This window comes from Gelidibacter sp., assembly GCF_053579655.1.
The window spans coordinates 1-57,671 of the sequence record NZ_JBMDWE010000010.1; the positions used below are offsets into that span (position 1 = coordinate 1).

The 57,671-nt window shown below is 38.1% G+C and carries 52 protein-coding genes (1 of these 52 running past the window's edge); 17 read left to right on the plus strand and 35 right to left on the minus strand.

Annotated features, from left to right (window positions below):
- Positions 1 to 438: 438 nt before the first annotated feature.
- From ACOH2D_RS06865 to ACOH2D_RS06920, 12 genes are all read right to left on the minus strand, one after another.
- Positions 439 to 1,545 (minus strand): ABC transporter permease, encoded by a 1,107-nt coding sequence (locus tag ACOH2D_RS06865; protein WP_348035736.1) that lies wholly within the window; start codon positions 1,543 to 1,545, stop codon positions 439 to 441.
- A gap of 201 nt (positions 1,546 to 1,746) precedes the next feature.
- Complete coding sequence (locus ACOH2D_RS06870) at positions 1,747 to 2,475, minus strand: ABC transporter ATP-binding protein (RefSeq protein WP_348035738.1); 729 nt, start codon at positions 2,473 to 2,475, stop codon at positions 1,747 to 1,749.
- Between the two features lie 328 nt (positions 2,476 to 2,803).
- Entirely contained in the window at positions 2,804 to 3,721 is a 918-nt protein-coding gene (locus ACOH2D_RS06875) for an ABC transporter ATP-binding protein (RefSeq protein ID WP_449534804.1), read from the minus strand.
- Positions 3,722 to 4,231, minus strand: a complete 510-nt coding sequence (locus tag ACOH2D_RS06880) for a hypothetical protein (protein WP_449534805.1) — start codon at positions 4,229 to 4,231, stop codon at positions 3,722 to 3,724.
- Positions 4,232 to 4,270: 39 nt separating this feature from the next.
- Entirely contained in the window at positions 4,271 to 5,176 is a 906-nt protein-coding gene (locus ACOH2D_RS06885; RefSeq protein WP_449534806.1) for an HlyD family secretion protein, read from the minus strand.
- Positions 5,177 to 5,258: 82 nt separating this feature from the next.
- On the minus strand, positions 5,259 to 6,509 hold the full coding sequence (locus tag ACOH2D_RS06890) for a TolC family protein (RefSeq protein WP_449534807.1): 1,251 nt from the start codon (positions 6,507 to 6,509) through the stop codon (positions 5,259 to 5,261).
- 1 nt (position 6,510) lies between these two features.
- The gene (locus tag ACOH2D_RS06895; protein ID WP_449534808.1) at positions 6,511 to 7,125 is read right to left on the minus strand and encodes a TetR/AcrR family transcriptional regulator; all 615 of its coding nucleotides are present in this window, start codon (positions 7,123 to 7,125) and stop codon (positions 6,511 to 6,513) included.
- Positions 7,126 to 7,208: 83 nt separating this feature from the next.
- Positions 7,209 to 7,520, minus strand: a complete 312-nt coding sequence (locus ACOH2D_RS06900; RefSeq protein WP_449534809.1) for a hypothetical protein — start codon at positions 7,518 to 7,520, stop codon at positions 7,209 to 7,211.
- Positions 7,521 to 7,532: 12 nt separating this feature from the next.
- Positions 7,533 to 8,609: a cytochrome d ubiquinol oxidase subunit II gene (gene cydB / locus ACOH2D_RS06905; protein WP_449534810.1), complete on the minus strand. Its 1,077-nt coding sequence runs from the start codon at positions 8,607 to 8,609 to the stop codon at positions 7,533 to 7,535.
- Positions 8,610 to 8,611: 2 nt separating this feature from the next.
- Positions 8,612 to 9,946, minus strand: coding sequence for a cytochrome ubiquinol oxidase subunit I (locus tag ACOH2D_RS06910; RefSeq protein WP_449534811.1), 1,335 nt, complete (start codon positions 9,944 to 9,946; stop codon positions 8,612 to 8,614).
- A gap of 212 nt (positions 9,947 to 10,158) precedes the next feature.
- Positions 10,159 to 10,821, minus strand: a complete 663-nt coding sequence (locus ACOH2D_RS06915) for a peroxiredoxin (RefSeq protein WP_449534812.1) — start codon at positions 10,819 to 10,821, stop codon at positions 10,159 to 10,161.
- An 82-nt stretch (positions 10,822 to 10,903) separates the two neighbouring features.
- Positions 10,904 to 11,716, minus strand: coding sequence for a sulfite exporter TauE/SafE family protein (locus ACOH2D_RS06920; protein WP_348038688.1), 813 nt, complete (start codon positions 11,714 to 11,716; stop codon positions 10,904 to 10,906).
- A 482-nt stretch (positions 11,717 to 12,198) separates the two neighbouring features.
- Between ACOH2D_RS06920 and ACOH2D_RS06925 the strand changes: the two genes are divergently transcribed.
- From ACOH2D_RS06925 to ACOH2D_RS06950, 6 genes are all read left to right on the plus strand, one after another.
- Complete coding sequence (locus ACOH2D_RS06925; RefSeq protein WP_348038690.1) at positions 12,199 to 14,223, plus strand: cation:proton antiporter; 2,025 nt, start codon at positions 12,199 to 12,201, stop codon at positions 14,221 to 14,223.
- A gap of 213 nt (positions 14,224 to 14,436) precedes the next feature.
- Positions 14,437 to 14,754, plus strand: a complete 318-nt coding sequence (locus ACOH2D_RS06930; protein ID WP_348038692.1) for a hypothetical protein — start codon at positions 14,437 to 14,439, stop codon at positions 14,752 to 14,754.
- Between the two features lie 128 nt (positions 14,755 to 14,882).
- A complete protein-coding gene (locus ACOH2D_RS06935; protein WP_348038694.1) occupies positions 14,883 to 15,290 on the plus strand; it encodes a DoxX family protein in 408 nt (135 codons plus the stop codon).
- A gap of 30 nt (positions 15,291 to 15,320) precedes the next feature.
- Positions 15,321 to 15,710, plus strand: a complete 390-nt coding sequence (locus ACOH2D_RS06940; RefSeq protein ID WP_348038696.1) for a sulfur reduction protein DsrE — start codon at positions 15,321 to 15,323, stop codon at positions 15,708 to 15,710.
- 2 nt (positions 15,711 to 15,712) lie between these two features.
- Positions 15,713 to 17,374: a bifunctional metallophosphatase/5'-nucleotidase gene (locus ACOH2D_RS06945; protein ID WP_449534813.1), complete on the plus strand. Its 1,662-nt coding sequence runs from the start codon at positions 15,713 to 15,715 to the stop codon at positions 17,372 to 17,374.
- Between the two features lie 14 nt (positions 17,375 to 17,388).
- On the plus strand, positions 17,389 to 18,015 hold the full coding sequence (locus ACOH2D_RS06950; RefSeq protein WP_348038698.1) for a TlpA family protein disulfide reductase: 627 nt from the start codon (positions 17,389 to 17,391) through the stop codon (positions 18,013 to 18,015).
- A 575-nt stretch (positions 18,016 to 18,590) separates the two neighbouring features.
- Here ACOH2D_RS06950 and ACOH2D_RS06955 read toward each other — a convergent pair.
- From ACOH2D_RS06955 to ACOH2D_RS06990, 8 genes are all read right to left on the minus strand, one after another.
- A complete protein-coding gene (locus ACOH2D_RS06955; RefSeq protein ID WP_348038700.1) occupies positions 18,591 to 19,040 on the minus strand; it encodes a methyltransferase family protein in 450 nt (149 codons plus the stop codon).
- Positions 19,037 to 20,368, minus strand: a complete 1,332-nt coding sequence (locus ACOH2D_RS06960; protein ID WP_348038702.1) for an MBL fold metallo-hydrolase — start codon at positions 20,366 to 20,368, stop codon at positions 19,037 to 19,039. Before ACOH2D_RS06960 ends, ACOH2D_RS06955 begins: the two co-directional genes overlap by 4 nt.
- Before the next feature lie 72 nt (positions 20,369 to 20,440).
- Complete coding sequence (locus ACOH2D_RS06965) at positions 20,441 to 21,049, minus strand: class I SAM-dependent methyltransferase (protein ID WP_348038704.1); 609 nt, start codon at positions 21,047 to 21,049, stop codon at positions 20,441 to 20,443.
- Positions 21,050 to 21,447: 398 nt separating this feature from the next.
- Positions 21,448 to 22,032, minus strand: coding sequence for a methyltransferase domain-containing protein (locus ACOH2D_RS06970; RefSeq protein WP_449534814.1), 585 nt, complete (start codon positions 22,030 to 22,032; stop codon positions 21,448 to 21,450).
- Positions 22,032 to 22,328, minus strand: coding sequence for a thioredoxin (gene trxA / locus ACOH2D_RS06975; RefSeq protein WP_348038708.1), 297 nt, complete (start codon positions 22,326 to 22,328; stop codon positions 22,032 to 22,034). Before trxA ends, ACOH2D_RS06970 begins: the two co-directional genes overlap by 1 nt.
- Positions 22,329 to 22,335: 7 nt before the next feature.
- Positions 22,336 to 22,968, minus strand: coding sequence for a Tll0287-like domain-containing protein (locus tag ACOH2D_RS06980; protein ID WP_449534815.1), 633 nt, complete (start codon positions 22,966 to 22,968; stop codon positions 22,336 to 22,338).
- A 39-nt stretch (positions 22,969 to 23,007) separates the two neighbouring features.
- Positions 23,008 to 23,247 carry a heavy-metal-associated domain-containing protein gene (locus tag ACOH2D_RS06985; RefSeq protein WP_449534816.1) on the minus strand — a complete coding sequence of 80 codons (240 nt, stop codon included), beginning with the start codon at positions 23,245 to 23,247 and terminating at the stop codon, positions 23,008 to 23,010.
- 4 nt (positions 23,248 to 23,251) lie between these two features.
- The gene (locus tag ACOH2D_RS06990) at positions 23,252 to 23,593 is read right to left on the minus strand and encodes a rhodanese-like domain-containing protein (RefSeq protein WP_348038716.1); all 342 of its coding nucleotides are present in this window, start codon (positions 23,591 to 23,593) and stop codon (positions 23,252 to 23,254) included.
- A gap of 1,083 nt (positions 23,594 to 24,676) precedes the next feature.
- Between ACOH2D_RS06990 and aspA the strand changes: the two genes are divergently transcribed.
- Positions 24,677 to 26,113, plus strand: a complete 1,437-nt coding sequence (gene aspA / locus ACOH2D_RS06995) for an aspartate ammonia-lyase (RefSeq protein WP_449534817.1) — start codon at positions 24,677 to 24,679, stop codon at positions 26,111 to 26,113.
- Positions 26,114 to 26,494: 381 nt separating this feature from the next.
- Positions 26,495 to 27,955 (plus strand): glycoside hydrolase family 130 protein, encoded by a 1,461-nt coding sequence (locus ACOH2D_RS07000; RefSeq protein WP_449534818.1) that lies wholly within the window; start codon positions 26,495 to 26,497, stop codon positions 27,953 to 27,955.
- Positions 27,956 to 28,028: 73 nt separating this feature from the next.
- Here the strand turns inward: ACOH2D_RS07000 and ACOH2D_RS07005 are convergent, their stop codons facing one another.
- The 6 genes from ACOH2D_RS07005 to ACOH2D_RS07030 form a co-directional block, all read right to left on the minus strand.
- Positions 28,029 to 30,251 carry a glycosyltransferase family 4 protein gene (locus ACOH2D_RS07005; RefSeq protein WP_348038720.1) on the minus strand — a complete coding sequence of 741 codons (2,223 nt, stop codon included), beginning with the start codon at positions 30,249 to 30,251 and terminating at the stop codon, positions 28,029 to 28,031.
- Positions 30,252 to 30,508: 257 nt separating this feature from the next.
- On the minus strand, positions 30,509 to 31,675 hold the full coding sequence (locus tag ACOH2D_RS07010) for a glycoside hydrolase 100 family protein (RefSeq protein ID WP_449534819.1): 1,167 nt from the start codon (positions 31,673 to 31,675) through the stop codon (positions 30,509 to 30,511).
- A 152-nt stretch (positions 31,676 to 31,827) separates the two neighbouring features.
- Positions 31,828 to 32,970, minus strand: a complete 1,143-nt coding sequence (locus tag ACOH2D_RS07015) for a glycosyltransferase family 4 protein (protein ID WP_348038724.1) — start codon at positions 32,968 to 32,970, stop codon at positions 31,828 to 31,830.
- The gene (locus tag ACOH2D_RS07020; RefSeq protein WP_449534820.1) at positions 32,967 to 33,626 is read right to left on the minus strand and encodes a PIG-L deacetylase family protein; all 660 of its coding nucleotides are present in this window, start codon (positions 33,624 to 33,626) and stop codon (positions 32,967 to 32,969) included. The genes ACOH2D_RS07015 and ACOH2D_RS07020 overlap by 4 nt, the downstream gene beginning before the upstream one ends.
- A 27-nt stretch (positions 33,627 to 33,653) precedes the next feature.
- The gene (locus ACOH2D_RS07025; protein ID WP_348038728.1) at positions 33,654 to 33,992 is read right to left on the minus strand and encodes a cupin domain-containing protein; all 339 of its coding nucleotides are present in this window, start codon (positions 33,990 to 33,992) and stop codon (positions 33,654 to 33,656) included.
- A 251-nt stretch (positions 33,993 to 34,243) separates the two neighbouring features.
- The gene (locus ACOH2D_RS07030) at positions 34,244 to 34,804 is read right to left on the minus strand and encodes a helix-turn-helix domain-containing protein (protein WP_348038730.1); all 561 of its coding nucleotides are present in this window, start codon (positions 34,802 to 34,804) and stop codon (positions 34,244 to 34,246) included.
- A 668-nt stretch (positions 34,805 to 35,472) separates the two neighbouring features.
- Between ACOH2D_RS07030 and ACOH2D_RS07035 the strand changes: the two genes are divergently transcribed.
- The 3 genes from ACOH2D_RS07035 to ACOH2D_RS07045 all read left to right on the plus strand — a co-directional run bounded on the left by ACOH2D_RS07035 (position 35,473) and on the right by ACOH2D_RS07045 (position 38,425).
- Entirely contained in the window at positions 35,473 to 36,468 is a 996-nt protein-coding gene (locus ACOH2D_RS07035) for a type I phosphomannose isomerase catalytic subunit (RefSeq protein WP_449534821.1), read from the plus strand.
- A 106-nt stretch (positions 36,469 to 36,574) separates the two neighbouring features.
- Entirely contained in the window at positions 36,575 to 37,333 is a 759-nt protein-coding gene (locus ACOH2D_RS07040) for an HAD-IIB family hydrolase (protein WP_449534822.1), read from the plus strand.
- 12 nt (positions 37,334 to 37,345) lie between these two features.
- The gene (locus tag ACOH2D_RS07045) at positions 37,346 to 38,425 is read left to right on the plus strand and encodes a glycoside hydrolase family 130 protein (RefSeq protein ID WP_449534823.1); all 1,080 of its coding nucleotides are present in this window, start codon (positions 37,346 to 37,348) and stop codon (positions 38,423 to 38,425) included.
- Positions 38,426 to 38,682: 257 nt separating this feature from the next.
- Here ACOH2D_RS07045 and pgi read toward each other — a convergent pair whose 3' ends face one another.
- The 9 genes from pgi to ACOH2D_RS07090 all read right to left on the minus strand — a co-directional run bounded on the left by pgi (position 38,683) and on the right by ACOH2D_RS07090 (position 49,933).
- A complete protein-coding gene (gene pgi / locus ACOH2D_RS07050; RefSeq protein WP_348036024.1) occupies positions 38,683 to 40,335 on the minus strand; it encodes a glucose-6-phosphate isomerase in 1,653 nt (550 codons plus the stop codon).
- A 2-nt stretch (positions 40,336 to 40,337) separates the two neighbouring features.
- Positions 40,338 to 41,099: a 6-phosphogluconolactonase gene (pgl, locus tag ACOH2D_RS07055; RefSeq protein WP_348036025.1), complete on the minus strand. Its 762-nt coding sequence runs from the start codon at positions 41,097 to 41,099 to the stop codon at positions 40,338 to 40,340.
- The gene (gene zwf / locus ACOH2D_RS07060; protein WP_348036026.1) at positions 41,099 to 42,622 is read right to left on the minus strand and encodes a glucose-6-phosphate dehydrogenase; all 1,524 of its coding nucleotides are present in this window, start codon (positions 42,620 to 42,622) and stop codon (positions 41,099 to 41,101) included. The genes pgl and zwf overlap by 1 nt, the downstream gene beginning before the upstream one ends.
- A 45-nt stretch (positions 42,623 to 42,667) precedes the next feature.
- Positions 42,668 to 44,098: an NADP-dependent phosphogluconate dehydrogenase gene (gene gnd / locus ACOH2D_RS07065; protein ID WP_348036027.1), complete on the minus strand. Its 1,431-nt coding sequence runs from the start codon at positions 44,096 to 44,098 to the stop codon at positions 42,668 to 42,670.
- A 120-nt stretch (positions 44,099 to 44,218) separates the two neighbouring features.
- Positions 44,219 to 44,842, minus strand: coding sequence for an HAD family hydrolase (locus tag ACOH2D_RS07070; protein ID WP_449534824.1), 624 nt, complete (start codon positions 44,840 to 44,842; stop codon positions 44,219 to 44,221).
- Positions 44,839 to 45,939, minus strand: a complete 1,101-nt coding sequence (tal, locus tag ACOH2D_RS07075) for a transaldolase (protein ID WP_449534825.1) — start codon at positions 45,937 to 45,939, stop codon at positions 44,839 to 44,841. Before tal ends, ACOH2D_RS07070 begins: the two co-directional genes overlap by 4 nt.
- A 156-nt stretch (positions 45,940 to 46,095) precedes the next feature.
- Complete coding sequence (locus tag ACOH2D_RS07080; RefSeq protein ID WP_449534826.1) at positions 46,096 to 46,560, minus strand: RpiB/LacA/LacB family sugar-phosphate isomerase; 465 nt, start codon at positions 46,558 to 46,560, stop codon at positions 46,096 to 46,098.
- A gap of 60 nt (positions 46,561 to 46,620) precedes the next feature.
- The gene (gene tkt, locus ACOH2D_RS07085) at positions 46,621 to 48,630 is read right to left on the minus strand and encodes a transketolase (protein WP_449534827.1); all 2,010 of its coding nucleotides are present in this window, start codon (positions 48,628 to 48,630) and stop codon (positions 46,621 to 46,623) included.
- A gap of 4 nt (positions 48,631 to 48,634) precedes the next feature.
- Positions 48,635 to 49,933 carry an NAD(P)/FAD-dependent oxidoreductase gene (locus ACOH2D_RS07090; protein WP_348038804.1) on the minus strand — a complete coding sequence of 433 codons (1,299 nt, stop codon included), beginning with the start codon at positions 49,931 to 49,933 and terminating at the stop codon, positions 48,635 to 48,637.
- Between the two features lie 637 nt (positions 49,934 to 50,570).
- Between ACOH2D_RS07090 and ACOH2D_RS07095 the strand changes: the two genes are divergently transcribed.
- The 6 genes from ACOH2D_RS07095 to nuoG form a co-directional block, all read left to right on the plus strand.
- Positions 50,571 to 50,993 (plus strand): NADH-quinone oxidoreductase subunit A, encoded by a 423-nt coding sequence (locus ACOH2D_RS07095; RefSeq protein ID WP_449534828.1) that lies wholly within the window; start codon positions 50,571 to 50,573, stop codon positions 50,991 to 50,993.
- A gap of 2 nt (positions 50,994 to 50,995) precedes the next feature.
- Positions 50,996 to 51,634 carry an NADH-quinone oxidoreductase subunit NuoB gene (gene nuoB, locus ACOH2D_RS07100; protein WP_348038808.1) on the plus strand — a complete coding sequence of 213 codons (639 nt, stop codon included), beginning with the start codon at positions 50,996 to 50,998 and terminating at the stop codon, positions 51,632 to 51,634.
- A gap of 276 nt (positions 51,635 to 51,910) precedes the next feature.
- Positions 51,911 to 53,650, plus strand: a complete 1,740-nt coding sequence (gene nuoC, locus ACOH2D_RS07105) for an NADH-quinone oxidoreductase subunit C/D (protein WP_348038810.1) — start codon at positions 51,911 to 51,913, stop codon at positions 53,648 to 53,650.
- Positions 53,651 to 53,694: 44 nt separating this feature from the next.
- Positions 53,695 to 54,174: an NADH-quinone oxidoreductase subunit NuoE gene (nuoE, locus tag ACOH2D_RS07110; RefSeq protein ID WP_348038812.1), complete on the plus strand. Its 480-nt coding sequence runs from the start codon at positions 53,695 to 53,697 to the stop codon at positions 54,172 to 54,174.
- A gap of 293 nt (positions 54,175 to 54,467) precedes the next feature.
- Complete coding sequence (nuoF, locus tag ACOH2D_RS07115; protein WP_348038814.1) at positions 54,468 to 55,745, plus strand: NADH-quinone oxidoreductase subunit NuoF; 1,278 nt, start codon at positions 54,468 to 54,470, stop codon at positions 55,743 to 55,745.
- A gap of 106 nt (positions 55,746 to 55,851) precedes the next feature.
- Positions 55,852 to 57,671, plus strand: the 5' portion of a protein-coding gene (gene nuoG / locus ACOH2D_RS07120; RefSeq protein WP_449534829.1) for an NADH-quinone oxidoreductase subunit NuoG. Its footprint extends 853 nt past the window's final position; 1,820 of the gene's 2,673 nt are visible here — the first part of the coding sequence; the start codon lies at positions 55,852 to 55,854; its stop codon lies beyond the right edge, outside the window.

A 57,671-nucleotide genomic window follows, 5' to 3' on the forward strand; every position in this document is an offset into this window, starting at 1 on the left:
CAAGAGAAGAATCTTTCTTAATTAATTCAGATCTGTAGTCTATCCTCTATTGTCTATTTTCTTTCATCTGTTTCACTCCAATCTCTAAATAAGAATAAAGAACAAAGACAAGAGAAGAATCTGTCTTAATTGATAAAAATCTTTAGTCTATAAGCTTTTGTCTATCCTCTATTATCTATTTTCTTTCATCTGTTTCACTCCAATCTCTAAATAAGAACAAAGAATAAAGAACACAGACAAGAGAAGAATCTGTCTTAATTAATTTAGATCAGTAGTCTATCCTCTATTATCTATTTTATTTCATCTGTTTCACTCCAATCTCTAAATAAGAACAAAGAATAAAGAACAAAGACAAGAGAAGAGTCTGTCTTAATTAATGCAAATCTTTAGTCTATAATCTTTTGTCTATCCTCTATTATCTATTTTATTTCATCTGTTTTATTCCAACCTAATCTTATATTTCTTCACACTCAATGCAATAAATAATACCGTCATTCCCAATAAAATCAAGGTTTCTTTCCATATGAATTGCAATCCCACACCTTTAAGCATGATCGCTTTAAGGATGATAATGAACCATTTGGCAGGAATTATGTTACTAATGACTTGAAGTGGAATAGGCATACTCGAAATAGGGAAAATAAATCCGGATAATAATATCACGGGAAGCATCAATCCCATTAATGAAATCATCATGGCAGCTTGTTGGGTCGTCGCAATTGTTGAGATTAATATGCCTAATGACAAAGAGGTGATGATGAACAATACACTTTCCATAGCCAATAAAAACAGACTTCCTTGAACAGGCATATTAAAGATGAAAATGCTCAACATGACAATGATAGTCGCATTGATAATCGATAAAAATATATAGGGAAACACTTTTCCTACAATCACTTGAAATGGTTTTAAGGGCGATACTAAAAGGATTTCCATGGTGCCCAATTCCTTTTCCCGTGTGATGGAAATGGAGGTCATCATTGCCGAAACCAACATTAAAATAATGGTCATCACACCGGGAACAAACATATACACGCTTTTTAATTCTGGATTATAAACCATGCGTGTTTGTGGAACTATTTGATAAGCAATCGTAATATCCTTGTTCAATTCCTTTTGATATTGTTGGAGGATGGCATTTATGTAATTGGTAATCGTATTCGCGGTATTTGGATCAGTGGCATCGGTAATAATTTGGATGGTTGCTTTGTGTTCTTTGATGAGGTTTTTGCTGAAATCCTTTTCGAAATTTAAAACGGCTTTGACCTGTCCTTTTTGAAACACCGTAGCGATATTCGCTTCACGTGTGATCATTTGTTTGATACTGAAATATTTTGAAGCCGCGATTTTATTAATAATTTCTTCAGTAGTGGCATCTTTTGAATGGTCTAAAATAGCGATATCCACGTTATTGATTTCATTGGTAATCGCAAAACCAAACAGCAAAATTTGGGCAATCGGCATTCCGAAGAGAATAAACAATGAGCGTTTATCCCTAAAAATATGGTAGAATTCCTTTTGTATAAAACCCTTGAATCTTTTCATCTTCAGTCCCTGCGAAGGCGGGGATCTCTATTTAGAACTATTATTATTTGCCTCTGAAAGCACTCCCAAATTCAGGGGTCGCTTTTGGTTATGTCACTTTATTTTTGTTTCTTATTAGTTTGATTCTAGTTTGTTATGTCTGTTTAGTTCAACTAATTGTTTAATTGGAATTGTTCTGTAAATTGGAATTGCAAACTCCTTTTATCCACGTGCCAACTTCAAAAACACCTCATTCATACTATCCAAATCAAACTGTTCTTTTAGTTTTTTCGGCGTATCCAAAGCTTCAATTTTTCCGTTGACCATGATGGAAACGCGGTCGCAATATTCGGCTTCATCCATATAATGTGTGGTCACAAAAACGGTCGTACCTTGATTGGCGGCTTTGTAGATCAGTTCCCAAAATTGACGTCTGGTTATCGGGTCGACACCTCCTGTGGGTTCATCTAAAAACACGATTTTAGGATCATGAATTAAAGCCACAGAAAACGATAATTTTTGTTTCCAGCCCAATGGTAAATCGCCTACTAAAGTATATGCAACATTTTCGAGTCCTAGTTCTTTAAGTAATGCATCCGATTTTTCTTTGATGCTCTTTCTGGATAACCCATAAACACCACCAAAAAATGTGATATTTTCTTTAACGGTTAAATCATTATACAAGCCAAATTTCTGACTCATATAACCAATGTTCTTCTTGATGTCTTCGGCTTGAGTAAACACATCAAATCCGGCGATTGTCGCCTTTCCAAAGGTTGGCGTGGAAATGCCGATCAGCATTTTAATGGCCGTCGTTTTTCCTGCGCCATTGGCACCAAGAAATCCAAAGATCTCTCCTTTTTCAATGTCAAAAGTAATGGCGTCAACCGCCGTAAAATCGCCAAACATTTTGGTTAAACCTTCTACCTGTATGACTTTGTTGTTGTTCATATTTATTTCCCACGAAAGTGGTAATCTTATTGATTTACTTGAGTTTATCGGTCTCATGTTTAATTAAAAACATGTGCTTTAGCTTCTAAAAATTTTTGACACGAATTTCACGAATTCCCACAAATTCATTCGTTCCCTGAAAATGCTGACATGAGCTCTATACTATAAATTTCACCAATAAACAGCCTTTCAGTCTGCTTTAAAACCTGATGTTTCAGTCTATTGTGATTTGTTTTATTTCTACAAAATTTTTAAAACCTCACAGATCTTTCTGTTTTGTCTCATCGTCTGCAGTCGAGATGTCGCTTTTTAGGAGTTTTTTTTAAGTTCAGTTTGATATTCTTGTTTTCGCCAATTCCATAAAAACATCTTCAATAGTAGCTTCGGTCTTTTCGATTTGAATTTCTAAAAGTTTTTTTGACTCTAGATATTCACGTAATTCCTTCGGATTAAAATCGGCTCTTTTATCGGTATAATGCACAAATTCGCCAAAAGGATAGGCACTATGGTTGAATTCGTAAGCCTTTAAACTAGTGATCAGTTGATACGTATTATTCGCACGAACCTTGTAAATTGATTTTGGATAATTCTTTACAATAGCTTCAGGCGTGTTAATCTCCAAGATTTTTCCATCTTGAATAAGCGCCACGCGATCGCAAAGCTCGGCTTCATCCATATAAGGAGTGGATACCAAAATGGTAATGTCCTTTTGTTGCAGGCGTTTTAGCATTTCCCAAAATTCCTTTCGAGATACTGGGTCAACGCCTGTGGTGGGTTCATCTAAAAACAACACTTTTGGTTTGTGAATCAGGGCACAACACAAAGCCAATTTCTGTTTCATACCGCCAGACAGTTTACCAGCCCGACGATCTTTAAAAGGTTCAATTTGGACATAGATATCTTTTATCAAATCGTAGTTTTCTTCGATGGTTGTTCCGAAAATAGTAGCGAAAAAATTTAGGTTTTCAGCAACGGTCAAATCTTGATATAACGAAAATCTGCCAGGCATATACCCAATAGTATTCCGGATTTCTTTGTAATCTGTCAGCACATCAAAACCAGCAACGGTTGCTGTTCCTTCATCAGCAATCAACAATGTGGTCAGAACTCTGAAGAGCGTTGTTTTACCGGCGCCATCAGGTCCTATAAGCCCGAAAAGCTCCCCAGGTTTTACCTCAAAGGAAATGTTCTGTAAAGCTTTTACGGTTTTATAGGACTTTGATATATTGGCTACCGTGATACTCATTTATTTGAAATAATCAGAATATAGGTTTACGTTTTCTTCAATACTGTGCTTGATTTTTGAAGCTTCCTCAAGTGATTGTGTTTTTGAAAGTGCTTCAATTTTAGCCATTAATGGTAAAAGCCAAACATGCAGATTATCATGTGAAGGGCCTTTCATTGTACAATTTTTTACAACATAATTTTTGTCGTTATTGAGTTGTTCTGCTAATTTGTAGTAGTCTTCCAATGTTTTGGTCGGCTGTGTTTTGAGAAGGTTTTGCATTTTTTTAACGCCCTCATTAGTTTCTGGATTGGCTTCCCATTTGGCGCCATTGTTCGTTTCCATTTCAGAGGGCCAGTTGTTGCCTAGTCCATCATCACTTAAATGGTGGTCGTCATTATGATCATCGTGCGAAGCTGCTTCAACTTCTTGATGTGAGCTGTGATCTATTGCATTTTCTGCTTTTTTATTGTCGTTGCATCCCGTAAAAATGAATGCTAACATGGCGGTTGATAAGAGTGCTTTTTTCATAATAGTAATTTTAAAGGGGTTGATTGTAATCGTTTTTATTTAGTTTGACTTTTCATTTTTTTGAATCCATAGTTCTGCCGGCATTCCTATTTTTAAGCTGCCATCGTTAACGACCTCTACTTTTACGGAATATACCAATGCGATGCGTTCTTCTTTGGTTTGGATGATTTTCGGTGTAAATTCTGCTTCCGAAGCTATCCAACTAATTTTTCCTTTATAGGATTTCATGGCGTCGGCGTCGTCAATTTTCACGGTCACTTCTTGTCCGATAATTATATTTGACAATTGGGTTTCATTGATATAGACGCGTAATTGCATCGTCCTTAAATCGGCAATTTTATAAAGTGGTTTTCCAAAAACAGTAATTTCATTGGGTTCGGCATATTTGGATAATACCGTACCATTTATCGGATTGATGATTTTGCTTTTCTGGATTTGGTCATCAAGTTGTTTTAATTGCACGTCAATACTTTTTAATTCGTTGACCACAGGTGCATTTTGAAATTCAACACTGATAATTTGGTTTTTGATCACATCGATTTCCCCTTGAACATCATCCAATTGTTTTTGAGTTCCGGCATTGTCTTTTATCAGATTTTCAGTTCGTGATTTGTTGGTGTTCGCTGTTTTTAATTTGGCATTCAGCACGTTAATTTGAGATAATACGCCTTTTGATTTTGAGCTCACGACTGCTTTTGAAACTTCCAGTTGTTCGCGTTTTAATGCCAATGGAATGGTGTCGATATACCCTATAAATTGATTTTTTTCGAGTTTGTCGCCTTCGTTGATATCAAATTGCATCAGTTTTCCGTTGTTTTCGGCAGAGATGGTTATTTCGGTAGCTTCAAAATTTCCGTAACCGTCTGCTTTTCCGTTCGAATTGTTACAGGATAACAAGCTGGTAGTTATGATGCTTAGTGCTAGAATATAAAGATGGCTTTTCATTTGTTCTTATTTGTTTTCCGCTGATTTCGATGATTTAGCTGGATTCTTTCTGCGACCATCTGCACGATCTGCGGACATATTCTTATTGCCCATTAATGACCTTGTAATTTGCTTTGGCCAGTTGTAACTGAATCTTATGTTTTATCAGGGTGTTTTCATCTTCATATAAATTAGTGAGTTCAGTGATGTAGGCCGATGATGTGATGACTCCGTTTTTGAGTTGTGAATCGGCTGCCATAAGAACTTCATTTCTGAGATTGATGATTTCCATATCGGAGGCAATGAATCTTTCAATTTTATCGATCTCTTTTTGCTGTTGATTCAATTCGATATTGGTGTTCAACTTAAAGGTTTCGGTCTCCGTATCAATGATGTCTTTGTTGATGGATAAGGATTCGCGCTGTTTTTTATTGGCATTCCAATCGAATACATTCCAATTGAATTTAACGCCCACAGTGTAAAAGGACTGGAAGGAATTATCGAGCATGTTCAAACCTGGGTTCCCATAGCCACCAGTGGCGAAGCCTAGAATTTTCGGCGAGTTCTGTCTGGCTATCAAAGCTTCGTTACTTTCGATTTCTTCTTTTTTAAGTTGAAATAATGCTAATTCTGGTCGGTTCAAGTCGGTTTTCAACTCCGTTTCCATCAACGGATTTTGAAAGATGGTTGAAGTATTCAACACTTGACCAATAAGTTGTGAGAGTGTTTCGATGATTGCGGTTTTGTTGCTTTCAACTTCACTGAATTGTTGGTTCAGTTTTAAAAGTTCAGCTTCAAGGATTTTATCTGATGCAGGTAAAAGCACACCATACGTGATGCCGGATTTCACTTCCTGTAACTTAGCTTGTAATTGCTCACGTTTCGCTTTTAATAATAAATCTGTTTCCTGTGCTAATAAAATGGAAAAATAAAGCTGATTGATCTTTTGTTTGAGTTGATAAAGGTTGACTTCAATTTGTTTCTGTTTGGACTTCAGTTGTGCAGATTTCAGATTCAAAGATGCGTCCGTTGCGCCGCCATTATAAATAAGTTGATTCACTGATAGTGTAGCGCGATATTGGTCTTTATTTGGTGGTGCGATGCCAGTATTTGGAATGGGGATTTCAATCACATCTGACTGATAGGTGGCTTGTGCATCCATATTTAACTGAGGCAGTTTTGCCTTGGAAATAACCTCTTGTTCCAATTTGTTTTGTGCATCGAGCAATTGCGATTGTTTGGCCAAAGGGTAGTTGGCAGTCGCAAGTTCATAACATTCCTGAAGTGTTAGGGTTTGTTGTGAAACCATGGTTGTGGTCATTAATCCTATCAAAATGATGATTATGCGTTTCATCCTAGGTGCGTTTTATGGAATTGATAATAAAATCGGCAACTTCTGTTTTACGACGTTCTACAAATTCTTTATAGGTTTTTTCATCTTTGTCTGTAAATGCCTTGACCAACGGTTTTCCTAAAAATGGAAAGATATTAAGGGCAATGATATTGACGAACAACTGTTCCGCATCTATCGGATTTATAAGGCCTTGATTAATTTCGGCATCTACTTTGGCTTTAAATTTTTCGAGATTCGGAAATCCTGTATTTTCTTTCAGTTTTAGAACGAAATCTTCGTTTCTGTTGAGCTCTTGAATGATAAAATTTGGCAAATAGGGATGCTTCATCATAAAAGTGGTATAGTTAAATGTGAAACTTCTGATCTTGTCTTCAATGGAGGAATCATCGTTTAAAATAATATTCAATTGGGGTGCCAACAGTGAAAAGGCATTCTTGAAAACAGCTTCAAAAAGGAGTTGCTTGCTTCTGTAGTAGTAGTGAAGCATGGCTTTGTTGATTCCGGCGACATCGGCGATTTCTTGCATTCGTGCGCCTTCCATGCCTTTGGATTGAAATACGTCTTTGGCAGCGTCCAAGATTTGTTGTTCCGTCGTGGCTTCTTTCTCTTGTTTCATATCAACCATAAAGTTTAACCATATGGTTGACAAATATATAAAAAAATAATCAAAAGGTTTTCAGTTTGATCACTTATTTGGTCTTAACTATTATTAGGGCGCTTATCCAATTTATTTATTATCAGCTTGATAACTACCAATCCAATAGCGCCGCCCAGTAATGAAACCAATATGTTAACGGTAAATAAAAGAGGGTTAACTGCTCCAGTCTGCATGATTGCCATAGGTCCAAAGCCGAGTCTTCCGAAGACTTTGATGAAGAAGATGCTACCGAAAACTCCTGAAATGGTGTTCCCCGTAAAACCCATGGTGTACGTTTTATTTAGCACAGCCAACAAATTAGCTCCGAACATTCCAATAAAGATGCTGATGATTGCAATTAAGGTGTCGGTCATGGGATAAATGCATTAATGATCTCCATAACCAATGTCATCCATTTTACCTTTAAAAACACGATACTGAACAAACATATAAACAGCAACTAAAATTGCAGCAATTACAAACCAATATACTCCCACTGATAGGCCATAGTCATGGGCAGCAGTATTGTATAAGGTTAACGACGGATTGACATTATTAGTAGAGGGCAATACTTTGGGGAATATGGAGGTTACTGTGGATGTTAAGCCTCCAAACAAAAATAGTGACGAAAACAGAAATCCTAAACCGTGTTTTTTGAATTTTTTTACTTTAAACAAGCCCAAAAGCCCGGTAAACGTAATGATCGGAAAAATGAAGAGCCAAGGATGTGCAATAAAGTTATGGAATGGATGTGGTTCTATAATATGCCAAATCAACAGTGAAATTATTACCAAACCCAACAATACAAAATTCAAGTGGAACACAACTTTTTTTAGCTTGTCGTTTAAGTCGGCATTGGTTTTAAAAATGATCCAGTTTGCCCCATGGATGGCCAATGCTACCACACCGATGACCCCAAGTAATAAGGTAAACCAATCAATCACCCCCAAATGTTCGGCGTGCGGACTAAAACTTGAATTCCATAATGGCAAAAAGAAATAATGTGCTTCATGAGCGGAAACCCCATCGGTAACCATGCCTAAATTGACGCCTCTCACAATGTTCCCCAATGCAATCCCGAAGAATAAGGCCAATAACAAACTTGCGACTCCAAAGGCTTTGTCCCAAATGGCCTCCCACATTCTGTTTTTTATTTGTCCTCGTAATTCCAGCCCGATGGCCCGAAAAATAAGCAGCCATAAAATCAGGATTAGTGGCAAATAAAAACCACTGAAAGCGGAAGCGTATAGGGTTGGAAATGCAAAAAACAGAACACCTCCAACGGCTATGAGCCAAACTTCATTAGCATCCCAAAACGGACCAATGGCATTAGTGATGGCTTTTTTATCCTTTTCAGTCTTAGCGAAAAACAGATGAATAATCCCTGCGCCAAAATCGTAACCATCTAAAATAACATAAATGGTTAACATGGTCATTAAAACGATATACCAGAATAATTCCATAGTTAGAGCTGTGTTGAGGTTTCGGGTCCTTTGTTAATGATTTTTCCTGCCAGCATTAAGAACAATAATCCCAATAAGAGATAAAGCCCAATAAAGCCAAGCAAGGTAAATAAGGTGTTTCCAGAGGAAACGGTGGGCGAGATGCCATCAGCAGTGCGCAAAAGATTGTACACGAGCCAAGGTTGTCGGCCCAATTCGGCGGTGTACCAGCCGGTCGTATTGGCTATATACGGGAATGGGAGCATAAATAACAATGCCCATAAAATCCATTTGGTGGTATACAATTTTTTCCGGAAGAGTTGGACACTCGCGATAAGCATAAGACCAATAAAAATAGTGCCCAATCCGACCATGATATGATAGGAATAATATAAGCCTGGAATGTTGATTGGATACACCCTCGGATCAAATTCGTTCAAACCTTTAATCTGTGCATCCCATCTTTGGTAGGTTAGAAAGCTCAGCACATTAGGTACCGCGATTTTATTATCGAGTTTTTTGTTGACCATATCCGGTTGACCGATGAGAATAATTTCTGCGCCTCCATCTTCAGTTTTAAAAATTCCTTCCATGGCAGCAAAGGTCACCGGTTGATGTGTGGCAACGTTTTTAGCGATCCAATCTCCTGTTGGAAAAGCAACCAAGAGGCTCGAAATCAATCCGAAAATGACGCCTGTTTTTACAAAAAGTTTTCCAGACTCGCTGTGTTTATTGTTCAATAAATAGAAGGCACCAATAGAGGCCACGACGAAAGAAGACGTAATAACAGAGCCCATCTGATTATGTAAAAAAGAAGGCATCAGCCATGGATTGGAGAACAAGGCGCCAAAATTAGTGAGCACAAACCTTCCGTTTTCCAAAATTTCATAACCCACTGGATATTGCATCCATGAATGGGTGGCGATAATGAGGTAGCCACTTGCCCAAGAGCCTAGAAACACGAGAAAACCGGTTAGGAAATGGAGTTTTTGACCCAATAGTTTTTCACCAAATAAAAAGAGGCCTAAGAAAGACGACTCCAAGAAAAATGAGAACATCCCTTCCATGGCAAGAGTTTGACCGATAATCCCACCGGTCATCTCAGAAAACTTTGCCCAATTGGTTCCAAATTGAAATTCCATGGGAATTCCCGTAACCACGCCCATTGCAAAATTGAGTGCAAAGATCTTCATCCAAAATTTAGCAGCATCGTTATATGTCTCAGTTTTGGTCCTTAAAAATTTCCATTTAAAATAGACAATCATTAAGGATAGTCCCATGGTCAACTGCGGAAATAAATAGTGGAACGTGATCGTAAACGCAAATTGCATTCGATCATAAAAGAGCATATCTTCCATGCTATCAATGTTTTATTGAGTTCCTCAAAATTAATCTATTGAAGGATTAATTCAGGTAAGATTTGTCGCAAAAAAAAAGAAAAGATGCTTTAAAAACATCTTTTCTTTTAATATCTCACTAATCATCTAAATTATCGAAACATTAGCATATGTTTCAATAAACTCTGAATTTCAGTTTTGACTTTTAAGAAATCAGGACTGAAATTTCGGTTTTAAAGATTTTTCTTGGCTAAATACCAATCTACTTTTTCCAGTGAATCATCTGCTAATCGTGCATTCAATTCATCTAAGGTTTTTGGTGGGCCAACAATAACTTTATCTCCTTTTTTCCAATCTAATGGCATGGCTACTTTATGCTCGTCTGAAATTTGCATGGCTTCAAGAACACGTAAGATTTCATTCATATTACGACCCACATTTAATGGATAGTACATGATCAATCTGATTTTTTTACTTGGATCTATAAAAAAGACGGCACGAACCGCAGCGGTTTCACTTTCATTAGGTTGTAACATCCCGTAAAGCTTCGCTACGTTCATATCGATATCGGCAATGATTGGAAAGTCGAAGTAAACCCCTGTGTTTTCTCTTACATTTTGAACCCAGCCTAAATGGGCGTGGATACTGTCAATACTTAATCCTAAAAGTTCAGTGTTTAAAGCGTCAAACTCAGATTTTCTAGAAGCAAATCCACTCAATTCTGTTGTACAAACTGGCGTGAAATCGGCCGGATGGGAGAACATAACAATCCATTTGTCTTTGGCGAAATCTGAAAGTTTTATTTTCCCTTTTGTGGTAACGGCTTCAAAGTCTGGAGCCATATCGCCGATTCTTGGCATTGAGTTTACTTGCTGTAATTCTAAATTTTTTTCCATAATAATAAATTTTAACAATTAATTTTAATCTTGTATAAATTTAAGAAATACTTGTGGGACATACAGTAGCAAAGTTTACAAATTACTGTTGTACTATAAATTCCATATAGAAAATGAAGATGGCCATGGCGAAAATAAAATACCCAAAGCCCTTTTTCAGTTTATCACCATCGATAAAACTCCCTAGATAGCTGCCGATAAAAATCCCGACAAAGGAAAGGCCTGTAAAGACCATTAAGAAAGACCAATCAATGCTCATCCTTAAGGCATCTCCCAAAAAGAAGCCAAGCACAGATTTGAAGGCTATAATAATTAAAGAGGTGCCAACAGCCACTTTCATGTCTACATTTGCTAATAATACAAGCGCAGGTATAATTAAAAATCCGCCACCAGCGCCAATCATTCCTGTAATAGCGCCTACCACGAGTCCTTCAATCAATATCAAAGGATAATTATAGGTCACTTTTTCGTCGGGATGTATAGCCTTCTCTTTTCTTTGTTTGAGCATCGAAAATGCTGCGGGAATCATTAATACCGCAAAAAAACCGAACATTCCCATACGTCGGGTAAATTCGAAGTCTCCCACGGTAAAGAAAACATGGGGGAGAATCGGTATGACGAAGTAGCGTACCAGTGTGACTCCGATAATCGAAGGAATCCCAAATACAATGGCAGTCTTCCAATCGACATAGCCTTTCATGTGTTGTTTTATGCCGCCAACCAATGAGCTAGCTCCCACAATGAATAAAGAATATGCGGTGGCTGCTTTTTCATCTATGGAGAATAAGTAGGCCAAAACAGGAACGGCCAAAATGGAGCCGCCGCCACCAATGAGCCCTAATGAGATGCCAATTGCCAAGGCACTTATATATCCGAAGACTTCTAGTAATTCCATACGCTTGTGTTATGGGCCAAAAATAGGGTGCTTAAATGTTATTTGCGGTAACATTGGTTACAAATCACCCATATTCATAATCCCTTTCCAATTGTTTCCATGTATTATGAGTTAAACGGTCAAGACAAGCTAATATTAAGAAGTCGACTTTTGTAGACCCTATGTATAGGTTTGCATTGGAGATTTAGCTTAGGAGGAAAGGATGTACTTTTGTGGTTGTGAGGTGTTTGAATGCGTTTGTGTCTATTATTATAGGTGTCAAAGATGTTATGTGATGGATAAAAAATAGAGCATTTTTAAATTTGTATTTCAAAATTACCGTACATTATTTCATTTTGAGTTGTATTTTTGGCAAATCATTTACCAAAATCCCGTACGATAGCTAACAAAAAACCTTGAGTTCGAGTTTTTAATTCTGAAATAACACTTTAATGTTGATTTATCGCTTTGTTTCGGACTAATATTTTATTTGCCTATATAACATGGACGCTATAATAAATTTACTTAGAGAACAATTCCAATTACCGCTTCAAAATCCTGTATTGATCTTTTCATTGATACTCTTTATTATTTTGTTGGCGCCCGTATTATTGCAGAGAATAAGAATTCCCGGAATTATTGGATTGATTATATCGGGAATTATCATTGGCCCCGCAGGTTTAAATATTTTGGAAAAAAGCCTTTTTGTTGACGTTTTTTCCACAATCGGTTTGCTTTACATCATGTTTATCGCCGGGTTGGAGTTAGATTTAAACGAATTCAAGGTCACTCGAAATAAGAGCTTGTTATTTGGTTTACTTACGTTTTCAATACCTCTTGCCGTTGGATTCCCCGTATGTCGGTATTTGTTAGGATTCGATTTTAATGCAAGTTTATTGACCTCAAGCATGTTTGCCACGCATACTTTAGTAACTTATCCTATAGTGAGCAAGTTGGGTCTAACAAAAAACGTGGCGGTTGCCATAACGGTAGGCGGAACGATTTTAACAGATACTGCCGTTCTTATTATGCTGGCCGTTATTTTAGGGTCTCACGATGGCGGACTCACCCAGGAATTTTGGATTCGTTTAGGAATCTCCTTAGTATTGTTTTCGGCGTTTATGTTTTTGGTCATTCCACGAATTGCAAAATGGTTTTTTAGAAAACTGGAGAGTGAAAAGCATTCGCATTATATCTTTGTGTTATCGGTAGTTTTCTTTTCCGCGTTTTTAGCTGAAATCGCAGGATTGGAGGCTATTATTGGCGCCTTCGTTGCCGGATTGGCACTTAATAAGTTGATCCCACATTCATCAGCCTTAATGAACCGTATTGAGTTTATTGGAAACTCGTTGTTTATTCCATTTTTCCTTATCAGTGTTGGGATGATAGTGGATATTAGTGTAATTATGAGTGGCCCAATGGCACTGATTATTGCAGGAACCTTAACGGTTGTCGCAATTTTCGGAAAATGGTTGGCAGCATTTTTGACCCAAATCATTTTTAGATTTTCAAAAGGCCAACGTAAATTGATTTTCGGATTGAGCAGTGCGCATGCCGCTGCCACATTAGCTGTTATTTTAGTAGGATATAAAGCAGGAATTCTAGATTCTAATATTTTAAACGGCACTGTGGTCTTGATTCTTGTGACCTGTATTATAGCATCATTTGCCACCGAAAGTGCAGTTAAGGATATCATTCGGAATTCTGATGAAGATGAGAATTTGAGTTTAGGTTCAGGCCCGGACCGAGAATCCATTCTTATTCCCATTGCAAACTTGATCAATATTGACAAAGTTTTAGATTTTGCAGTTTTAATAAAGGATAAAAAATCGAGCAATCCACTTTCTATATTGACGGTAGTTCCAAATACCGATGCAGCCGAAAAAACAATTATTAAGGCGAAACAAGGTCTAGAAAGGTTTATTAAGGAAACCACAGCCTCTGATACTCAAGCCAAAATAATCGCGACTATTGATCATAACCCAGCGAGTGGCATATCAAGGACCGCGAAGGAAATCATGGCTGATATTATTTTATTGGGTTGGCCTCAAAAAACAGGATTCTTGGATAAATTGATTGGGGATAAAATGGAAAGTATCCTTGAAAACACCGATAAAACACTCTTTATATGTGACTTTCAAATGCCATTGGTAAATCACAAAAGATTATTTGTGATTGCACCTCCAAACGCAGAATTTGAAGAAGGTTTTGCGCATTGGGTTAATAAAATCGCCAAATTATCTGTAGAGTTATCCTTGCCAATCACTCTGAATTGTACAGAAGAAACCCATACTGCAATATTGAACTTTGCGAAGGAAAATAAAGTAACCTTAAGTTTGAATTATCAACAGTTCAGTGCATGGGAAGATTTTCTGATTCTTACTAGGGAAATTTTAGATACCGATTTGATCGTCTTGGTGTCAGCGCGTAGAGGTTATACGTCGCATTTTGGCCAGTTAGATAGACTTCCAGCAAAAATGGAAAAACACTTTCCAAAGGTGAGTAAAATAGTCATTTATCCACAATAGAGCCGATTAATAATTGTTACAAAACAACGCTATTAATTGGTTAACAGTTAAAAGTAAAGAGATTCTGTCGCCTCAAAAGGATAGAATCTTTTTTATTTGGCACTATTTAACTCAGCTAGGTAACAAAGGTTACATATAAAGCCTATCCTTTTCTTATGTTTGTGCTAATTGAAAACTAAAACTTACATAGCGGTGGTGTTGACATGCATATTTTTGGCAAAATTTGTTGCCGTAGATGCGTATGGCCTGAATATTATTTTTAGCGGAAGTGACATCACTTTTGTAAATCCGCATTGTGAGAAAAAGAATTCGATTAAAAAAACGAATGATACTTCTAGTTTTTCACAACAAGATCACATCGAAACGCAAATGATAACGTTAGATGGGAATTGTTCGTCTAAGTTTCAATTTGAGTTATTTGCATGGGATGCGCATTTTTCAAATCCCATTTCAGTTTCAGATAATCATTTCACATCAAGATTAAGTTTCCGCTACCTAGATAGCGTGTCGCCACCACCTCGGCTGGCCTAATTCCATTTTTCTTAAAAAATTAAAGTTGGTATTCACGTAGTAGTTCTGTTTTTCTGCAGAAAAAGAGCAGGATAAACTATTACGGAAAGTAACCAATCCATATCAACAACTCTTTATTTCATTTTATAATGACGACAAAAGTTTCAATCAGTCGCCGTTCCATTCAGCTATTGCGCATTGCGGTAAGCGGCATTTTTTTAGTTGCTGGCCTGAACCATTTGCTTGAAGTTGAAAAAACAGCGCAACGCATAGAGCATGGCAACTTCAAGGCCTTTACTCATTTTTTTGGAGATCCGCAATGGCTGATCATTCTCTCAGGGATTGCCATGTTGGTCGCAGGGTTTTCATTTCTTATGGGCTATAAAACCAAATGGGCGGCAATGCTATTGATGGCGGTTTTAATTCCCATCACTTTAACGGTTCAGGTCGGTCAAATGGCCACACTTGGACCTCTATTTAAAAACATTGCAATTTTTGGCGGACTTCTTTTTTTTATACTGAACGACACCGATAACCTTCTAAATAAATCAAAATGAAAACATATATATTCAGTTCAATCTTTTTTAATGTTTAGCCTATTTACCACTGCTGATATACAAGCGCAGCAAATGGATAGCAACAAAAATAACTATGTGGTGCTCACCACCAAAGTACCGCAATTACAACCTATAATCTTCACTGCTGAAGCTTTAAAAGCCGAAGAAGGCGATGCGTTTGGTGACTTTCAAGTCATTATTTGTGGGAAGGATATTGGCGAGATTACCGAAGCTGAAAAAATGGATCAATTCATTGAAAAAGCTGAAAAATCTGGCGTACAATTAATTGCTTGTGGTTTTTCGCTGCATAAATTCAAAGTAGATAAATCAAAAATTCCTAGTAAAATGACGATTGTAGAAAACGGAATTCTGTACAATTTTCAACTTCAAAAAAAGGGATATAAAAGCTTAAGTCTGTAATGATGAAGAATTTTAAAACAACTATTTTGGTGGCAATTGGCCTCTTGGGAATATTTGCTATATCGGCTTCCTGTAAGTCAGAAAAAACGAATGCTGCTGCAGACGCTAATGCAACTTCGAAGGATACCATCAGTATTACTATCCTTCAAACAGCCGATATTCACGGACAATTGGATTCACATCCCGAACTGTTTTGGGAAAATGGAGAAATCGCCTTTAAAGAGCGTGGTGGATTGGCGCACATCAAAACTATTTTTGATCAAGAGCGTGAAAAGAATCCTGGACGAACACTCATTGTTGATGGTGGCGACTTGATTCAAGGAAGTGGCTATGCTGCGTTGTCAGATGGTAAAGTCATGTCGAACATCATCAAAAACATGGGCTATGATGTGATTATTCCAGGGAACTGGGAAGTCGTTTATGGAAAAGCTATCATGATGGAAGTGATGCAGAATTTTGACACCGAAATTATCGTCCAAAACATGTATCATGATGTAGATAACGAACCTTTGTTTCCGGCCTATACGATTAAGGAAATTGGCGGCATCCGATTGGCTTTTATAGGCATCAACGATCCGGATGTGCCAATCAGACAGAACCCGATTTTTAGTGAAGGCATTGCTTTTACTGGATTGGATAATAGTGTGAAGCAATTGGTTGATGATGTCAAATTTAAGGAAAAAGCTGATGTTATTTTCTTGTTGACGCATATCGGAATTTTTAAACAGGTCGAACTTGCCAACAGTCCGATTGCTGAGCATGCCGATTACGTTTTGGGTAATGATACACATGAACGTGTTCGTGAAATGATTCAAGGTAAATATGCAAAGGTTACTGAACCCGGTGCCTTTGGATCTTTCGTGGGGAAATTAACGCTTCATTTTGTCGATGGTAAATTGGTGGGCGATGATTACGAATTAATTGACGTTGATCCCGAAGTTTTTCCTGCTGATGAAAAAATTCGGGCATTAGTAGATCAGGAAAAAGCACCCTATAAAGACCATTTGGAAACTATTGTTGGTTATACAAATACGCCGATCTATCGTTATTTGACCGTTGAAAATCCTATGGATAATTTATTTACGGATGCGGCACGTTGGAAAACAGGCGCGGATATTGCGATTTCAAACGGCTTCCGATTTGGAAATCCTATTGTGCCAAAAGATGGAAAGCCAGCACCAATTACCCGCGCCAACCTTTGGAATTTATTGCCCGTCAACGAAAATGTCAAAACGGGAAAAGCAACCGGAAAACAAATCAAGGACTGGTTAGAAAAGGAAATGCACAACGCCTTCGCTCAAAATCCAGCCGAACGTTTTGGAGGTTGGCTGGTTCGATTCTCAGGAATGGAGGTCGATTTTAAAAGCCAGAATGAGAAAGGACAACGTATTTCGAAAATTACAGTAAAAGGCGAGGTAATGCAGGACGACCAATATTACACGATTTCTGCGTGCGTGCGTCCTGGCGATCCCATTGATAATTTATGTAGAATGTCAAATGTAAAAGATGTTAAAGAAATGGATTATACCATCCACGAGGCGATAGAAGAATATCTCGCTAAACACTCGCCGGTTTCGCCAAAAATAGATGGCCGCGCGTATTGTGATTATTTAGGGATCTATTCATTTTCGACAGTACCAGGAACTAATTATGAATTTCAATAAAAAATAAAAATAGTATGAAAAAAGATAAAACAGACAAGAGCACGAAAAAAACATGGATCCAATACGGCGTTTTTGCCATCGTCGCCATTACACTTTACGCCACCGGAATGCACACTGAAGTCATCGGTTTTGCACAACGTGGATTACTCGCTACCGGTTTGATGAATCCTAATGTGAAGGACATTACGGAAGCGCGTCATATTGATAATGAAACCGCAGAAATGCCAAGTCCTATCAAAGCAGATTTTAATCTGAAATTAATGGATAGGGATGGAAATGTTACTTCTTTGGAAGCAATGAAAGGCAAGGTCATTTTCATGAATTTTTGGGCGACTTGGTGTCCGCCGTGTATTGCCGAAATGCCGAGCATCAATAAGTTGCATGAAGAAATGGGAGGCGAAGTTGCTTTTGTCATGTTATCGCTCGACCAAGACTTTGAATCGGCAAAAGCTTATGACAAACGTAAAGGTTATAATTTGCCTATTTATGCGCCGGCCAGTAATATCCCCGCGATGTACAACTCATCTGCAATTCCTACAACTTATGTGATTGATGCGCAAGGAAACTTAGCCTTGACCCATAAAGGAATGGCTGATTATAACGATTCGAAATTCAAGGATTTTTTGAGGAGTTTAAAATAGATTTGTAGGTTTCGAATTAAGTTGAAATTGTGCTTTAGTGTATTTCACTTTAGCTTCTAAAAATTTTTGACACGAATTTTCAAAAATTTACTTGATCTCTAAAAATACAGCCTAAAGGATTTACTATAAATTTCACGAATTCAACAGACTTTCAGTCTGTTTTAAAAACCTGTGGCACTTTAATCCATAGAAGTGATTTAATTAGATGAAAAGCATGAAAACCCAATTCAGAAGTTAAATCTGATTTGGGTTTTTATTTTCAAATATATGTCTCAGATTGAGAATGATTGATCGTTCAGTTCATCTTTTTAAAACTTGAAAGGATTGTGCTATAGAAAACTTAAAGTTAGTTTTGTCGTCTAAAGATTTTGATTTCGATTAGGATAACTGGAAGTCCAAAGGTCAAAATAAAAAAAGGTCAACCACTATCAGCGGGAAAGTTTTAGCTCAAATTAAATTATAGAACTTTTCTGGAGCTATCATCAATAGATCCGAGCTTTAGCTTGGGGTATGAAAATGTAGAAGAGCAAAGGGCTTTAGCCAAACTGTAACAGAAAAGTTTTAAAGTCTTTAATTCAAATAAAGCGTCTTGTTCTTTTTTTATAGGCTTTATACTCTGGAAATTTCTCGCTTAATAACTTTTCCTCATAAACGGATTTAAAGTAAAATAAGACGAAAAGCAGAAGGGTTATCAAAAACTTATATAGCGACAAGGTGTAGATGGCATATCCAAAACCTGAAAAAATAAAAGCAGTATAAATGGGATGCCTCGACATACCAAATGCTCCAGTCGTAATCAATTTGCCAGAACTAACAGGAGAAGGAAAAGGGGAAAGGTTGGTGTTTAATTGCAGAAGCGCCACTATCCCAAGTATTACAGCAAGTACAAAAAACACTAAACCCGAATAGCAAAGCCATTCGGGCAGTTGTAGGTGAAATACTTGTAAGGGTAAAATATAAGCCACAAAAATGACCAATTGTATGGATACAAAAAGATAGTCCTTTATGGGTTTTTTTAGGCTCAATTTTTGAATTGTTCTATAGCGTCGCTCAAATCATAAATTTCAATCCCATTCAATTCGTTTTCGAGGATGCTGCTTCCTGCTGCACTACGATAACCGCCAGCGCAGTGCACCACAATTGGTTTGTTGGTCGGAATTGTCTTAGCGGTTTCGCGTAACTCGTTCAATGGATGTGTGAGTGCTTTTTCAAAAAACTTTCCATCGTTGATTTCGCTATGGTTGCGTATATCAACGATAGTGTAATTATCTGGATGTTTTTTAAAGTCCTCCAAATCCAATTGTGGTGTTTTTACGAGATTTTCATCTGACAGTGTAATGACTTGTCTTACTTGACTTTCATAGCCTATTTTGGCTAAACGATTTAAAAGCTTGTCCTTGTTTTCTTTATGGTCAATAACCAAAGTAAACTTTTCGTTGGGCGTAATAATTGAGCCAATCCAAGTTTCAAATTTTGCAGTATCCGAAACTGCTTGAATATTAATACTGCCTTTTAAATGACCTTTCTTAAAGTCAGCTTCATCGCGAATATCAACAATAAGGCCTGTTGCCGTAGTGTTTTCGATGAAAGGGATCTTGTCAATCGATGCCTCCAAATTCTTAGCCCCCGTTTTATTGATGTCCACATTAAATCCAAAATAAGATGGGATAAAGGGTTGTCCATCGAGCAAAGTGTTCATGAATTTCTCTTTGGATTGTTTTTTAAAAGCCCAGTTGCCCATACGTTCATCGCCCAAAGTGCTGCTTGCAGCTTCACTTAAATTTTTTCCACAGAGTGAACCGGCACCATGAGCTGGATAAACAATGGAATCATCTGGTAAATCCGTGAACTTCGTTGTTACGGTATCGTACATCATTTCGGCCAGTTCTTCTCGTTTGGCTTTCATATTACCCACTTTTTCCCGAAGATCTGGGCGGCCAACATCGCCAATAAAGAGTGTGTCTCCAGTGAATAGTGCTGTTTTGTCTCCTTCTTTAGCCACTATCGTAATACTATCTGGAGAATGTCCAGGAGTGTTAATGGCTTTCAGGGTAACCTCGTCTAAAGCAATTGTATCGCCATCGTCAAATGCGTGGTGCGGATAATCAGCGCCCAATTTTTCACTGTTGTAGATGGTGGCTCCAGTTTCTTTATGGATTTCTAGATGTGAACTCACAAAATCGGCGTGTGGATGCGTTTGGATCACTGCTACTATTTTAGCGTTGTTAGCTTTCGCAAAAGCATAATATTGTTCTGGATTTCTTTCTGGATCAATAACGGCCATCTTGCCATCGCTAACTATAGCATAGGAATAGTGGGCAAGAGGTTTGTATTCAAATTGCTTAATATTCATAGTTTCTAGTTTTTATAAGTTTAAAAAAGGTTGCCAAAATTTGCTGTAACCGTTTAAGTTAAAATATTTTTTTTATTTCAGCTTTTTAAAACTGCAGAATTGAAAGTTCTGTATGGTTTCAAAAGGCGTCACATGATCTGTTGTAAGGCATGTTACTTTTTCAAAGTGGTTTTCATAAACTTTTGCCAATCCTATCTCATCATATTGGGAAATTTCCAATCCGCTGCATTTGGTAGGGCCTTGCTTTGAAAAGGTGCCAATGATCAATCTATCGGTAACAAATTCATTAACAATGGACCTATATTTCTGAATATCTTCTTTGGTGGTCAAAAAATGAAAAGCTGCACGATCGTGCCATAAATCATAAGTTTCAGTAGGCTGAAAAGCGATTATATTACATACAATCCATTTGACATCATTAGCTCTTTTACCCAAACGTTTTTTGGCTCTTTCAAGGGCCTTGGCAGAAATGTCCAGCACGGAAATATTTTCATAGCCTTCTTCAAGTAAAAAATCGACGAGTTTGCTGTCGCCACCGCCTATGTCAATTATTTTGGCCGTTTTGGGTAAATTAGCCGCTCGTATCAATTCCAAAGAAACTTCTGGTTTTTCTTGCGTCCAACTGACTTGGTCGGGAGTTTTATTTTCATAAACGGTTTCCCAATGTTGTTTTGTGTTCATATTATTCTATAAAATTGATTTTTGAAACTTATCCGAGATTTCTATTTGTTCTTCTCAAAAAGAAAGTAGAAATATATTTCGGCAATATTAGACCTTACAAATTACCCTATTTTATTATGCGAACCCAAAGTCCTCATTAAAGAAGATCAATATCACTTTGACATTACTTTAGAATGCGTTTATTTTGAGGGAATAACTGTAAACTAACTTTTATAAATTAAAACTTCAATTAATGAGAGTTGAATACAATTTTTTAAGAGTCTTTTGGTCTAAATTTATTCCAACTTTTTGAAAAAAATAATTAAATATCATAAAGCCTAAATAAGGCCATTGAAAACGAGGATTGGAGTTTTCTAATGGATGATTTCAAAACCTCAATCATCTTAAATTAGAAAGGCTTATTTCTTCTTTTGAGCTTTTAAAAACAATTCTCTTCCATCTCTTTTTGGATGTGAATTATAAGCAAGTTCCATCTTGTAAATATTAAAATAGGGTTCAAAATAGCCTACATATTCTGTTTTGCATCCTCCAAATGGTGGTTTGTCATTGCTGAATGTGTCATCAAGAAGCAAGCCCACTATTTCTCCTTCTTTATTGAGTAATTGAGAGGATTTTGCGGTGTAAGCCGGTCTTAGTTTTGGGTCTATGGCACAAAAGAAAGTTTGTTCAATGATAAGGTCAAATGACATTTCCAAATCGAAAAAATTCTTGTGAATTAAATGTGCCGCAGGAAATGACGGTACGCGAATTTTAATATTGTTTAGCGCTGTATTAGAGAGGTCAACAACATACACATTTTTGAATCCATTATTGTGCAGATATTCGGCTTCATACGAATTGCCGCCTCCCGGAATTAGAATTCTCAAGTCCTTATTGGTCAATTGATCAAAATAGGATTTAAGAGGTGGCGAGATTACGCCCAAATCCCAACCTGTGTCTTCGTTTTTATAATGATTGTCCCAAAAAGACTCTGATAAATCCATTAATTGGTAGTCTTTATGATATTAATAATGTCCTCTTTTTTAAGCAGGCCAGATTGTCTCCAAACCTGTTTTCCGTTTTTAAACAATAACATGGTAGGCACTCCTCTGACTTGATATTTAGCGGCTAAGGCTTGGTTTTTATCGACGTCAATTTTTATAATGGATATGTCATCTCCTAAGCTTTCTTTGACCTCTTTTAAAACCGGAGCCAGCATTTTGCATGGCCCACACCATTCAGCAAAGAAGTCGACTAAAACGGGTGTTTCTTGATTGATTATTTCTGAAAATTTACTCATATTGGATTTATTTATCAAAAGTCACGCTCCAAATCCCCCTAACTTGATTCACATTATATCCAATGGCTTTATCATTTGGGTATAATAGGGTAAGTTGTCTCAGCGTAGATGGTTCGATGCTCTTATTTGGTTGGCCATGGCATTGCAAGCACATGGCATTTGTAAGAATAGGATAATAGGTATCAATCTTCGTGTCTGAGTCCTTTACAATTGGGTTGGGTGACTCTTTATTTGCAATAATTTGTTTAAAAGTTTCTATATATTCCAACTCTTGCAAATTAGCTTGATTGCTTTGGTTTCTAGGTTTGTCTGAAACACGTTTTATATTTCCATTATACACCACCGCCATACTATCCGTCAAAGGATAAGCTTTTTCATTACAAAATGATAAAGCGCCTAAGGTTCCATTTTCCTGAATGGCCTGCATCAAGTTTTTCCCTAAAACAGCTTGAGTATTTAGTGCATATTGTAAGCCACGATCTGCATAAGATAAAGTGTCAATCGTTGTTATTTTAGGAGTTTTCTCGGGAGTGGCGCGTATTTCAACTTTTTTTTCTATTGAAATATAATCGGTTTTTTTATCCTGATTACAGCTGAAAAAAGAAAACAATACAACTAAAACTAAAAATGCATTTTTCATCTTGCTTAGGTTATTTTGTGATTTTACCAGTGGCGCAGCTTACAAAGGATTTGCTTTTGATATCAAAGAATTGTTGTCTTCTATGGAAGGATACCCGAGATGCTTTAATTTTTCTTTCACAATTAAAATATCGGCATCATTCAAATAATTGAAAGATACCTTTTTTTCTTCTACATCTATGTGGAGATTACGGATGTTTTCAATAGTCGAAATTTTGGACGATATGGTACTCGCACACCCGCCACATTTTAGATTTTGTACTAATATTGAAGTTTTCATGAGCTTAGTTGTAATTCAAGAAGCCTCCTTTTAAATCGTATATTTCTTTAAATCCCATGGCGGATAGTTTTACTGCACTTTGTTTGCTTCTGCTTCCGCTTCTGCAATAAATATAAACGGGTTTTTGTTTGTCCAATTTATTAAATTCTTCTGTGAATTCCGCAGAATAGAAATCTATGTTTTTCGCATCTTTAATATGACCAGAGTTGTACTCATCGGGTGTTCTAACGTCGATTAATTGTACTTCTTTATTAGATATAGAGTCTTTAAAGTTCTGAACATCTAAAATCTTGTACGCCTTATTTTGTTGCGCCGTTACGCCTAAAATCGAGCCGAATAGTGCCATAATTATGATTATTTTATATTTCATCTTTTTGTTTTATTTTTCAAAATTACATGATTTGTTTTAAAATTTGAGTGACTAATGTTACACAACTGTATTTGGTGTCATTTACAATGCCGTTAATTATACTTTTAATCTATTTAAGTAGATTTACTTATAGAAAACATTTCTGTTGATTGTGTAGATAAGGGTTCAGCGCTTCCTTACAAAGTAAAGTTAGTGATTACATTACAACTAAAAAATTATATAGAGTTAATTCTCTCTGCTAAATAGTGTGGTAAAGAGTATTTTGTGGATAGGTTTTTATTGAGCGAAAATAGACGAGAAACCGCTATTTACTTAAGGATTTCCTGTTGGACATGACTCTGAAAATAAAAGTTATGGAAAGAACTTTTATAGAAATTTATGATTTCATGTTTTTATATTCAGAAACACTATTGTCCGGAAAAGAATTAAGACACTTCGACAAGCTCAGTAACCGCCGCTTCGCTGATAGAACCAAGAACAAAGACTAAACATGTAATTAACTGAAAATAAGGGCTGTGAAATTATAAATAGAAGTAGGTTATGATGTTTTAGCAATAGTTTTCAAAAAAACCTCGAAATGAAGGAGATTGAGGATCGAAAACAGTGAAAGACCTTTTTATATCACTATTCATAGATCAACTCAACTCTAATCGGAAAACATTGATTGAAAAAATGGATAATTATATACTTCGACCACTGTTAAAGATCCAGAAGAAAATCCTTCCAACTTAAAAGCTAATTCACAATTCAATTTCCTTTATCGATTTAGAAGAATTAAGACCCTAAAACCTGTGAATTCACTTTTTTTCATAATAAAAACGAACAGAAATTTAATTTTTCTTGTGCATTCAATTTCTCTTTAAATTGAGCATAATGGATTAAACTTAATTCATTAATTTTATCGATTCCTTTGGTTTTCTACATAACAAGAGTACTTATAGTCTTTCTTCTAATGTGTTTAAAATCATAATTTTAATTTTTTTAATCTAATGTTGAGCTTGCTGTTTTATGGCAAGTTGTGTTTTTTTGATGTGCTAAAGTAAAATCTATATTATATAAATGATAAAACATAATATTGTAAAAACAAGGAAGGAAGAAGACTTACTTGGAGAATTGGAAATAGACAATGACGTCTATTATGGAATTCACACGCAGCGAGCCATTAATAATTTTAAGATCTCAAATTCCAAAATCCGGGATTATCCTTTATTTATAAAAGGCTTAATTATTACTAAAAAGGCCTGTGCATTTGCCAATAAAGATATTGGGACGGTTTCAGCAGAAAGAGCTGATATGATCATCAATGCTTGTGATGAAATTTTAAATAACTTAGAACGATATTCAGAATATTTCCCATCGGATGTGTTTCAGGGAGGTGCAGGAACCTCGGTCAATATGAATGCCAATGAAGTGATTGCCAATGTGGCTCTCGTCATGAATGGCCATGAAAAAGGGAGTTATGATATCTTACATCCCAATGATCATGTAAACAAATCACAATCTACCAATGATGCCTATCCAACTGCTTTTAGGGTAGCGATCTATTATTACATGAATCATCTTCTTGAAAAAATTAATATTCTTACCACGGCTTTGGACGTCAAAGGATCTGAGTTTAAAAAGGTGCTAAAAATGGGGAGAACGCAACTTCAGGATGCCGTGCCAATGTCGCTTGGCGATGAATTCTATGCTTGGTCCACCAATTTAAAAGAGGAAACCAAAATCCTGAAAATGTGCAGAGACTTAATCCTGCCAGTTAACCTTGGAGGGACAGCAATTGGTACACGCGTCAACGCCCCAAATGGTTTTACGGAACTTTCAATCGGCTATCTGCAAAAATTCACGAAGGCGAGTTTTGTTGAGGCAGAAGATTTAATCGAAGCTACCTCTGATTGTGGAGATTATGTAATGATATCTGGAGCTTTAAAAAGAACGGCTACCAAGCTTTCTAAAATATGCAATGACTTACGACTGTTGTCCTCAGGCCCTCGTTGTGGGTTCAATGAAATAAACCTTCCGGAAATGCAGGCCGGTTCTTCTATTATGCCAGCTAAGGTCAATCCGGTGATCCCTGAGGTGGTCAATCAAGTTTGCTTTAAAATTATTGGTAATGACGTTACGATTTCGTTTGCATCTGAAGCAGGACAATTGCAATTAAACGTTATGGAACCTGTTATTGCACAGTGTATTTTTGAATCGATTGAATTGCTTTCCAACGCCCTTGTTTCACTGGCTGAGAAATGTATTTCGGGAATCACCGCAAACGAAAATCACGCTAAAGAAATGGTGTACAACTCGGTAGGGCTGATCACATTTTTGAGTCCTTTTATTGGGCATCATATGTGTGATACCTTAGGGAAAGAGGCCATGAAAACTGGAAAAACAATTCGTGAACTTGTTCTGGAAAAAAAGTTACTATCTGAAGAAGAACTGGATCGTATTCTAAGTCCAGACAACCTCATGCACCCTGAATACATAGCGTTGCTTAAAAAATAGTACTATTGCTGAGCGTAATCCTTTTCGAATAATTTAAAAGTAGAATCTGTGGAATGGTTTTTAAAATGCCATTCCACATCTACTTGTTAAAAGATCGTTTTAAGATACTTCTGTTTAGATCATGGAAATTCTGAGTTTTTTAAGTTTATTATCTGAAAATATATACGTAAATCAGTCTGATTAATCAAATTGAGTCTCATCAGTTTTCTCTATATTTTCTAATTAATCTCCTCTATAATTTCATTGTCATATATTCTTGTATTAAGGCATTTACATACTATTTATTCTAATAAATAATAGAATTTACAATGCCAATATTGTCTTAATAAAAGAATATTCTACCTGACTTTTTCGTAACTTAGAGATTCAAATTTTTTTAAAATGAGGGTTCCTGTAACACGAAAAAAAGTAAATTTTCTTCCTGATTCCAGCAGGGTAGTAGCACGTTATTTCATGAACGGAGATGAGGCTACAAAAGATATGCTGAATTTGGTCTTTGCGTTGACCGAAGATGAAGTACAAACAGCTTTAGACCAAACACTGCGTGAATTTGCCTATCGACATCGAAATATCACAAAGCTATACAACAAGCATTTTTGTAAGATAGTGTCTATTATTGAGCAAATGTCAATCCCTATTAAAGGGATATCAGATGACCGTAAACTCCTTATAGGTTCCTATCTGACCATGGAGTATGCTATTGAATCGACTGCTTTTTTTAATCCTTCTATTATTCCTGACATTGATCAAACCTATTTGGAAGAGGGAGAACTACGTGTTATACTTTCATTTAGGGCCACGGGTGAAGGGCATATTTCATCCATTGTATTTAGGAGAGGCATCCTCGATAAAAACAACGATCTTCATTTAATGAGCATTGGTAAGTCAATGGATATTGCAGAAATCTCTCATAAAAAATTATATCACAAGGGACGATTTATGGAGAAAATGGATGAGATGGAAATCCCTGCCAAGTATTCAAAATTAATTGCAGAAAATCTCGATGAGCATTTTGAGTATTATACTTTAAAAAACGCGGTAATTAAAATTTTAAATGATGTAAATATCAGTACTGGTAAAAGACTTGCTTTTGAAGAAATTAAGTGGTTGATAGATTCTTATTACGATATCGAGTTTCAACAGGATACGGACATTAGTGAACGCGTCATTTATCCCATTTCAGCATCAGAAAGCAATGGGATAGAAGATGCACGTTTTGTTCGTTTTGTGGATGATGATGGTTCAGTTAAGTTTTACGCTACCTATACTGCTTACAATGGTCACGTCATCTTGCCTAAATTTCTGTCTACCGATGATTTTTGTACCTTCCGTATTATGCCTTTTCATGGAAAAGGTGCCTTGGGGAAAAACTTAGCACTTTTCCCCAAAAAGATAAATGGTAAATATGCGATGCTTTCGCGGATAGACGGCGTCAATAACTATATCATGTTTTCTGATCGCAATACGCTTTGGACCGAACCTATTCTTCTTCAGGAGCCTAAGTATCCTTGGGAATTTTCTAAAATCGGAAATTGTGGCTCTCCCATTTGGACTGAAAAAGGTTGGTTAATAATTACCCACGGTGTTGGGCCGATGCGTCGCTATTGCATAGGCGCTGCATTATTCGATTTAGGAGATCCTACCAAAGAAATTGGTCGACTCGAAGAACCATTGCTTATGCCTTTAGAAAATGAACGTGAAGGGTACGTCCCGAATGTCGTTTATTCATGTGGCTCCGTGATTCACAATAACCAGCTTATTCTACCTTATGCGGTTTCCGATTATTCAACTACTTATGCAGTGGTGGATATGTCTGAATTATTTGAAGCGCTGATAAACTAGAACGTAATAATAGTTGTAATAAGTGATTTTACAAAATCCGACATATTTCGTATATCTGGGATTTTTTTATTCACTATAGATGATAGGATTCGTCATAAGCCTGTAATACGGTAAGATGCGAAATGAGATAGGCTAATAAACTCTCGGCACCTTGATTTCGGTTAACACCATAGTCTTCAAAACCATCACAACAGCCTTTGGTTTCGAAATCGTAAAGACTCATCCGCAAATCATTTTCACCAAGAAACCACATAAACGATGTGAACAGTTTTTCCAAATATGGTGCCTGCTGCGTTATAATATAAGCTTGATGGTACATGAGCACCATCGCCATAGCATCAATTGGTTGTTGGGCATATATGGATCGCTCTTTGTCCTTTACAAACCATTCTTTGTTCCCAATCACAGAAAGATAGCCGTCTTTGAGTGTGTGTGATGTAAGAAAACGCATGGATTCGAAAGCAATTTCTTTGATCTTTTTATTTTCTAATATTTGTGATGCATGAAGCAAAGCGAGTGGTAAAATGCCGTTATCATAGGCTAAGAGCGATTCAAACCAATTCCAATTTTCTGATTGGTTTTGTTCGAAATTGACCATAAGAATATCCGTCAACTTTATTAAAGAGAGCTTTATATCATCGTCAGCTCGGTTTGTTTGGAGATAATAGCAAAGGCCAATGACTGCGTTGGCAATACCTCTAATAGATTTTATATTAACAAAATTAGGAGCCGCATTGAAAAAAACCAGTCGTGCTGCTTGGTAATAGGCATCGTTGGGGGCATTGCCCATAAGATAACCCAATACCCAGATGGTTCTTCCAAAAGAATCTTCAGAGCCTACTTCATCGAGGAAATTCCGATTAAAACTCAAAAAATTCCGAAAAGTGCCATCCGCATTTTGCATAAAGTGGATATAGCTCAAGTAAACAGGCATCAATTCTAAAGCAAGTTCGTTTTTTTTCTGCTTGTAGGCCATGCAGACCATGAGAAGGGCTCGGGCATTATCGTCCAAACAATAACCTTCCTTTAAATTTGGAATTCCAAATTTGGCATGCTGAATAATGCCAGTATCATCTGTAAGTCGTTTAAGATGTGATAACGAAAATGCTGGCAGCAATAAAAGGTCGATGTCGGTTTCCTTTTTCGGTTCAGGTTTTGCGGGGTCAGATATTAATCGTTCGGCAAGTTGTAAATAGCGTTCCCCAATTTTTGGCCAGATGATGTTCTTACCATAAGCCGCAGCTTTTTGTTGAATAGCCTTCATCATCTCCGGTTTGTCAAGTAATTCATTCAAGATTTTTACCAATCCATCCTGATCTTTAAAATCAAAAAGTCGGCCTTTGTTTTCTGTAAGCAATTCTGCCGCGTGCCAATACGGAGTAGAAACTACGGCGCAACCAGAACCCATCGCGTAAGTTAGGGTGCCGCTTGTTATCTGTGCTTCTTTGATATAAGGTGTAATGTAAATATCACATGCGGCTAAATATTTGAAGAGTTCTTTTTCTTCTACAAATTGATTAAGCAAGAGTACATGATTGCTAAGTTTGAGTGTTTTTATCAGCAACTGTAGATAGTTTCTGTATTCTTCGCCTTCGTCTCTAATGACATTGGGGTGCGTTTTACCTAAAACGATATAAATGGCTTCTGGGTGTTTTTCAATAATTTTCGGCAATGCTTTGATGACAGTTTCAATGCCTTTATTGCGTCCAACGAAACCGAATGTAAAAAGAAATTTTTTATCGTTTAGTTTAAATTCGGTTCTGCATTTCTCTTTGTTAAAGTGAATATCAGGAACGCCATGTTCAATGCGAACGATTTTTTCGGGTGGAATTTCATAAATATCTTTAAGAAACTGGATCGCCTTATAGCTCATGACCACCAATTTATCAGACATTTTACAAACCTGTTTTAAAATCGCTTTTTCGATGTATGAAGGCGTTTCAAGAATGGTATGCAAAGATGAAATCAAAGGAACATGTAACCGATGCAAAAGCGGCAAAATATAGACGCCACTTTGTCCACCATAAATCCCAAATTCATGTTGAATAATACAAACTTCGGCACCACTTTGATTAATAAAATCAGCCGCTGCTAAATAGTCCGTTTGATGCTCTTGGTGTATCGTCAATTTTACTTCTGGGGGAAATGCATAAGTCTCAACATTATCAGTCATTGCTACAATGATGAATTCGTTTGTGCCATCGCCAAAATCCTTCATGGCATGAGCGAGACTATGTGTAAAAGTACCAATGCCACATTGTCTTGGCGGATATGTGGCTACAAAAGCAATTTTCATGTTCAAAAGGAATTTAATATTAAGTATTTTGCCGACGTGATCATATGTGGTGCGATTTAAAAAAAAACTCATTAAAAGATAAGAAGTTACCTATTATGCCAAAATATAAGTTGAAAAGAACCGACTTATAGTTACATAATTCACAGATTATTTTTAAGCGGAAATATTAAATAAGTCTGTCCGTTTTAATGTCGTAATTTGTTAGTTGTCAAAGCGGTATGTTTTTATGGTGATGGTTGATCCAAAAATCATTTGTTTTAACGTATTTCATCAAAAAACGGCGTGCGTCGTTCCTGAACACAAGTTGCAGCATACAGATAATTTGAAGCACTCCAAGTTTGCCAATCTTGTCCCATAGGATCTCCCGTTTGGGATTTGTACCATTCGTTAAAGCAAAATTCCAGATCTTTATTTATCCCTTTTTTGATGAGGTATGTCAATGCTAAAAGTTTTTTCTCGGCCAGATCAAATTCTTCAGCAGCAACTAAAGCTGCAATGTAAAACCCACTGATAAATGGCCATATGCCGCCGTTGTGATAATCTCCTGGTTTATTGAAATCATGATATCGAGGTAACCAATCGGGATCTTTGGGCAGTATAAATGGAAAAAAATTAGGTGTGACATCAACCACTAAGTCCTTGTTTCGATCCATGGAGTTACATTCATTTTCGATCCATTTTACCATATCCTTTGCTTTGCTGGGAGACGCTAAACCAGATAGAATAGCAATACTGTTTCCCAGTAAGTCAAATCGATTGCTACTATATATTTTGTATGACCACAATGCGAAATATGGCTGATCAAAAATAGCAAGGCCTTCGTGTGGGCAGCTGCGTGATGCATCCGAAGCGTATGTCAGTTGTTGGATTGCATCTCCTAGGTTTTTAGCATCCTTATACTTCTTCAAAAGTTTTAAACCTGAATAAGTTACCGTGTTCACGAAAAGTCCAAAACCCAATACCCATTGTTCATCCCGCCAATCGCTCGTCGGTTGTTGCGCTATTAAGTAATAGTTGGTAGGACATTGGTATTCCATCCAAACCACTGCTTTTTCCACGGCATCTTCTAAGAAATGAGGATCATCAAGCAGTGTTCTCATAATTCCTGCAGCCATCAGAAAAAGTGGTGTGGTATCGCTGGAGCCTTTGTTATTCCTGTCATTTACAAGAGAAGGGATTTGGCCGTTTTCTGCTTGATTTTCCGCTAAGGTCAACATGACATTTTTTACACTCTGCATCAGTTCGGTATTACCACTAGCGGCTATTCCGAGTACAGAAATTAAAAGGTCTCTGGTGTAAGGTTCTGGATATCCCCATCCTGCAGTTCTGGGTAAATTAGCCACAGTGCCATGAGAATTGTGCAAAAGAACCTCAATGGCGGCTTTTTTTGCAGATGCGATCAGTTTTTTATTCTCGGTATTCATTTTAAAGAATATTAATGTTTTGTTGTTCAAAAATCCAATCTAAACTTACGATTGTGTTGGATAGGACGTAAGATGAATACATTATTTAAAGGAATGTTTTCAAAAAAATAAGTCCTATGTCCTTTAGTCTTTTATCACTATTCATTATGAAACTATTCAATTCCTAAACGATCCTGTAAAATCTTCAAGAATTTTCTGGTAACAACTTTATAGTCAAAGTGCTCTACGGCGCGTTCTCTTCCTGCAGCTCCCATTTTAACTCTCAATTTCTCATCTTCCATGAGTCTGAGCATATAAGTGGCGATATCCTGAGTATTGGCGCGATAATCAACCGTCCTTGGAATGTCGAAGGCAATTTTTCGATCTTTACCAAAACCAGACTCTTCACCTAAAACGACTTCATTTACGACGATTTTTCTAGCAATTTCTGCCAAAAAAGCAGTCTTCCCATGGATGAGCGTATCTAACATACCCATGGCTTTTATACCTATTACAGGCTTGCCACATGCTCCAGCTTCAACCTGTGGCATTCCAAAGCCTTCCAAACGTGAAGGCGCCGCATAAATATCACAGGCTCCTATTAAATAAGGCATGAAGTTTCGAGAAACAGTATTGGTAGCATAAGTAATATTCTTTTCAAGCCCAAGCGATTCAGCCATTTTAAGGTCGATCATGTTCTGTACTATCGTACGAGGTTGTGGCCATACTTTACAAATGTATTTCCAATCGGGAGCTTTGGTATCGATAATGGCGAGCGCCTGCATCACTTCTTGTGCACCTTTAGATGCTGCGTCGCCTCCTACCGTTAAAATCATTACCTGGTCGGGCGAAATACCCAAAGCCTCGCGAACAGCTACAATTTTAGGATCTTTTTTATCAAAAGGCATAAAAGCCGAGGTGTCTATGCCCACCGGAAGCACTTCTATGGTATCGGCTCTTATGCCATCACGTACATACATTTCCTTTACCCAATTAGAGGTCACTAAAATGAGTGGCAGTTCATTTAAAACTTCCTGATAATTTGCGATATAGCCATCTGCCACCAACCAAGGCACCGCCAAAATTCCATAACGTTGCGGATGAAGCACAAGATGAGGGGTATGCCCCCAATAACCGACCCCAACTACAACATCGGGTTCAAACCAGCGGTAATACCATTCTTTTTCTTGTGCGGATTCAAAATGAACGGCATGAGCGTCTACTCCTAATTCAAGCAAACCTCTGTAAAGCATGTCGCCCTGTGTTGCGAGTCCACCGGGAGAAGGCGGGTAGTCATAAAGAACAAGTACTTTCATATCATATATTGTGTTTGGTTTTTTTTAGATATATTCTTTTCTAGCCATTTTTGAGCATCCTCAGCTTTTTTAAATTGCCAAAACGCTTCTTTTTTGGGCGTCGTTTTAGCCTCAAATCCTGATTTCTCAAATCCATAGATGTCCTTGATGATCCTATATTTCTCGTTCCATATCTTTAGTGGAAGTTTTTGGCAAACGTCAGCATCTTCTATGGCACGCGGATAGTAGGCTTTGTTTCCATCTTCATAAGCAAATAGACAAAGGGTATCGATGGCTATTTTTTTTTGATTCCATAAGCTGATGACGGATCTGCCCACTTCTTCATGCCGTAAATGTTTAGTGTATTCGCCGAAAGGACTGTGCGTGAAGACGAGATTGTATTTTTTTTCTGGAAGAATGTCTAATATTGCAGCTTCCACCTCTTTCTGATCTAAAGGCAATTGTTCAGGGCCGTCGTCCAAATCGCCCATTTTACCAGTGGCCTGATAAGTTGCAAGTACTTTTTTAAATTTTGGAGCGCGGTCTGGATCATTTTTTCTACATAAACTCCCCACGAACCAGTTATCGTGTGGATGCATCAAAATTTGCCCACCACACCATAAGGTTTCATCGTCTGGATGGGCTACTATTACTGAATTATTTGATTTCAATTCCATACATTTTCCTTTTCAATGGCATGTTTATTATTCGTAGCCGCTTTTGATGATCGTTGAGATCATTTTGAACTTCTCGTTGGCTTTGATTGTGTTTTTTGAATTTGCCGGAATGATAATACATTGGCCTGAATTTAGATTGTAGGTTTTGTCATCCACTAGGATTTCAGCTTTCCCCTCAACGATTTGAATAAAATGATCGAAACGTGAAAGTTTTTCTGTGAGCTGTTCTCCTTTATCAATAGAAATTACATTTACGTTTCCCGAAGCTTTTTTTATAATGTTTTTCATGACAACACTATTCGGCGCATAGTCATTAATGTCTAAAATGCCAAAAACCTTTAATTTTTTAAATTCCAGATCTTTCATCTTTCTAATTTTAGATGATTTACGCTAGTTGTGAGCCTATCGTCTTTAGTAAGAGCAATATCTAAAATTCCAATTTTTAAAGGAATAATCTATTATAACCAATACGTGAAGTGTTATATGTTTCACATATCAATTGGGAGACTATGTTGAAGTCATGTCAATTAAAAAGACTTTCTACTTAAGATGTTAGGAAGTTAATTGGATAGAAGTGTCATTTTTATCGGAGAGCAAGCATACAATTCACCAGTAAATTAGATGTCTTCTAAATTCGTAAGCTTTTGTGTTTTCATGTTTTTAAAAAAGGAAGGCGTAAGACCTGTTATTTTTTTAAATTGACTCGATAAATGGGCTACGCTGCTGTAGTGCAATTTATAGGATATCTCGGTAAGGCTTAAATCTTCATAAAGCAATAATTCTTTAGCTCTTTCTATCTTGTGATTGATGATGAATTGCTGAATCGTGGTTCCTTTTACCTCAGAAAAAGTGTTGGCCAAATAGGTATAATCGTACCCGAGCTTTTGACTGATATAATCTGAATAATTTACCGGTGGCAACTCGTCGGAATAGTGGATCATTTCGATGATGACCACTTTGATTTTTTCAATTAAGATATTTCGCTTATCGTCGAGAAGGTGGAGCCCATATTTTTTTAAATTTCTTTCAAGATATTGTATTTGTGAATCACTAAGGTTTTCTGAGATCTCAATGGTTCCAAGATCTATTCTTACGCAGTGTATCCCCATTTTTTGGAGTTCTTGTTTGACTACAATTTTGCAGCGCAAACTTACCATATACTTGACATATAAAATCATAGACATTTTTAATATGCCTCTCAAATGTTTTTAAAAATAGAGAAGCTTTTGCAATAAATACGTAAAGGACTTTTTCTTTTAATCAGATAGGGAACAACTAAGTTAAAGAATGATTATATAAGATGGTAGCTTTTTGCTTTTTATATACAGTTTAGTAGTAAGATTTATAGGCTATTGGGATTAAAATAGTTTATTTATGAACATAGGTGTGTAGTATTTAATAAAACTAAGTCAAACATGAGCGCTTCAATTGGGTTTCTGTTGCCTTATGATATGAATTGATTTGATACAGATGGTGCTAGTAAAGCTGAAGGCCACTTAAAATTGGAGGATTATCCTTCCCTGAATTTTTTAAATCTGTGATATATGTAATGATTTTTAGCTTTTATATAGTAGATCATCGCTGATCATTTCGCAATTTTATAAAGCTGTTTTACTTAAAAGGCTATTGTTTTTCATCTGCAAAGCAGGATTATAGGATGTGTGAAGTATGGGGTTTAAAATTGAAATATTTTCTTCAACTCATGCATTTACTATTAGGAGCAACCTTCAAGGTAGAACTTGAAGCTTTTGATTTCACATAAGTTACAGGGCATTCAAAATCTAAATGTTTTAAGAAAACAAGCCCCAACGAGTCGTATTGTTTCATATCTCAAAAATAAAGTCTGATGAGCACTCAAATTTATCCTTTAAAATTCGAACCCATTTATCAATATCGCATCTGGGGGGGCAGAAAGTTGGAGCATTTGCTTTCAAAGCCACTTCCCGAAAATGAACCCGTAGGTGAAGCCTGGATATTAAGCGATCGAAAGGATCACTCGACTCAAGTGTCGGGAGGCAACCTGAAAGGCTTAACCCTTACGAATTTGATGGCTGATTTTCGTTACGAGATTATGGGTAAGCTTGGCTATCATTTTGAACATTTTCCATTATTGCTAAAGTTTTTAGACTGTAAAGAGGTGCTCTCAGTGCAGGTTCATCCTTCCGATGATCAAAAAGAATACATTCCTCAAGGTGATTTGGGAAAAACTGAAGCTTGGGTGGTTTTGGAAACGAGTGAGGACAGCCGCATTTATGCTGGTTTAAAAAAAGGAACTACTAAAGAGAATCTTGTTGAATCCATCCAAAACAAATCGGTAGCCGATAGACTCCACAGTTTTGTGCCCCAAAAAGATGATGCGGTATTTATCCATTCGGGAACCGTTCACACGCTTGGCGGAACTGTAGTTTTTGAGGTTCAAGAAAACAGTGATGTTACGTTTCGTCTTTATGACTGGGACAGAACTGATCCGAAAACAGGAGAACCACGTGAGCTTCAAGTAGAAAAAGCACTGGCTTGTATTGATTTCAATCAGGTAGAAATAGGCCCTGTAACTCCTGAGAAAAGTAAAGACATGAAAAATACCGAAAAACTTTTCGATAATGAGCATTTTAAATTGTGGCGAATTAAAAGCGAATCAGAGTTTACCGTTGGCTTTAAAGATGAACCTGCTATTTTGGTTTGCACCGAAGGACAAGGGATGATGAAGTACAACGATGCAGAATATACAATCAGTAAAGGAGAGGTCGTGCTATTGCCAGCAATTATTGGGCTTCTCGACCTTCGTCCCGAACAGGAAATAACCTTGCTTCAAATCGCTATTCCAGATAATAAAGTGAATTAAATTATGAAATGCCACGTTGAGATTTTTCAAAACCAGAAAAATGTTTTATCTGGGCATTCCATCACTTGACGGACCGGTTTTTCTGTTTCTCAAATACTTCTAAAAGATGAAAAAATTAATTGTATTCGATTTGGACGGTACTTTGGCAAAAAGCAAATCTGCTATTGACAAGGAAATGGCCAAGCTTTTAAAGGAATTATTGGATGTGGCACAGGTGTCAATCATATCAGGTGGGGATTGGCCTCAATTTGAGAAACAGGTTTTGAGCCATTTGCCCAAAAGAGCAAAACTTAGGAAGCTAATGATTCTTCCCACTTGCGGGACTAAGTTTTACCGATTTACGGAAGATTGGGAGGAGTTATATGAAGAAAATTTTACCGCTGCTGAAAGAAAGAAAATACTTACAAATTTAAAAGCTGCCATTGACGATGCACATCTTGAAATCAAAAAAACTTGGGGAGAGCAAATCGAAGACCGCGGCAGCCAGATTACCTTTTCGGCCTTGGGTCAAGAGGCTCCGCTTGAGGCGAAAAAAGGTTGGGATGATGATTTCGCAAAACGCAAAAAAATGGTAGAACCTCTGAAAAAGTCACTAAAAGAATTTTCAATTGGGATGGGAGGAACGACTTCCATTGATATTGTGAAACCTGGGATTGACAAGGCGTATGGAATACAAAAACTTAAGGAGATTTTGGATTTTGATATTTCTGAAATGCTCTTTATTGGAGACGCTTTATTTGAAGGAGGAAATGATTATCCCGCCAGAAAAACTGGTGTGGACTGTATTCAGGTCAGGGATGATGAAGAAACCAAAAGGATAATAGAAACCATTATTGCGTGTTCAAGTGATAAACCTAAAACCTAAAAACTAAAATCTATGATTCCATTTAAATTACACCGCATTTGTACGCTAATGACGCCCGAAGTTGGAAATGAAATGGAAGTGGAGGGCGTGCTCAATCCTGCCGTAGCACGTGGACCCGACGGAGAACTTTATATTTTTCCGCGTTTGGTTGGTAAGAATAATTATTCGCGTATAGGTATTGGCAGAGTGAAATTTAATGATGATGGCGAGCCGTTTGAAGTGGAGCGTTTAGGCATAGCACTCGAACCCAAAGCTGATTATGAGAGAAGGCCAGATGGTGGCGGTGGGTGTGAGGATCCAAGAATTGCTTACGTACAAGCAGTTGAGCATTATATCATGACCTACACCGCTTATGGACCTCATGGACCACGAATTGCCATGGCCAGGTCTAAAGATCTTTTTACTTGGGAACGAATGGGTTTGGTATGTTTTGCACTTTATAAACCTCTCGATTTTAACAATGTGGATGATAAAGATGCCAGTTTTTTTCCAATTAATCTTCCGAGTCCGCATAATCACAATTCTATCGCCATGTTGCATCGTCCTCTTTTTCCGGATTCTATTCCTGAACAAACGGTTAAACTTGATGAAGATCGGGATATAGATAAACACAAAGAAAGTATCTGGATTTCCTATTTTAACTTAAAAGAAGGAAAAAACACCTCTTTGGAAAACGCGAAATTCACTTCACATCATTGTCTTGCACACCCAGTTTACCCATGGGAAAAATTGAAAATAGGTGGTGGCGCTCCACCTGTTTTGACAAAGCATGGATGGTTATTGATTTATCACGGCGTTAAGAAGCATGATGAATGTACCAAAGACGCCCCAAAATATACCTATTCTGCAGGAGTAATGATCTTATCAGAAAAAGAACCACAAAAAATACTTTACCGTTCTACTGAACCAATTTTGACTCCAGAATTAGACGCAGAGACCATTGGTACTGTTGGCGATGTGGTATTTCCAACAGGTACAGATCGTCGTGATGATATTGGAAAACCCAATAGAATTGACGTGTACTACGGAATGGCCGACGACCGAATTGGAGTTGCAAAAATGATAATTCCTGATGAATTGCCGGAAAACTGACATTGTTTAGTGAACTTTTAGGTTTTTTTAACCATTAAGATGATTAAGGTATTAAGAAAATTAAGTTGTGTTTAACTAAAGCCTTAATGTCCTCAATTTCTTTCTTCATGGTTATTTTTTTCTTAACTATTAAGTTTTTTGAATCATTAAGATCATTAAGGTATTAAGAAGATTAAGTTCTGTTGTTTTAACTAAGCTCTTAATGTCCTCAATTCCTTAATTTTTTTCTTAATGTTTCAATGTATTTCCTCAAAAATTTACACCCGCCACTTTTTATAAGCATTAATTAATCCATTGGTCGACCCATCATGCGACGTGATTTTATCTTGATTATCAAGTTGAGGTTGTACTTTTTGAGCCAATTGTTTCCCGAGTTCTACGCCCCATTGATCAAAACTGAAAATATTCCAAATAACGCCTTGTACGAATATTTTATGCTCATATAGTGCCGTAAGTGCTCCTAATGAAAACGGTGTAATTTCTTTGAGTAAAAATGAATTCGTAGGCTTGTTACCTGTGAAAACCTTAAACGGAATCAGATTTTCCATCGTCACTTTATCCATTTTTTCTTTTTTGAGTTCCTCGGCTACTTGGTCAGCATTTTTTCCATTCATCAAAGCTTCGGTCTGAGCGAAAAAATTAGAAACCAAGATAGGATGGTGCTTTCCAATAGGATTATGGCTGATGGCCGGCGCAATAAAATCGCAAGGAATCAAATGTGTGCCTTGGTGGATAAGCTGATAAAAGGCGTGCTGGCCGTTGGTTCCGGGTTCGCCCCAAACAACTGGGCCTGTACTGTAAGTGACATCAAGTCCGTTGCGGTCGGTATGTTTGCCGTTGCTTTCCATATTGCCTTGTTGAAAATAAGCAGGAAATCGGTGCATATATTGGTCATAAGGCAAAATGGCTTCAGTTTCTGATCCGAAGAAATTGGTGTACCAAATGCCAACAAGTGCCATGATTACCGGAATGTTTTCCTTAAAATCGGTCGTTCTGAAATGCTTATCTGTGGACTCAGCACCTTTGAGTAAATTTTCAAAATTATCATAACCAATTGTGAGTGCGATGGAAAGTCCGATACTGCTCCAAAGGCTATAACGACCACCAACCCAATCCCAGAACACAAACATGTTTTCTGGATCAATTCCAAAGTCTGTTACACCTTTTTCATTAGTCGAAAGCGCTACAAAATGTTTGGCAACCTGTTTTTCATCCTTAGCCGATTTCAAAAGCCAATCGCGCGCGGTATGAGCATTGGTCATGGTTTCTTGAGTGGTAAAGGTTTTAGAGGCAATGGTAAAAAGCGTTTCTTCAGGATCCAAGTTATTTAGTGTTTCGACGATTTGAGTGCCATCGACATTGGATACGAAATACGCCTGAATGTCTTCCATCCAATACGGTCGCAATGCTTCAGTAACCATTACAGGACCAAGATCGCTTCCACCAATTCCTATGTTGACGATGTTCTTGATTTTTTTTCCGCTAAAGCCTTTCCATTCGCCACTGTGAATCTTTTTGCAAAAAGATTTCATCTTTTGACGGGTTTCGCGAATTTCAGGCATAATATCTTCGCCATCAATGGTAATCGGTTGATCAGAAAAACTTCGTAAAGCCGTATGCATAACTGCGCGATCTTCGGTTTCATTGATCTTTTCTCCGGCAAACATCGCTTCTCGTGCGGTTTTTAATTTACAGTCATCTGTCAATTTCAAGAGCTTTTCTAAGGTTTCTTCTGTAATGATATTTTTGGAATAGTCAAAAAGGATGTTATCAAATTGGATGGACATCCTTTCAAATCGATTCGAATCCTGTTCAAACAGATCTTTCATCTGAACTTTTTTCATTTCGATATGGTGTGCGATTAATGCTTTCCAGGCCGCTGTTTTTGTGGGATTTATTTTGGGGAACATATCTAAATTTTTTTAAAGATTATTTCGTTGTCTTTTTGTTCTATGACCGTAAAGGCATTTGTGTCTAAAAACCAATATAAACATCCCTTTTTAGGATGAATAAGTTTTGCGGGATATTCCAATGGTGAGTTTCCGTTATTGTGTAGAACGTGGTAAACGGCTTCAGCTTTTCCTTCTCCAAAAACCAAGAAGGCAATGTGCCTGGCTTGATTGATTAATGGGGCAGTCATCGTAATTCGGTACATGTGCACTTCTTTTACAAATACGGATTTGATGGTGGCCTCGGTTTCTTCCAATACCGCAGTATTTGGAAAGAGGGAAGCGGTATGTGCATTATCGCCAAGACCCAAAAGAATAAAATCGAATACGACCGGTTTCTTCTGAAAATGTGTGGCTATGGATTTCGCATATCTTTGGGCCGCATCCTCCGGGGAACAAGTGGTATCCACTTTAAAAATATGAGATTCTTCAACTTTTAAAGGCTTGAATAAAGTCTCTTCGGCCATTATGGAATTTCTTTGTTTATCATCTGCGGAAACGTAACGTTCGTCGCCAAAGAAAAAATAGGTGTTATCCCAATCAATTTTTTTTTGATAGGGTTTGGAGGCCAATAGTTCATATAGTTTTTTTGGAGAACTGCCACCAGAAAGTACAAAATTAAATTGTCCTCGGGCATCAATTGCTTCTTGTGAAGTTTCGCAAATGACTTTCGCCAAAGCTTTTATCAAATCACCAGTGTCTTGGTATATTTCCAAATTTTTCATTATCCTTTCTTGTTTTTTTCGGGTAGATTAAACCAATGATAGCCATCTTTGGCAATAAGGGCTTCAGCATTTTCGGGGCCCCATGAGTCCGCTGAATAATTGGGGAAGTCGGTAGCCTTATTTTTCTCCCAATAATTGAGAACTGGCGTAATCAATTCCCAAGCAGCCTCTACCTGATCCGCACGCATAAACAGGGTTTGATCGCCTGTGATAGCATCTAATAAAAGAGTTTCGTAGGCTTCGGGCGAATCGGTTTTTTTATTTCCGAAATAATCAAAAACGATATCTACCGTGTTTAAAGTCATTTCGAGTCCAGGTATTTTACTCTGTAATTGAAACCGAATGGCCATATCGGGTTGAATGCTAATAACCAACCGATTTTGCTTTGGCGTGCCTGATTCTTCAGTAATAAAAATATTGTGTGGCACCTCTTTAAATTGAAGGGTAATGATCGAAGCAGTTTTGGAAAGTCGTTTCCCTGTTCGCAAATAAAACGGAACGCCCTGCCAACGCCAATTATCCACATAAAGTTTTAGCGCCGCATAAGTATCGGTATTCGAATCTGGGTCAACATTTTTTTCTTCACGATATCCCACAACCTCTTTTCCTTCAATCCATCCAGAGCTGTACTGACCTCGTGCGGACATGACGTCGACTTTTCTCGGTACAATTTTCCGCATGGCTTTGAGCACATCTACTTTTCGGTCGCGCACTTCGTCGGCATCAAAGTTGATCGGCGGTTCCATGGCAATGATACAGAGCAACTGCAAGAGGTGGTTTTGAATCATGTCGCGCAATACCCCGGCACTTTCAAAATATTTACCTCGAGTGCCCACGCCAATTTGTTCCGTTACCGAAATCTGAACGTGTTCTACATGATTTCGGTTCCAGAGCGGTTCCATTATCGCATTTGCAAATCGTAAAGCCATGACGTTTTGAACCACTTCCTTGCCTAAATAATGATCGATGCGATAAATCTGTGTTTCGTCAAATAAACTTAATAATTTCTTGTTCAGTTCTTTGGCCGATTCCAGGTCATTACCAAAAGGTTTTTCTACAATAATTCGAGTCGTTTTGGGATCGTTTTCAAGTTTTGCTTTGGAAATATTCTCCGCAATGATGCTGAAAAAACGAGGTGCCACGGCGCAGTAATAAATTATGGAAGGCGGCTCATTCCATTCCTTTTTGTATTTTTCAATCAATGCGCCAAACGGTTTAAATGCAGCAGCATCTGTAATATCGGCAGACTGAAAAGTAATATGTGATGAGAAACTGGCCCAGTCTTCTTTTTTTGGCTTGCCGCTTCTGGAAAACTGGTTCACGGCGTTCAATAATTCACTTATGTATTTTTCGTCGCTCATTGCGGTTGACGAGGAGCCTATAATGGCGAAGTTTTCGGGTAACCAATTATCTAAAAAAAGATTATAAAGGGCAGGCATTATTTTTCGGTTGGTCAGGTCTCCCGTTCCTCCAAAAATGAGAAAAATGGTAGGGTTTGCTTTTTTACTTGATGTCTTTACCATGGTTTTTAATTTTTTGAATCTTTGACTTGATAAAACGGTTTATCCTTAACTGGTCGGTTTTTCCCATTCCGTATGAAAAGTGCCTTCTTTTCCTTTGAGTTCGTAAGTATGTGAGCCGAAAAAGTCACGTTGTGCCTGGATGAGGTTTGCGGGCATTTCTTCACTTCGGAAATTATCAAAATAGCTTAATGCCACTGAGAAAGCTGGAGTTGCAATCCCATGAAGGGCAGCGTTTGAAACGACAGATCGGATACCAGGTAAACTTGCAGCAAGATTCCGTTGAACAGTATCATTCAAAAACAAATGTTTTAATTCCGAATCCTTTTTATATGCAGCATAAATATCTTCCAGAAACTCTGAACGGATGATGCAGCCACCTCGCCATATTTTTGCAATTAAATCAAGATTGAGATTGTAATTAAATTCTTCATTCGCACGGTATAACAAGTGCATTCCCTGTGCATAAGCAGAAACCATTGCGAAATAAAAACCGTGTTCAAGTTTGGTTACATGTTCATCATTTTTATCATGATATTGCATTTCAGTTGAGTCAGGATATAAGGTTGCAGCTTTCGTGCGTAAATCCTTATATTTAGAAAGATCACGCATGGACACGGCAATATCTATTATTGGTATGGGAAGGTTTAAGTCCATAGCCGCTTGTGAGGTCCACATACCTGTGCCTTTTGCTTTGGCTTCATCTTTGATGTCATCGAGCAGGAGCGTGTCGGTGCCCTTTTTTTTGTAGGCAAAAATATCGCGGGTAATTTCTATAAGATAAGATTGCAATCGACCTTCGTTCCATTTTTCAAAAATGGTGTGAATGTTGTCGTTATCCATATGAAGTCCATTTTTTAAAACCTCATAGGTTTCTGATATCAATTGCATTAAAGCGTATTCAATCCCATTGTGGACCATTTTTACAAAATGACCTGCTGAGCGATCGCCCATATAGGCCACTGTAGGTTCGCCATTAACATGTGCCGCTATTTTTTCAAGAATAGGCTTTATTGTTTCGTAGGCTTTTTTATCGCCGCCAGGCATCATACTTGGGCCTTTTCGTGCGCCTTCTTCGCCACCGGAAACACCCATTCCGATGAAGTGGAATCCTTTTTTTTCCAAATCGGTATAGCGACGTTCGGTATCTGTAAAATGTGAATTTCCACCGTCGATTATGATATCTCCTTGATCCATTACTTTGAGTAATTCTTCTATTACGGTATCCACGATTTTGCCGGCAGGAACTAGGAGCATCACCGTTTTTGGGCTTTTCAGGCTTTTCACAAATTCGTTGATGTCTGAAAAACCGTGAATATTATCACGATTCAGATTATTGAGACTATCTACCTTACTGGTATCATTATCGTATCCAGCGCAATCGTATCCTTGATCGGCGATATTTTGTAAAAGATTGGAGCCCATAGTGCCAAGACCAATCATTCCAAATGCACTTTGAGTTGTATTTTCTTTTTTCATGTGTTTATTTTTATTTTTTTCAATGATCATAGTTCGACTTCGCTCACCACATGCATGCTGTTCGCTATTAATCATTCCCATGAGTGTTATAGTTTTTGGCGTGCTCGTTCCATAATGTTTTTATTTTCGTGAAAAATTTTCGAGGATTTTTGACGTGATTTCAAATTTCTGATGTTGAATACTGTTAATTCCCAGGTTTTTAGCTGCTTTGACCAACATGGGTCTGTCATCGAAATACAAACATTCTTCGGGTTTCACTTGTACGATTTCCATAGCGGTTTTAAAAATTCTTGGATCGGGTTTACGATACCCCACATAACAAGAAGAGAAGAATCCGTCAAATAATTCGTGAAGCTTAAATTTTTTAATTCGATAACCATTGAGCTCTCGACCTTCATTGCTGAGGGCAAACACAGGTAGATCTGTATGTTTTTTCCAATTCTTTAACCAAGCCAATAGCTCGGGTAATTCTACAGATTCTGCATACATAAACTCTTTGAAAGCCGCTTTGGTAAAATTACGCGGACAATGAAATACGACTGTATCGAGGTAGTCGTCAAGCGAAATACTTCCAATTTCAAAAACATTGTAGATGAAATCGTGAAGGAAGTCCATTTCATCATAGTTAAAGTCAAAAACTTTCGCCGCTTTTTGACGCGATTCATGTCCCCAGCCATTGGTCAGCAATACGCCGCCAATGTCCATGAACACGACTTTTATTTTCGATACCTCAACATCGGTCATTTCTCTAACCTTTTTTTATACTTTTGACTGTCAATGCTTTTTAATAATTTATCGTAAGCGTCTTTAAATTTTTCTATGCCTTCGTCTTCCAGTTTTTGAGTTATTTCATTAATATCAATTCCTCCGGCCTTTAAGTCATTCATTACTTTACGGGCGTGATCAATGTCTTGAGTTATAGTTTCGGTGACTTTCCCATGATCACGAAAGGCGTCGATGGTATCCATGGGTAGCGTGTTAATCGTATCTTTTCCAATTAACGGTTCCACATATTTGACATCACTAAATGCCGGATCTTTTGAACTTGTACTTGCCCAAAGAACGCGTTGTCGTTGTGCCCCGTTCGCTTCAAGTTTTTTAAAGCGATCACTGGAAATCATTTCGAGATAAATTTGATATGCTTTTTTCGCGGAAGCAATAGCGACTTCTCCTACGAGATCATCCGCACGTTTTTTCTTCAGCATGGGATCGACCATAACGTCGATGCGGCTTAAGAAAAAACTAGCCACTGAAGCCACATTATTTATAGGTTCGCCTTCTTTGAGTCGATCTTCAAGTCCGCCCATAAAAGCTTCGGTAATTTCGCGATAGCGCGGCAGACCGAATAGGAGGGTAATATTGATATTAATCCCTTCGCTAAGACATTCCCGAATTGCTGGCAACCCTTCTTCGGTACCAGGAATTTTAATCATCACATTTTTACGATCTACTTTTTTCCAAAGTTCCCGGACCTGTTTAATCGTCCCTACCGTATTTCGCGCCAGAAGGGGCGATACTTCCAAGCTTACAAATCCGTCTTTACCATTAGTTTTGTCAAAAACTGGTTTGAACATGTCTGCAGCTCTTTGAATGTCTTTTATAGCCATATCGAAAAAAATAATAGCATTATCATCTTCTTCTTTTGAGAAATTGGCGATATCCTCATTATAATCGGAGCTACCGCTGATAGCTTTTTCAAAAATTGAAGGATTGGAGGTTAATCCTCCGAGATCGTCATTATCGATCAGACTTTGTAATTTGCCTGAGTTCATGATTTCGCGGTCAAGTAAATCGAGCCAAATACTCTGACCTTCTTTTCGTATTTTATTTAATGGATTCATAATGTGTGTGTTTTATTTTGTTTATCTGTTAAGAAAGTTGAAGATGACGTAACGGAAGGATGTAGGAGAAAGCATCACGAATAATTCCGCAGTATTCATTGCCCTTTCGATTTCAAAATTTTATTTTTCTTAATTCTTAATTCTTAATTCTTAATTCTATTTCCTTTCCAAATCCTGAATTTTTCGCAACCGCCGAATATGTCTTTCTGCTCCGATAAATTTGGCGTTCAAAAATGAGAGCACCAGTTCTTCTGCACTGGCGTATCCTGTAACCCGCCCGCCGAGGCAGATCAGATTCATATCATCATCTTCCACGCCTTGATGCGCAGAAAAATTATCGTTAATCAATGCAGCTCTGACGCATGAAACTTTATTGGCAGCAATACACGCACCAACGCCGCTTCCGCAAATAGCAATGCCGCGAAAAACTTCGGCTGCCGCCACTGCTTTTGCGAGCGGAATGACGAAGTCCGGATAATCGTCGGCTTCATCAAGCTTAAATGCGCCAAAATCAACAGGTTCAAAATGGTTTGCAATCAAAAAAGAAGCGATGCTTCCCTTGAGTTCAAAACCACCGTGATCGGCACAAATTCCTATTCTTTTGATGCGTTCTTTTTGCATTTTCTTATTTTTTATAACCGCAAGGGCGCAATGATTTCCGCAAAGTTCGCAAAGCGAGTTTTACTCTTTTTTCGAAACCAAAGCTTTTGCTCTTTTTACGACATTTTCTACTGAAAAACCGTATTCTTTCATGACTTCATCGCCTGGTGCCGATTCTCCAAATTTCTCGATGCCAATGATATCGCCATCATCGGTGGTGTATTTTAACCAGCCTACCGGCGAACCAGCTTCTACCGCCAAACGTTTTCGAATGCCTTTAGGCAGCACTTTTTCGCGATATGCAGCATCTTGTTTATCAAATAAATTCCATGACGGCATACTCACAACCCGTGCATGAATATTGTTTTTCTTTAGTTGTGATTGCGCTTCCACAATCAATTGAACTTCCGAACCAGTGGCAATTAAAATAATATCCGGAAGACCCTCTGAATCAGAAAGAATGTAAGCGCCTTTCTCCAGGTTTTCTGCTTTGGCATATTTTTTCTGATCGATAATCGGAATTTCCTGACGGGTCAAAACAATGGCTACGGGTCCATCTGTATGTTTGATGGCTACACGCCAAGCTTGCGCGGTTTCGTTGGCATCTGCCGGACGGATGACGGTCATATTTGGGACGCTGCGCAGTCCGATCAATTGTTCGACAGGTTGATGGGTGGTGCCGTCTTCGCCCAAAGCGATGCTATCGTGCGTGAACACCATAATTGGTCGGATTTTCATAATGGCGGCCAATCGTAAGGGCGGACGCATATAATCGGAAAAAATCAAAAATGTAGCGCCATAAGGAATTAGATATTTGCTGAGTGCCATCCCGTTGAGGACGGCGCCCATGGCGTGTTCTCGGATGCCGAAATGGAAGTTGCGACCCATCCCTTGTGTTGCTGAAAAAGATAGGTAATCATTTAAATTGGTGTCGGTTGATGGCGATAAATCGGCTGAGCCACCAATTAATTGTGGGAAATATTCAGCGATAGCATTCAAGGTTTTACCTGATGCCTTACGGGTAGCCATGCCATCGCCAGGTTCAAATACCGGTAGTTTTTTCTCCCAGCCCTCTGGTAGTTTTCCGTTAATTATGCTTTCGTATTCTTCGGCAAGGTCCCGGTGGCGTGCCTTGTAGTTTTCATATAATTCGTTCCAATTGTCCTCATTTTCTGCTGATTTACTTCCGGCTTTTCTGTAAAAATCTAAGACATCATCATGGACTATAAAATCTTTATCGGGATTGAATCCGAAGTTTTGCTTTACCAAACGCACTTCGTCTTTGCCCAACGCTGAACCGTGTGCTGCCGCTGTGTCCTCCTTATTTGGACTTCCATAACCAATATGACTGCGAACCTTAATGAGCGAAGGGCGATTGGTTTCATTTTGGGCGTTTTTAATGGCTTTTGAAAGTGCATCGAGGTCATTGATATCGGATAGATTTTGAACATGCCAACCATAGGCTTCAAAGCGCTTTGAAACATCTTCATTAAATGTGAGAGAGGTGTCACCTTCGATGGTAATATGATTGTTGTCGTAGAAATAAATCATATTTCCTAAGCCGAGGCGACCAGCAAGGGAAGCCGCTTCGGCCGAAACACCTTCCATAAGATCGCCATCGCTGCAGATGGCATAAATTTTATAATCAAATAGTTTGAAATCGGGCTGGTTGTAACGCTCCGCTATATATTTTTCGGCAATTGCCATGCCCACACCATTTGCAAATCCTTGTCCCAAAGGTCCCGTAGTGACTTCTATTCCAGGCATAAGTCCATATTCGGGATGGCCCGCCGTGATGCTGTGTAGTTGACGGAAATTTTTGATGTCGTCGAGTGTGATTTTATAGCCCGTTAAATATAAATAACTGTATTGTAACATGCAGGCATGCCCACAGGATAGAACGAACCGATCGCGATTGGCCCATTCTGGATTTTTTGGATTGTAGTGCATGAACTCCGACCATAATAAATGGCCTAATGGCGATAGCGCCATCGGGGTGCCAGGATGTCCTGAATTTGCTTTTTGCACGGCATCGGCCGATAAAACGCGTACGGTGTCAATACATTCCTGAATTAATTCTTTAGTTTCCATATGTCTATACTTCGTCTTTAATTTTTTCCTTCTGTGGTTGCCTTCTATTCACTTCTGCAGAATTTAAAATAACCCCAAGAGGTCGGTCATAGCTGAAATAATTTGTAGACCAATCAATAAAAGCTACTATTTTACTACGAAAACCTACAATCGATAAGATGTGAACAAACATCCAAACAAACCAGGCAAATACGCCCTGAAACTTGTAATGTGGCAGATCGACTACGGCTTTATTTCTTCCGATAGTGGCCATGACACCTCTATTGTGGTATTGAAACGGGGCCATCGGATTATTTTCTATTTTATTCAAAATATTCTTCGCCAAAAGTTTGCCTTGCTGTTGTGCTACAGGAGCTAACATGGGCTGTCCCTTTGGGTTTTCGATGGTAATATGTGCGGCGACATCTCCAATAGCAAAAATATTCTTACAACCACTGACTTCATTGTATTCATCAACTGAAATACGATTACCAGGCAAGATGGTGTTCTCAGGAAACCCCTTTATTGGCGCACCTTTTACTCCGGCAGTCCAGATGACGAGGTTGGTATTAAAAAAGCTTCCATCGGCGAACTCAATTTTATCGCCATCATAATTTTCAACCCGTGTATTTAAACAGACATTGACGCCCAATTCTTTTAGATATTCCAGACTTTTATCAGAAGCTTCTTCTGACATCGCTTCCAGTAATTTAGGACCCGATTGATAAAGGTTAATGTTCATGGTTGAGCGGTCCAAATCTGGGAATTCTTTTGGAAGAACATACCGCTTCATTTCTGCTAATGCTCCAGCCAACTCCAATCCAGCCGGACCGCCGCCAATGATGGCGATATTCATAACTTCCTTGAGTGGATTCTTCATCTTATAGGCCATCGCTTTTTCCAGATTTCTGAAAATGCTATTTCGCAGTGACAGGGCCTCTGGAACTGACTTTAAGGCCAGTAGTTTATCCTTGACGGGTTCAAAATTGAAAAAATTGTTTTCACTTCCCGAGGCGATAACAAGGTAATCGAAGTCAATTTCTCCAATAGATGTAAAAACCTGATTTTTTTCAATGTTAACGGATAGCACTTCAGCCATCCGAAAGTGGATGTTTTTGTATTTTCTAAAAATCCGACGCACAGGATAAGCAATGCTTCCGGGTTCAAGGCCGCCTGTTGCTACCTGGTACATTAAAGGTTGAAAATTGTGGTAGTTGTTCTGATCAATCAGAACCACTTCAACGGGTTTATTGCAAAGTTCTTTGACCAATTTGATTCCACCAAAGCCTGCGCCAACAATAATTATTCTAGGGTTTTTTGACATTTAAATTTTAGGATCATTATTTTTTGTAAAGTGAATGCCAATGCGTGCTAACTAGAGGTTCAAATCTCACACTTTTCAACAAGTATGTGCCGGTTTTAATAAGTGGAGGCTTAATTACCGAGCCGTGGCATTTTCCTTTTTTTCAATTGTTATAAAGATAACTTTTCATTTTTTGGATGGCTTACAGAAACGCAATGATATTTTACATTATTCACACACAAGTGACGTTTTTAATGGTTTCAGGATGAATAGGATACTGACTGGTTTGATTGTTAAAGTACATGTAAAAACACGTGTTGAGTTTTTTGTAAAGTAGAACACAAAATCTCATCTCATCTTTAAATGTGCATTCAAACAATAAGATGAAATACGTGAAGAGTTTTTTGGAATTAACACGCGTAAAACCTTTGTTGAAAGCGTAAAGTAAGTGGGTTAAATTACTGAGACTAAGGAGTGCATGAACTTTTAAATAATAGTCAAATCTATGAATTATGCAACTTTCGTTATATTGTTTGTAAGAAATTTGAGTGGGTATCTCTCTAACTTTAAGGAATATACTTAGAGATTTAAGTCCTTCTCAAAGGAATATACAACATTTTCATTTCTCAAAAAACTGATTTATTAAATCGTGCTTTAAATGGAACATACCACAAACATCACTTTATTATGGCCTTTGCTGTTTTATGGATTCGCCGTGATTTTATTGGTAGGTGGAATGTTAGGCGTCTCTTATTTTTTAGGTGAACGCCATAACGAAAAAGCGACATCCCAACCTTTCGAATCGGGAGTCATCCCTACAGGTTCTGCACGCTTGCATTTCCCCATACATTTTTATGTCGTTGCGATGTTTTTTGTGGTGTTTGACCTCGAAGCTGTTTTTGTCTTCACTTGGGCCATCTCCATTCGAGAAACCGGATGGCCAGGATATATCATCATACTCGTTTTTATAGCTGAACTACTGATTTTGCTTTTCTATCTCTGGAAAATTGGAGCTATGGACTTTGGTCCGAATACTAAGGCGATTCTTAAAGCCTATCATAAAAAAACAAAAACCAATTAAAGATGAAATGGTGGACCAGCAAAGCAGCCAACCCAACAGCGGTTATAAAAGGGAATGGTTCGTTCGAAGAAACGATTCAAGAAAATATTCTTTTTACAAACATGGACAGCATGGTAGCTTGGGGTCGGAAAAATTCGATTTGGCCTTTCAATTTTGGGCTTTCTTGTTGTTATGTGGAGATGGCCACGAGTATTACCAGTAAATACGATTTGGCACGTTTTGGCGCAGAAGTGATTAGAGGCACACCTCGTGAAGCCGATATGATGGTAATTGCCGGAACGGTATTTATTAAAATGGCACCTGTCATACAACGTTTATATGAGCAAATGATGGCGCCCCGTTGGGTAATTTCTATGGGTTCTTGTGCCAATTCTGGCGGTATGTATGATATCTACAGCGTGGTACAGGGCGTAGATAAATTTTTGCCTGTGGATGTTTATGTGCCCGGTTGTCCGCCCAGGCCGGATGCCTTCCTTGAGGCCATTTTACTGCTGAGAGATCAAGTAGGCAAAGAACAGAGACCCTTGAGCTGGAGGATAGGTCCTCAAGGAATTATAAAACCCAACGAAGTTTCTATGAGAGATTTACAAGGGCCACAACGACTGAAAATGACCGAAATACAAAGTCCTGATAAAATTTGAGGGAAGGTTTCCTATATAAAGATTCAAGACCGCTTCGCTTATAGAATATAGAATAAAGACTAGAGTGGTAAAATGCTGAAGGAGTAGGATTTAAAAATCAAAAACCACTCAGGGTTTGTACTTTTCACTGGGATTTTATTAAATAACGAAAAGTAGATGTAATTATTAAAAACTTTAAAAACTCGTATTTCTCATGGTTTACATCAAGTAAAACAAGGTTTAATTGGACAACAATGATAAATGATTACAAATACCAATAGTTTGCATAGATGAAAAATGAAGGAAATAACTACCATATTAAAAGATCACTTTCAAGAGGTAATTATAAGTGTTCAGGAAACCAAAGATAATTTTCCCACTCTTTGGATTCATGGCGACCATATTGTTGATGTCTTGCGTTTTCTGAAAAATGATGTGGAAGAGCCTTTCAAGATGTTGTATGATCTTACAGCGATTGATGAGCAGGCGAGAAAATTTCGAAATGGTCAGCCCGAAAGTCGCTTTACCATTGTTTATCAACTGCTTTCCTTCGAAAGAAATGATTTTGTGCGTCTGAAAGTGGCACTGACTTCTAGCGAAGCTTCCATCGCATCGGTAACTTCGGTATGGCCTTCAGCTAATTGGTACGAAAGAGAAATATATGACCTTTTTGGTGTGAAATTTACCGGACATCCAGATTTGAGACGAATTCTGATGCCACGAACTTGGGTGGGACATCCTTTACAGAAATGTCATCCTGCTAGAGCCACTGAAATGGGGCCTTTTCAACTACCTGATGATAAACAAGAAAGAGAAATGGAAGCGCTCCGTTTCAAACCTGAAGAATGGGGACTGGATAAAACCTTAGGTGGCGATGAATTGATGTTCCTTAACCTTGGGCCACAACATCCCGGAACGCATGGGATCCTCAGGCTCATATTACAACTGGATGGGGAGCAAATTGTAAATATTGTTCCAGATATAGGATTTCATCATCGTGGAGCCGAAAAAATGGGAGAGCGGCAATCCTGGCATACCTATATTCCATATACGGACCGCGTGGATTACCTGGGTGGCGTCATGAACAATTTCCCCTATGTCATGGCTGTTGAAAAACTAGGCGATATCGATGTTCCGGATCGAGCGAAAGTCATCCGGATTATGATGAGTGAACTCTTTAGAATTTCGAGTCATTTGGTTTGGTATGGCACCTTTGCTCAGGATTTAGGTATGATGACACCCGTGTTTTTGATGTTTAATGATCGTGAGAAAGTCTTGGAAATTGTAGAAGCCATTTGTGGTGCCCGAATGCATCCCAACTGGTTCCGAATTGGAGGCGTGGCACAAGATTTACCTGAAGGATGGGAGAAACTGATACAGGGATTCATTGATTATTTTAAAAATAAGCTCAACGAGTACGATAAGATGATTATGCGAAACAGCATTTTCAAAGCACGTACCGTCGGTATTGGAGTTTATACAACGGAAGAGGCGATAGAATGGGGCATCACAGGTCCTGGCCTAAGGGCTACTGGATTTGAATGGGATTTCAGAAAAAAACAGCCGTATTCTGGTTATGAGCAGTTTGAATTCGACATTCCCACTGGCAAGAATGGCGATTGCTACGACCGATCAGTCGTACGTATTGAAGAGATGCGACAAAGTGTGCGGATCATTGAGCAATGCCTTCACAAGATGCCAGCAGGGCCCTATAAATCAGAGCATCGATTGACAACACCGCCCCGAAAAGAAAATACCATGAAAGATATTGAAACGCTCATTAATCATTTTGTGCATACCACCTGGGGTCCAGCTATACCACATGGCGAGGCATTTTGCGGCGTGGAAGCTACCAAGGGACATAACGGCTACTATCTTATTGCTGATGCTAGTACCTCCTCATATCGAACTCGCATCCGTACGCCATCTTTTCCGCACATGCAATTTGTGCCGGAAATCAGCAAGGGTTACAGTGTTGCCGATTTACTGGCCATATTGGGAAGTGTGGATTATGTGCTCGCGGATATTGACCGATAGGAATTCAATAAATTAATTATAAACGAATAAAAATTGCAATTAAAATGGCGCAAGAACAAATTTTATCGGAAAAAGAAATATCGGAAATCAAAGATTCCTTTAAACATTTTCCAGTGAAAAGCGCCGCTTGTATTGAAGGACTTAAGATCGTTCAAAAGTATCATCGTTGGGTTTCTGATGAAGCATTAAAAGAACTGGCAGCCATTTTAGAGATGTCAGTGGATGCTGTTGATAGTGTGGCAACCTATTATAATTTGATATTCCGAAGGCCAGTTGGACGGCATGTGATCCTGGTGTGTAATAGTGTGAGTTGCTACATTATGGGATATGATGAAATTATTACTTTTTTAAAGCAAAAACTTGAGATCGAATATGGTCAAACTACCGGAGATGATCGGTTTACATTATTGTCTGTACCTTGTCTTGGAGATTGTGACCATGCGCCCGTTCTGATGATTGATAATGATTTACACCGGAGTTTGACGCTTGATAAATTGGAGAAAATATTGGATAATTATGAATGATGAATTTTGTAATAGGCATTAGGAGTTAGGAATGAGGTGTGAGGTAATTTTATGTCCTAATATAGAGTGATCACTTTAAAGAAAGTGTAAAAGTTATGAAGTCAATAGAAAATACCATCTACTATATCTGGGTTATTTAAGTTAATTAAGAATCTGCGAAGATCTGCGTGCGGGAAACTATATGAATGAAAAGTGATTTTATCTTCCTAAAAGCAAGAATGTAAAGTTGCGCAAAGTAGGCAAAGAGCTCCATAATTTGGAAAGTTCAAATAAAGCGATGAATTTTAAATACGATGGAAAAACCACTAACAGAAGATATTAAAAGTGATGGCACTTGGCTGACCCTGGAAGAATATGAGAAAACTGGCGGCTATAAAGGTTTGGGTAAAGCTCTTTCCATGGAGTCGAAATCGATTACCCAAATGGTATTAGATTCTGGATTGAAAGGACGTGGTGGTGCGGGTTTTCCTACGGGTCAAAAATGGAGTATGGTTCCAATGGATGAAAGTGCCCGCTATCCCAAATATTTTGTGGTCAATGCTGATGAAATGGAACCTGGTAGTTTCAAAGACCGATTGTTGCTGGAAACAAATCCGCATCAAATTATTGAAGGCGCTATCATTGGAGCCTTTGCCATTGAGGCGAATTTCAGTTATATATTCTTACGTTGGGCCTATCATAAAGCAGCGAAAGCACTTACTCAGGCTATTCAAGAAGCCTACGAAGCTGGTTATCTTGGAAAAAACATTATGGGAAGCGGTTTTGATCTGGAAATGTCACTACATATCAGTGTAGGACGCTATATGTGTGGCGAAGAAACCGCATTGCTCAATGCCTTAGAAGGAAAACGAGCATTACCCAGAGCCAAACCACCGTATCCAGTGGTCAGCGGATTGTTTGGGAAACCTACCATTGTAAATAATGTGGAGACAATCGCCAATGTTCCACATATTATTGCCAAGGGTGCGGATTGGTTTATGAAATTAAGCAAATCAGAAGGCGAAGGTGGAACCAAACTTTATGGAGCAAGTGGCCGTGTCAAAAACCCAGGATTGTGGGAGTTGCCATTAGGAACTACTTTACGAGAACTTCTGGAAGTTCATGCTGGTGGAATGCAAGATGGATATGCGTTCAAAGGTGTTCTTCCTGGTGGCGGATCAACAGATTTCCTTACAGAAGAGCATCTGGACACGCCCATGGATTTCGACAGTGTCCAGAAAGTAGGAAGCAGGATGGGTACAGGTACGATCATCGTTTTGGATGATAAAACGTGTCCGATAGGAATGTTACGCAGTCTGGAACATTTTTTTGCCCATGAATCCTGCGGATGGTGCACACCATGTAGAGAAGGTCTGCCTTGGACTGCGAAATTACTCGACGCCATAGACGCAGGACGCGGTAAAATGGAGGACCTTGATATTCTCGAGTTTCATACCAAATACATGGCACCCGGAAATACCTTTTGTGCACTAGCTCCAGGTGCTATGGAGCCCTTGCAGAGCGCTTTGAAATATTTTAGAGCAGATTTTGAACAGCATATTCACGAACAGAAATGCCCTTATAAATCATGAAATAGGAGTGCTAAAAATATCATCTACCGATAATAGAATTAATCACGAATAACATATCTGTTCTGAGCCAAGTCGAAGTATGACCAATTAAAAAGAATAAACATAAATGAAAGTCAATATAACCATCGATGATAAAGTCTATGAGGTAGATAAGGACAACAACGTGCTCGAAGCTTGTTTGTCGCTTGAAATGGATCTACCTTATTTTTGCTGGCACCCAGAATTGGGATCGGTGGCCGCCTGTCGGCAATGCGCTATTATGTCGTATAAAAACGATGATGATAAAAAAGGCAAGTTGGTTATGGCTTGTTTGGAACCCGTGAGGGAGAATATGCGCATTTCTCTTACAGATCCAGAGGCCTATAGTTTTCGCGCTCATAATATTGAAGCCTTGATGGTTAATCATCCACATGATTGTCCCGTATGTGACGAAGGTGGCGAATGTCATTTACAAGACATGACGGTCATGACAGGGCATAATTATAGACGCTATCGGTTTAATAAAAGAACCCATAACAATCAGTACCTCGGCCCTTTTGTTAACCATGAGATGAATCGGTGCATCCAGTGTTACCGTTGCACGAGGTTCTATAATAACTATGCTGGAGGAAAAGATTTTGATGTGTTTGCAGGTCATGATAACGTGTATTTTGGTCGACATGAGCCAGGTACTTTGGAAAATGAATTTAGTGGCAATCTGATAGAGGTTTGTCCTACAGGTGTTTTCACTGATAAAACATTAAAAAAACATTTCACACGAAAATGGGACATGACTAATGGCCCTTCCATTTGCCATAATTGTTCCTTGGGTTGCAACATTATTGCGGGCGAACGTTACGGAAGTCTTAGAAGAATCAGAAACCGCTACAATGGCGATGTGAATGGTTATTTTATATGTGATCGTGGCCGGTTTGGCTATGAATATGTAAATAGTGAAAGCCGACTTATCGCTCCTTTTAAAATAGAAAAGGGCAACCCTTCGCCCATAACAAAGGAAGAAGCGATTAAAGGCATCAAAGGAATTACTGATGATGCTAATCAATTAATCGGCATCGGTTCCCCAAAAGCTTCACTCGAATCCAATTTTTTATTACGTCAATGGGTGGGAGCAGAAAATTTCTATGCTGGCATTCCAACTTCTGAAGGGAAGTTAATCCAACAAATCATTAAAATATTGAAGGAAGGATCGGTAAGAACGCCTTCACTAAGTGAGGTTAAAGATTATGATGCCGTTTTTATCATCGGGGAAGATGTGACCAACACCGCGCCCATGTTAGCGCTCAACCTGAGACAGGCCGCCAAAAATAAACCCAATGAAGAAGCAAGGGAATTAAAGATTCCCGTCTGGAATGATGCCGCCACACGCGAAGTTGTGCAGGAAGCAACAGGGCCATTTTATATAGCCACAGTCCATGTGACGAAATTGGATGACATTGCAACCCAATCGTATTATGCGCATCCGGATAATATTGCACGTTTGGTATATGCGGTTTCCGCGTCGGTAGAGACGCAATGCATTGCGTCTCCACTGGTTGTTGAAATTGCCAAAGCCCTGCTAGCAGCGAAAAAACCATTGATCATTGCAGGCACAAGTCTGTACAGTGAAGTCCTAATACAGTCAGCAGCAACATTGGCATATACATTAAAAAAACAAGGTAAAGATCCGGGATTGGTTTATATCGCTCCCGAAGTGAATTCCATTGGTTTATCTCTGCTAACAGATCAGTTTTTAGAAGATGCAATAGATAAATCAAATAAAGCCGATGCAACCATAATCCTTGAGAACGACCTATATCAACGTAAAGATAAAAGTAGTATAGACGCTTTTTTAAAGCACCAAAAAAATATCATAAGCTTTCATTACTTAGAAAATGCCACAACACATCAATCTAAATATGTTTTACCTGTAGGAACATTCGCCGAAGC

Excerpts from the sequence above, each read along its gene's own strand:
- ACOH2D_RS07080 (WP_449534826.1), bottom strand. The coding sequence starts at position 46,560 with ATGCAAAAAGAACGCATCAAAAGAATAGGAATTTGTGCCGATCACGGT.
- ACOH2D_RS06940 (WP_348038696.1), top strand. The coding sequence starts at position 15,321 with ATGTTTAGCCTATTTACCACTGCTGATATACAAGCGCAGCAAATGGAT.
- ACOH2D_RS07070 (WP_449534824.1), bottom strand. The coding sequence starts at position 44,842 with ATGACCGATGTTGAGGTATCGAAAATAAAAGTCGTGTTCATGGACATT.
- ACOH2D_RS06985 (WP_449534816.1), bottom strand. The coding sequence starts at position 23,247 with ATGAAAACTTCAATATTAGTACAAAATCTAAAATGTGGCGGGTGTGCG.
- ACOH2D_RS07025 (WP_348038728.1), bottom strand. The coding sequence starts at position 33,992 with ATGAAAGATCTGGAATTTAAAAAATTAAAGGTTTTTGGCATTTTAGAC.
- zwf (WP_348036026.1), bottom strand. The coding sequence starts at position 42,622 with ATGGTAAAGACATCAAGTAAAAAAGCAAACCCTACCATTTTTCTCATT.
- nuoC (WP_348038810.1), top strand. The coding sequence starts at position 51,911 with ATGAAGGAAATAACTACCATATTAAAAGATCACTTTCAAGAGGTAATT.
- ACOH2D_RS06935 (WP_348038694.1), top strand. The coding sequence starts at position 14,883 with ATGACGACAAAAGTTTCAATCAGTCGCCGTTCCATTCAGCTATTGCGC.
- ACOH2D_RS07090 (WP_348038804.1), bottom strand. The coding sequence starts at position 49,933 with ATGTCAAAAAACCCTAGAATAATTATTGTTGGCGCAGGCTTTGGTGGA.
- nuoB (WP_348038808.1), top strand. The coding sequence starts at position 50,996 with ATGAAATGGTGGACCAGCAAAGCAGCCAACCCAACAGCGGTTATAAAA.
- nuoF (WP_348038814.1), top strand. The coding sequence starts at position 54,468 with ATGGAAAAACCACTAACAGAAGATATTAAAAGTGATGGCACTTGGCTG.
- ACOH2D_RS06915 (WP_449534812.1), bottom strand. The coding sequence starts at position 10,821 with ATGGAAAAAAATTTAGAATTACAGCAAGTAAACTCAATGCCAAGAATC.
- ACOH2D_RS07035 (WP_449534821.1), top strand. The coding sequence starts at position 35,473 with ATGAGCACTCAAATTTATCCTTTAAAATTCGAACCCATTTATCAATAT.
- ACOH2D_RS06875 (WP_449534804.1), bottom strand. The coding sequence starts at position 3,721 with ATGAGTATCACGGTAGCCAATATATCAAAGTCCTATAAAACCGTAAAA.
- ACOH2D_RS06950 (WP_348038698.1), top strand. The coding sequence starts at position 17,389 with ATGAAAAAAGATAAAACAGACAAGAGCACGAAAAAAACATGGATCCAA.
- aspA (WP_449534817.1), top strand. The coding sequence starts at position 24,677 with ATGATAAAACATAATATTGTAAAAACAAGGAAGGAAGAAGACTTACTT.
- ACOH2D_RS06945 (WP_449534813.1), top strand. The coding sequence starts at position 15,713 with ATGAAGAATTTTAAAACAACTATTTTGGTGGCAATTGGCCTCTTGGGA.
- ACOH2D_RS06960 (WP_348038702.1), bottom strand. The coding sequence starts at position 20,368 with ATGAATATTAAGCAATTTGAATACAAACCTCTTGCCCACTATTCCTAT.
- ACOH2D_RS06895 (WP_449534808.1), bottom strand. The coding sequence starts at position 7,125 with ATGAAACAAGAGAAAGAAGCCACGACGGAACAACAAATCTTGGACGCT.
- ACOH2D_RS06910 (WP_449534811.1), bottom strand. The coding sequence starts at position 9,946 with ATGGAAGATATGCTCTTTTATGATCGAATGCAATTTGCGTTTACGATC.
- ACOH2D_RS06965 (WP_348038704.1), bottom strand. The coding sequence starts at position 21,049 with ATGAACACAAAACAACATTGGGAAACCGTTTATGAAAATAAAACTCCC.
- nuoE (WP_348038812.1), top strand. The coding sequence starts at position 53,695 with ATGGCGCAAGAACAAATTTTATCGGAAAAAGAAATATCGGAAATCAAA.
- ACOH2D_RS07040 (WP_449534822.1), top strand. The coding sequence starts at position 36,575 with ATGAAAAAATTAATTGTATTCGATTTGGACGGTACTTTGGCAAAAAGC.
- ACOH2D_RS06880 (WP_449534805.1), bottom strand. The coding sequence starts at position 4,231 with ATGAAAAAAGCACTCTTATCAACCGCCATGTTAGCATTCATTTTTACG.
- ACOH2D_RS07095 (WP_449534828.1), top strand. The coding sequence starts at position 50,571 with ATGGAACATACCACAAACATCACTTTATTATGGCCTTTGCTGTTTTAT.
- ACOH2D_RS06920 (WP_348038688.1), bottom strand. The coding sequence starts at position 11,716 with ATGGAATTACTAGAAGTCTTCGGATATATAAGTGCCTTGGCAATTGGC.
- ACOH2D_RS06925 (WP_348038690.1), top strand. The coding sequence starts at position 12,199 with ATGGACGCTATAATAAATTTACTTAGAGAACAATTCCAATTACCGCTT.
- ACOH2D_RS07030 (WP_348038730.1), bottom strand. The coding sequence starts at position 34,804 with ATGATTTTATATGTCAAGTATATGGTAAGTTTGCGCTGCAAAATTGTA.
- gnd (WP_348036027.1), bottom strand. The coding sequence starts at position 44,098 with ATGAAAAAAGAAAATACAACTCAAAGTGCATTTGGAATGATTGGTCTT.
- tkt (WP_449534827.1), bottom strand. The coding sequence starts at position 48,630 with ATGGAAACTAAAGAATTAATTCAGGAATGTATTGACACCGTACGCGTT.
- ACOH2D_RS07010 (WP_449534819.1), bottom strand. The coding sequence starts at position 31,675 with ATGAATACCGAGAATAAAAAACTGATCGCATCTGCAAAAAAAGCCGCC.
- ACOH2D_RS06980 (WP_449534815.1), bottom strand. The coding sequence starts at position 22,968 with ATGAAAAATGCATTTTTAGTTTTAGTTGTATTGTTTTCTTTTTTCAGC.
- ACOH2D_RS07005 (WP_348038720.1), bottom strand. The coding sequence starts at position 30,251 with ATGAAAATTGCTTTTGTAGCCACATATCCGCCAAGACAATGTGGCATT.
- ACOH2D_RS06885 (WP_449534806.1), bottom strand. The coding sequence starts at position 5,176 with ATGAAAAGCCATCTTTATATTCTAGCACTAAGCATCATAACTACCAGC.
- ACOH2D_RS07000 (WP_449534818.1), top strand. The coding sequence starts at position 26,495 with ATGAGGGTTCCTGTAACACGAAAAAAAGTAAATTTTCTTCCTGATTCC.
- ACOH2D_RS06870 (WP_348035738.1), bottom strand. The coding sequence starts at position 2,475 with ATGAACAACAACAAAGTCATACAGGTAGAAGGTTTAACCAAAATGTTT.
- ACOH2D_RS06890 (WP_449534807.1), bottom strand. The coding sequence starts at position 6,509 with ATGAAACGCATAATCATCATTTTGATAGGATTAATGACCACAACCATG.
- tal (WP_449534825.1), bottom strand. The coding sequence starts at position 45,939 with ATGAATCCATTAAATAAAATACGAAAAGAAGGTCAGAGTATTTGGCTC.
- pgl (WP_348036025.1), bottom strand. The coding sequence starts at position 41,099 with ATGAAAAATTTGGAAATATACCAAGACACTGGTGATTTGATAAAAGCT.
- ACOH2D_RS06865 (WP_348035736.1), bottom strand. The coding sequence starts at position 1,545 with ATGAAAAGATTCAAGGGTTTTATACAAAAGGAATTCTACCATATTTTT.
- trxA (WP_348038708.1), bottom strand. The coding sequence starts at position 22,328 with ATGAGTAAATTTTCAGAAATAATCAATCAAGAAACACCCGTTTTAGTC.
- pgi (WP_348036024.1), bottom strand. The coding sequence starts at position 40,335 with ATGTTCCCCAAAATAAATCCCACAAAAACAGCGGCCTGGAAAGCATTA.
- ACOH2D_RS07015 (WP_348038724.1), bottom strand. The coding sequence starts at position 32,970 with ATGAAAGTACTTGTTCTTTATGACTACCCGCCTTCTCCCGGTGGACTC.
- ACOH2D_RS06990 (WP_348038716.1), bottom strand. The coding sequence starts at position 23,593 with ATGGCACTATTCGGCTCGATTTTAGGCGTAACGGCGCAACAAAATAAG.
- ACOH2D_RS07045 (WP_449534823.1), top strand. The coding sequence starts at position 37,346 with ATGATTCCATTTAAATTACACCGCATTTGTACGCTAATGACGCCCGAA.
- cydB (WP_449534810.1), bottom strand. The coding sequence starts at position 8,609 with ATGGAATTATTCTGGTATATCGTTTTAATGACCATGTTAACCATTTAT.
- ACOH2D_RS06970 (WP_449534814.1), bottom strand. The coding sequence starts at position 22,032 with ATGGATTTATCAGAGTCTTTTTGGGACAATCATTATAAAAACGAAGAC.
- ACOH2D_RS06900 (WP_449534809.1), bottom strand. The coding sequence starts at position 7,520 with ATGACCGACACCTTAATTGCAATCATCAGCATCTTTATTGGAATGTTC.
- ACOH2D_RS07020 (WP_449534820.1), bottom strand. The coding sequence starts at position 33,626 with ATGGAATTGAAATCAAATAATTCAGTAATAGTAGCCCATCCAGACGAT.